This is a genomic window from Brevundimonas sp. AAP58 (genome assembly GCF_001295975.1).
GTDB lineage: Bacteria > Pseudomonadota > Alphaproteobacteria > Caulobacterales > Caulobacteraceae > Brevundimonas.
Window position 1 is genome coordinate 1 of sequence record NZ_LJHU01000057.1, and the last position, 52,734, is coordinate 52,734.

Here is a 52,734-nt window from a genome sequence, read left to right on the forward strand (position 1 = left end):
TCCCAAGGAGCGCGCCGAGATCATGGCCCGCAATCGCGGCATCCTGCGCGATCTGAAGGCCGCGACCTGCCACGACATGCTCACGGTGCTGAAGACGGTGGATCAGGACCTCTTGAAGGCCGCCGTCGCCGGCGAGCGGTTTAAGGACTACTTCTTCGCCAACGCGAAGGACGCGAAGATCCGCGCCTTCATGGAGAGCATGGTCTGACGGCGCGTGAGCGGCTTTCTGGGCCTGTCATCCGCTTGGATCGCGCTCTTCGCGGGACTGATGACGCTCGCGCCGCCCTTGCCAACAGACCCTGTACAGGCGGAGACAAGAATGCCTCAGGATGAGGCTGAACGCCCTGAAGACATCTGGGGATTTCTGCGGGATGCGGCGGCGTCGGCAGGCTCTGCGCCGGACCAGGTCCGAACATACATCGGCGTCGCTAGCCAAACCCACCGCATCGAGATTTTCCAGCCGGGTTCCGACGCCCCCGAAGGCAGCTCTGTTCATCCCGGGTTGGTCCTCTTCCATGGCGGGGCCTGGAGGGAAGGCGCGCCTGTGCAGTTCTATCGCCAGGCCCGGGCGATCGCAGATGCGGGCTTTGTCGTCGCCCTGCCGGAGTACTCGCTGCGTGACGAGGACGGAACCACGCCGCGGGACTCTGTCACGGACGCCTTCCTCGCATGGCAAGCGATCCACGCTGCGGCGGAGGACCTGGGGCTCGCGCGCGAGCGGCTGTTCGCCGGAGGTGCCTCAGCGGGCGGACAGATGGCGGCGGCCCTGGCGACGCTGGCGCCTCCGCAGAGCATCACGGGTCATGTCCGCCCGGCCGGATTAATCCTGTTCGAGCCTGTCGTGGATAACGGTCCCAGTGGCTATGGCCATGCCTTGGTCCGAGATTATTGGGCGGCGTTCTCCCCGATCCATAATATCGCAGACGGGCATCCGCACACGTTGATCCTGGTCGGCGATTCCGATCCGTTGATCCCCGTGGAGACGGCGGAGCTCTATTGCCGGCGGGTGCAGGCCGCTGGCGGGCGTTGTTCAGTGGAAGTGTTCAAGGATGCCGGCCATGCATGGTTCAACTATGATCCTGCCGGCTTTTCGGGCACGCTGGCAAAAGCCCTGAGTACGCTCCAGACGTGGATACGGGACCCGGAGGACTAGGGGCCCGCCTGCCGTCCAGTTCGGCATCGGCTCACGAGGCGCCACTTCTGGCCATCCGGGGGTCCATGGAGGATCGCCCTGATGCGCTCCGTCGACGGGGGCCAGGCGAGGGTCAAGAGTGCGAGGCGGCATTGCATCGTCCTGAATGCCGACATACCGTCTCAAAATATGAATGGCCGCACCGCGTGGCGGCAGTTTGAACGTGGTGGCCATGTTTCTCGCGGATGTGATGGATTATCGCGAGGCGGCGCGTCGGCGCCTGCCGCGGTTCCTGTTCGACTATATCGACGGGGGAGCCTTCGCCGAGACCACTCTGCGCGACAACATCGATCGGCTGCGGGCCGTCCGGTTGCGCCAGCGGGTCCTGACCGGGGCCGATGCGGTGTCCCTCGAAGGCGATCTGCTCGGCCGCAGGACGGCCATGCCCGTGGCGCTCGGTCCGGTCGGGATGGCGGGGCTGAACGCCCGGCGCGGGGAAGTCCAGGCCGCTGCAGCGGCTGAGGCCGCGGGCGTTCCGTTCTGCCTGTCGACCGTCGGTGCCTGCACGCTGGAAGAGGTCGCCGCCGGGGTGTCCACGCCGCCCTGGTTCCAGCTCTATGTGATCCGCGATCGCGGCTTCATGCGCGAGATGATCGCCCGGGCGCTGGCGGTCGGCTGTGACACCCTGTTCCTGACTGTTGACATGCCCGCGCCCGGTCCGCGGTACCGCGACAAGCGGTCAGGCCTGTCGGGCGGCTCAGCGCTCGCGCGGCGCATCAGCCGGTTCACACAGGCCGCGGCGCGACCCGCCTGGGCCTGGGACGTGGGGCTGCTGGGCGGGCCTCACACGATCGGTCATGTCGCTTCGGCTCTCGGGGCCGCTGCGGGCATCGATGACTATTGGGCCTGGATGGCGCGCAACTTCGACGCCTCGGTCACGTGGAACGACGCCGAGGAGATTCGGGCGCTCTGGCCGGGGCGGATGGTGATCAAGGGCGTGCTCGATGTGGAGGACGCCCGCGAGGCGGCGCGGCGCGGCTTCGATGGCCTGGTGGTCTCAAACCATGGCGGGCGCCAGCTGGACGGGACCCTGGCGTCGATCGACGCCCTCGGCCCGATCGCCGACGCCGTGGGCGACCAGATGACCGTGCTGATGGACGGCGGGATTCGTTCGGGACTGGATGTTCTGCGCGCCTTGGCCTGTGGGGCGGACGGTGTGCTGCTAGGGCGTGCTTGGGTCTATGGTCTGGGGGCGGGTGGGCGGCGCGGTGTCGCCGAGGTTCTGGCGCTGATCGAGGCGGAGATGCGGGTGGCCATGACCCTGCTCGGTGTAGAGCGTATCGATCAGGTTGGGTCCGACCTTCTGGTGCAGGGAGAAGCCGACCAGGAGACTTGACCCGCTTCAATCTTTCACATTATGAGATAAACAAACACAAAATGAGATTTGTTGCCTGACCGACGGGGAGACGGCGGCGACAGAGGCAAGGCGTCGCGCTGGGGTCTTGCCGTCCAAACGACAACCCGCTCCCGCGAGCCCGCGTCCCATGCCGAACCTCGTTCACGACCTGTCGCGATCAACGATCGACGAGACGTTGAGCCGCCTGATCGACAACCTGGTGAACATCAAGGACGACACGGGCGAGTTCCTGCTGCGCCTCGACGACGGGCGGGTGATCGACACCAAGGGCTGGAACGACTGGGAATGGACCCACGGGATCGGGCTGTACGGCCTGTACCGCTTGTACGAGCAGACGGGCGACGACGCCGTCATGCGGATCATGCTGGACTGGTTCGCCAACCGGTTCGAGGCGGGTACGCCGACCAAGAACATCAATACGGTTTCGCCGTTCCTGACGCTGGCGAACCTCTACGAGCACACCGGCGACGCGACCTTCCTGCCTTACCTCGATACCTGGGCCGAGTGGCTGATGGACGGCCTGCCGAGGACGGAAGAGGGGGGGTTCCAGCACATCGTCTTCAACGACGAGAACCCGCAGGAACTCTGGGATGACACCCTGATGATGAGTGTCTTGCCGCTGGCCCGCATCGGCCTGCTGCTGGATCGGCCGCACTATGTCGACGAGGCGCGCAAGCAGTTCCTCATCCACATCAAATATCTGTTCGACCGCAAGACGGGCCTGTGGTTCCACGGCTGGACCTTTCTGGGGCGGCACAACTTCGCCGACGCCCTCTGGGCGCGGGGGAACTGCTGGGTCACGATCGCCATCCCCGAGTTCATCGAGATGCTGGATCTCCAGCCCGATGACGCCTTGCGACGCTTCCTGATCGAAACCCTCGAAGCCCAGGTCAAGGCGCTGGCGCAGTATCAGCACGAGAGCGGCCTCTGGCGGACCCTTATCGATGATCCGACCAGCTACCTCGAAGCCTCGGCTACCGCCGGGTTCGCTTACGGGATCCTGAAAGCGGTCCGGAAACGGTATCTGTCTTCCGAATACGAGGACATGGCGATCCGGGCCCTCAAGGGCGTGCTGGCGCACATCAATGACGATGGCGAACTGACCCAGGTGTCGTTCGGCACCCCGGTGTTCGACACGCTTCAGGGCTATCGCGACATACCGCTGACCTCAATGCCCTATGGCCAGTCCATGGCCATCCTGGCGCTGGGCGAGTTCCGCCTTCGGTTCATCTAGGTCGGAGCGATCACCATGCCCGCCGTCGGAATGCGCAAGCCCAGCTGGATCAACTACTGGGGCTGGGGCTCCGGCGACATGCTCGGCGCCGGGGCCCAGGCGGTCATCACTGGCTGGCTGTTCTACTTCTTCACCACCTTCTGCGACCTGACCGCCGTCGAGGCCGGTCTGATCCTCGGCTTGCCGAGGCTGATCGAGGCCATCACCTGTCCCCTGATCGGATATGTGTCGGATAATCTGAGACACACATGGATCGGCAGGAAGATTGGACGGAGAAAGGTCTTCCTTCTGGCCACGATCCCGCTTTTACCGAGCTTCGTCCTGTTGTTCGTGACCGGACAGAGCTTTTACTACTACCTGGCCGTCTTCATATTCTTCGAGCTTCTCTACACGATGTTCCTGATCCCGTGGGAGACGCTCGCGGCGGAAATGACCAAGGACTACAAGGAGAAGGCGCGTTTCGCGGGCGCGCGGATGCTGGTGGCCCAGGGCTCGGCCATCCTCGCCTCTCTCCTTCCGACCTTGATTATCAACACCTTTGGGGGCCAGGACTCGCCGTCTACCTTTCTGATCATGGCGGCCATCTTCGGCGTTCTTTTCAGCATCGTGGTGACGGTGGTCGTCATCACCAGCTGGGAGCGGCCCTACACCGAGGCCGAGAAGGCCTTCCAGCCGCCGCCGATGAGCTTGAAGCGTGTGCTGCTGATCCCGGTGACCATGTTCCGGGATCTGTTCTCGACCCTGCGGATCCGCGCCTTCCGACAACACCTGTCGATCTATCTGGGCGGCTACATCTCGCAGGACATCTTCAATACCGCCTTTCCGATCTTCGTGGTGACGGTGCTGCTGGGCGGGACCCTGGTCATCTCCCAGTTGATGACCCTCATGTATCTGGCCCAGCTGATCTCGGTGATGATCGCCATCAACATCGTCATCCGCACAGGGCCGGTGGTGGCCTACAGGATCGCCATCACCCTGGTTGGCCTCGCCCTTCTGCTCTATCTCGCCTTCTACCTGATCGAGCCGGCGGGTTTCGGCGCCGGAGTCGCGGCGCTTGATGGAGATCTCCTGTCGGCGCTCAACCCGGCGAATCCGGCGTTCAGCCCGATGCTGGTCTTTTGGTTGTTCGTTCCTGTCCTGCTGGCAGGCCTTGGGCGCGGGACGCTGAACTTCGTGCCCTGGAGCGTCTACAACTACCTGCCTGATGTGGACGAGGCGGTGACAGGCCAGCGGCGCGAGGGAATCTTCGCCGGGGTCATGACCCTGGTTCGCAAGGTGGCTCAGTCGGGCGCGATCATCGTCACGGGCTGGATCATCGGGGCCGGGGGGTATGTGTCCGCCACCGATGGGGTCGCTGTTGAGCAGACGCCCCAGGCCATCTCGACCATCGCCTGGCTGCTTGTCGCCGGGCCGATCATCGTCATGCTGCTGGGTCTGATCATCTCATGGCGTTTCAACCTGAACGCCCGCACCCACGCCGTCCTGATGGCCGAGATCGACCGCTTCCATGCCGGAGAGCAGACACCGTCCAGCCCAGAGGCCAAGGCCGTGGTCGAGGATCTGACAGGGTGGCGGTATGAGCGGCTCTGGGGGCGCGGCCGCTGATCGCTGGTACCCGTCCGGTTATTGAGGCCGGTAGCTCGCTGAGGACACCGCCCGCAGACAGGTTCCGATGATTGCCAAGGCCAACGGATGGGATTGGCTCGCCTGGGCGTTGCTTGCGACGGCCGAGCAATGATCGACATGTTGGGTAGCCCCGAGAACCGGGGGCCTTGCTACCGGTAGATGAGCCAAGCTCACACCTGTCGTCCCATGGCATTGCCGTAGCCGATGATGATCGTGGCGCCGACCAGCAGCGCCACCCCCAGCCAAACGAGGGCGCGGACGTTTGGCCTGGCATCCTTCCATTCCTTGAAGGCAAATCCCCACAGGGTGCCGAAGATGATGATCGAGGCCATGTGCAGCGTCCAGCTGGAGAAGCCGAACCGGCCCATCTGGCTTTCGCCCATGGTGTAGAAGAAGAACTGGAAATACCAGGCGGTGCCTGCGAGGGCGCACAGGAGATAGTTGGCCAACAGCGGAGTTTGGGCCATTTCGGAGGAGCCATCGGCGGTGGCTGATCTCGCCTCTGCCAGGCTGGTCCGTCCCAACCACTGGCCCGCGCTCCGGTTCCGAGCGATCAGCCAGGCGCACCAGATGCCGTTGGTGATCAACCCGCCAAACATGACCAGGCAAAGCACTGGCAGGCCGGTCCAGAGAGGACCGGTACCGGCTGCTGCGGAGATCGCCTTGACGGGCTCGCCGGCCGCAAGACCGAAGGCGAAACACGCGGACATGACACCTGAGAAGATCGCGACGCCAATTCCCTTCTTGAAGTCGAACTCTGCGATGACGGCTTTCTTCTGCTCGTCCGGCAGGGCTGCGTCCTTGCGCGCCCCCGCCAAGGCAACGACGACGATGCCTGCGAGGGTCACGGCCAGGCCGAGCAGGATTATTCGTCCGGACGGGGTGGCCAGCAGCGTCTCGCTGAAGTCTCCCTGCACGAGCGGAGGGATCAGCGTGCCGAACACCGTGCACAGACCCAGAACCACGGCCATGCCCAGCGACAATCCCAGATATCGCATTGTCAGGCCGTAGGTCAGACCGCCAAAGCCCCACAGCACCCCAAACATGATGCAGAGGCCGACGACCTGACCGGGGGTCTCGCTGAGGACGCCGAGCAGGTCTCGTGTCTGGATCGTGGCGAAAAACCAGGGCGCGATCAGCCAGGAAAACAGACCGCCGGTCAGCCAGAAAATCTCCCAGGACCACCAACGGACGGCCCGGTAGGGCACATAGAAGCTCGCGGACGCGAGGCCGCCCAGCCAGTGAAACAGGACGCCGAGGACTGGATCAGGAGTCATGCCGGGATCCCGACAGGCGCAGCGTCAGCCGCGAGAAGGCGAGGAGTCATCGGTCACACCGTCAGGTCGAGGCGGTAATGGCGGATGGCGTTTCGTGCGAAGAGGTCCAGCCGTTCGTCCTCGCTGAAGCCGGCGACGATGGCGTGATAGGCGGCCAGGTGGATGTCGACGCTGCCGAACAGCTTGTCGGTCGGGACGTCGGTGGCGAACATGCATCGTTCTGTGCCGAACATAACGATCGACTCGAGAATGATGGGTGCGATCGAGTCCCGGGTCCAATCGCGTTTCGCTAAGCCGAACCCCGATAGTTTCACACAGACATTCGGCAGGGCGGAAAGGGCTCTCATTCCCTCGCGCCAGACCTCGCGCCCGTTGCTATCATCATCGATGGGCATGCCCGCGTGGTTCACGATCACCACCGTGTCGGGATGCCGCGCGATCAGTGCGGCCATGGCCGTCATCTGGCTTGGGTAGCATTGCAGGTCGAATGACAGACCAAAACGGGCCAGCAGCCCGAAGCCTGCTTGCCATGCTGGATCGATCGTCAGATCGCGCGGTGTGTAGGATCGCGCGGCGTCGCGATGCCAATTGACGATCTGTCGTATCCCCCGGACGCTGCGATGCGCCGCCTGAGCTTCCAGCATACGTTCCGCGTCGGGGCTCTCCAGCGAGGCAAAGGCGACGATGGCATCCGGAATGCCGTAAGCATCGGCCAGTCCCTGGAGCCAGCGGGTTTCCTCAAGTGCCGCCGACGGATCGGCGCCCGCCTCGACATGAACCGCGCCCGCCAGATGCCATGCTTCAAGATCGCCTCGATAATCGGCGGGCAGATAGTTTCGCGCGATCGGCTCCACGCTGCCATTCGGACCGTCGTCAGAGAACGGCGGCGACAGCCACGGATACCGGATGCGACCCAGATCCCACAGGTGGAAGTGGGCATCGACAAAGGGCAAGCCAACCATGGCGTTCCTCCTTCAATGAGACCCGGTCTTCCGGGGCGTTCGCGGACGCTCAGTAGGTCGTGCGGCCGCCCGAGATGTCGAAGGTCGCGGCGGTCGAGAAGCTGCACTCCTCGCTGGCGAGCCAGCAGATCAGGGAAGCGACCTCGTCCAGCTCGCCGAGGCGGCCCATCGGGATCTTGGATTGCATATAGTCGATCTGGCTCTGAGGCAGCTGATCCAGGATGGGGCTCTTGAAGGTGGCTGGGGTGATGGCGTTCACCCGCACGCCGGTCTGCGCCAGTTCCTTGCCCAGGGACTTGGTGAACCCCAGCAGACCCGCCTTGGATGCCGAATAGGCCGAGGCATTGGGATTGCCTTCCTTGCCCGCGACCGACGAGACGTTGACGATCCGGCCGTAGTCGTTCTTCAGCATGTGTGGAACGACCGCGCGGCAGCAGTAGAAGGCACCGTTCAGGTTGATGTCCATGACCCGGCGCCAGCTGTCGACCGGGAACTCCCACACTGGCCCGGTGGCACCCGTTACCCCCGCGCCCACCACCAGGATATCGACGCGACCCAGGGCCTCGGCGCTCGCATTGGCGGCGCGCACCACAGCGTCATTGTCCGACACATCGACAACCTGAAAGTTGCTGGCCCCTGTGGCTTTGGCGACCTCGGCCAGGACGCCGGCGTCCAGGTCCCACAGACAGACCTGGCCGCCCTCAGCGACGATGCGGGCCGCGGTCTCGCGCCCGACGCCGGACGCGCCGCCGGTCACGATGGCGCAGCGCCCCTGAAAGCGATTGGCATAGACGCTCACGCGACTTCTCCCGATGCGGCGTGCCAGGGCACGACCGTCTGGCTCTGTTCGCCCAATCCCTGAATGCCCAGACGGATGACGTCGCCGGGCTTGAGGTAGAAGGGCTGCGGTTTCTGGCCCAGGCCGACGCCGGGCGGTGTGCCAGTGGTGATCAGGTCGCCGGGTTCGAGCGTCATGAACTGGCTGACGTATGAGACGATCTCGGCCACGCCGAAGATCATCGTCCGCGTATTCCCGGTCTGCATCCGCTTGCCGTTCAGGTCCAGCCACATATCCAGGTTCTGGACGTCATCGACGTCGTCGGCCGTGACCAACCAGGGGCCGACCGGGCCAAAGGTGTCGCAACCCTTGCCCTTGTCCCAGGTCCCACCGCGCTCGGTCTGGAAGGCGCGCTCGGACACGTCGTTGACCAGCACATAGCCGGCGACGTGATCGAGAGCATCGGCCTCGTCGACATAGGAGGCGGGCTTGCCGATGACGATGCCCAACTCGACTTCCCAGTCGGTCTTCTCTGATCCGCGCGGGATCATCACGTCGTCGTTTGGCCCATTCAGGCAGCTGATGGCCTTCATGAAGACCACCGGCTCGGCCGGGATCGGCAGGTTCGATTCGGCCGCGTGGTCGGCGAAGTTCAGTCCGATGGCGATGAATTTCCGGCTGCCCTTCAGCGGAAGTCCATAGCGGGGCGAACCCTCGACCACGGGCAGGGCGGTCGGATCAATCGCCTTCAGTCGGGCGAGACCCTCGCCATGCAACAGGTCCGGCGTGATGTCAGCGACGTGACCCGACAGGTCACGGATAGTCCCGTCTGCGTCCAGCAGGCCCGGTTTCTCTGCGCCCTTGGGACCGTATCTCAGCAATTTCATGGACGGGTCCGGTCGTCAGTTGGGGTAGGGCCGATGGAGCGGAATGTCGGGGTTGAGCGCGACGCCGAAGCCCGGCGTGTCGGGCACCTTGAGCCGGCCGTTCACCGGCACGGGCTCTCCGGTCAGCAGGGGCTGGAACATCGGCACGACTTCGTCGGCCTTGGGCGCCATCATCAGGAACTCTGCGAACGGGCTGTTATGGCGCGTCACCACGAAGTGATAGCTGTAGACGCTTGAGCCGTGCGGGATGACCATCACGCCGCGCGCATCGGCCAAGGCCGAGATCTTGATCAGCTCGGTCATGCCGCCGCACCAGCCGACGTCTGGCTGGATGATGTCGCAGCAGTCCATCTCCAGCAGCATGCGAAAGCCCCAGCGCGTGGCCTCATGCTCGCCGGTGGTCACAAGCATGCCCTTGGGCGCATTGACCTTCAGGTCGCGATAGCCCCAGTAGTCGTCGGGGCTCAGCGCCTCCTCGATCCATTTCAGGCCGTGCGCGTGAGCCATGTGCGCCAGGCGGGTAGCGTAGTTCAGGTCCAGCGACATCCAGCAGTCGAACATCAGCCAGAAATCCTCGCCGACGCGCTCGCGCATCGTGGCCAGTTCCTCGATGTTCTTGCGAAGCCCGTCCTCGCCCTCGGCCGGCCCGTAGTGCAGGGGCATCTTGCCGCCGATGAAGCCCATCTGCTTGGCCAGGTCCGGCCGCGCGCCGGTGGCGTAGAAGGTCAGCTCGTCGCGGACCGCGCCGCCAAGCATGTGATGGACCGGCTCACCGCGCAGCTTGCCCAATAGATCCCAAAGGGCGAGATCGACGCCGCTGAGGGCGTTCACCACCAGGCCTTTGCGGCCATAGTACTGGGTCGAGAAATACATCTGGTCCCAGATCTTCTCGATCTCGGTCGGGGAACGTCCGACCAGGAAGCGCGACAGGTGCTTCTCGACGATGTAGGCCGCCGGTTCGCCGCCGGTGGTGACCGCGAAGCCGACCGTTCCGTCGGCCGCCTCGATCTCCACGACCAAGGTGCCCAACACATTGATGCCGAAGCTCTGGCGGCTCTGACGATACTCGGGATAGCGCGACATCGGCGTGGCGATGTGGTCGTCGATCCAGTGCCCCTCGCCCTGGTCATGGTAGTCGGCGCCTCCGCCCCGAACGACGAAGGCCCGCACCTGACGGATTACGGGGAAAGCCATTGCGATCTCGTCTCCAGATATCAATATATGAGATAGCGGCGAAGGGGCGCACAAGGGTGCGCGCGGCTGGGATGCAGGCAACCCCGACTCCCTCCCGAGCCTCTTGCCTGTCGTATCAATATTTGAAATAAGAAGCTACGAGATGAGACAATCAACGTCAACACGCAGTCAGGGGGTCGAGACGCGGGAGATCACGAAGTCGTCGAGCAGCCAGACCCTCCTTCGCGGCCTCGACGTGATCGAGGCCGCGGCCGATGGCACGATCAGTCTGACGGACCTCGCTACGGCTGTCGGCCTGAACCGAAGCACGACGCATCGACTGGCGTCCGCTCTGGTCGATCGGCAGTACCTTAACTTTCTCCCGCGCGACGGCTACACGCTGGGGCCGAAATTGCTCGAACTTGGCTTCAAGGCGCAGCAGCAGAAGGACCTGCCTCGGGTCGCCCGTCCTCACCTGGAGGCTCTCGCAGCAGCCACGGAAGATACGATCCATCTGGGCGTCATGGACAATGGTCGTGCGCTCTATCTGGACAAGATTCCGGGCCGTCGCCGGATCGAGATCAGTTCCCGTGTCGGTGAGCGACAGCCGCTGCGATCCACCGGCCTCGGCAAGGCACTGCTGCTGGATGAGACCGAAGCGCGCTGGCTTGAGATGTTCGACGCCGAAGAACAGCATGCGCCGAGTTCGTTGGGCCGTGAGGTATGGCTTGAGCGGATGCGGGGCTATGCGTCCGCTGGCCACGCTTTCGACCTCGAGGAGAACGAGGACCGCATACGTTGCGTGGCGGCTCCAATCCGCGATGCCGGGGGGCGAGTCGTCGGAGCCATCAGCCTCTCCAGCGCGGCGCAGTACATGGACGACAGTCGCATGTCGTCCCTACCGGAGCAGGTGCGGGCGACCGCCGAGGCAATCAGCCGGGAACTGGGCTGGCGCGAGGACGCGGCCCCGTCGGTTGCCCCACCGCCCAAACCGAAACGTTCGCCTCGAACTTAGACGACGGAGTCGCCATGCTGCTGGAAGGCAAGACTGTTCTGATCACGGGAGCTTCCGGCGGCATCGGCCGCGCTGCGGCTATCGGCTGCGCGCGACACGGCGCGGATGTGGCGATCAACTATCTCAATGACGAAGCTGGCGCGGCGAGCGCGGTTCGCGAGATCGAGGCGATGGGTCGTCGCGCCATCGCGGTTCGCGGCGATGTGGCTGATCCGGATGCGGCTCCACGGTTCATCAGCGCGGCGGTCGAGGCCTTTGGCCGTGTGGATGTGTTCGTCAGCAACGCCGGCATCTGCCCGTTTCACAGCTTCCTCGATATGCCGCGGGACGTGCTGGAGCGGACCCTTCGGGTAAACCTTCACGGCGCCTGGTACATGACCCAGGCGGCGGCGAACCAGATGGTGGCGCAGGGCGACGGCGGAGCCATTATCGCCGTCAGTTCGATCAGCGCGCTCGTCGGAGGCGGCATGCAGACCCACTACACGCCGACCAAGGCCGGCGTTCAGTCCCTGATGCAGTCGTGCGCCATCGCCCTGGGTCCCAAGGGGATCCGTTGCAACTCGGTCCTGCCTGGCACCATCGAGACCGACATCAACCGCGAGGACCTCGCCGAGCCGACGAAGAGGGCCTACATGGCTGGCCGCGTCCCCCTCGGCCGCCTCGGCGCGCCGGAAGACCTCGCCGGTCCTATCGTCTTTCTTGCCTCCGACCTGGCGGCCTACGTCACCGGAGCCGCACTGCTCGTCGACGGCGGCATGTTCGTGAACCTCCAATGAGCCTGGCAGCGGAGGAGACCGTCGCCTTTCGCATGACCCTCGATCCGGGGCAGGCGGAGGCCTATCGCCAAAGGCACGACGACATCTGGCCGGAACTGACGCAGGCACTGATCACGGCGGGAGTGATCGACTACCGGATATGGCTCGATCCGCAGAGCCACCATCTGTTCGCGGTCCTGCGCCGCAGGGTCGATCACACCCTGGATCAGCTGCCGGACACGGAGCTGATGCGGCGATGGTGGGCGATGATGGCCGACATCATGCAGACTCATCCCGATAATGTGCCGGTTCAGGTCGACCTGATGCCGATTTTTCATCTGGAGGCACCAGCGCGGCCCGGCTCAGGGGACGCCTAGAGATCCAAGCGACGCTAACGCACAGAAAAGACGCGAAAGTCGGAAATCCGCAAGCGATTGGCGGTCGTCCGGATGGCGAACCAGCCCCGCGTGTAGGGCGCGGGGTCGTTCAGTTCGAACACTCGAACGCCGTCTCGCCAGTATTCGATGCGTTGGTCGGCGGCGACCAGCTGGATGGTCTGCCGCGCGTTGGGCCGCAACATGTGCATCGGATCGGAAATGTCGTGCTCAGGCAGAATAGGCCGATTGGCGGCTTCGCCCACGTAGCGACGCATCCGGGTCGTCGTGTTCCGATTACCTCCCTGACCGACGTAGTAGGCCAGCAGATCGTCGTAATCAGCGAAAGCGCCGCTGCGTTCTCTCGGAGGAATACCGGCGGGGGCGCCAGGATCCGTCGCCATCCAGAAGCAGTTCAGGTCGCTGACGTGATCGTTCGGGCCGCCTTCGGAAACCGCGACGGCATCGTACTGGATCATGACGGGACCTCGAAGTTCCTCGCGGAACCAGACGCTACAGCCACCGGCCGTATCGATCTCCAGGATCCCGCCGTCGACAGTCACGGCACCCTCGCGCTCAAGCTCAATCCGCCATTGGCCTGGCCCCGCCCGAAATGAGTCGGAGTAAAGTTGGGGACCGACAAGCTCCCTGCGGTCGCTCGCCAAATTCTGCGCGCAGGCGCCCAACGAGAAGGCCGCCGCGGCTCCCAAGCCGATGGCCCGACGCCGCGTGGGCGCGATGCCGGTGGACGGGGCCGCAGTCCGGCCGTCGGGCCCGATCTGTGTGGGTTGATCAAGGTCGACTGCGCCGAGGTCGAACAGGCGGTAGGTCATCTCGCATCCCTCAGGTCTTGGTTTGTTGGTTGGCCGTGACGGTCTGGCAGGGCGGACGGCGGATTTGGCCCCATTTCGAGTTCCATCCCTCTTGCCAGTGTCGGCGTTGCTGACAACAGCGTTCCCCGGCTCTGGCCGTTTCCGCAGCGGCGGGAAATCGGCTCCCGCGCGCCATCTTCGCCGCCGACGATGCGCTCTTCCATCGGATTGCACTCAATAGATCGTGTCATAGAGTGCATTGACATATCATTATATGATACTACGGTCAGCTACGTCGATGATGATTTGAGCTGCGTGCCAAGTCGGAGGCGACAAGGGAGGGCATCACCCCAACCGTCCTGGAAGAGGCGGATCGGCGGTGTCCGTGGAAACGTGGACTGCAAAGGGGGCAGCCTTGTCACACTCGAACTCTATCCGTCGCCGGGCGATGAGCGCCGCTTCAGTGATGGTGATCAGCGCGCTCGGAGTGGGCGTCGCTGGAGCCGCCTCGGCTCAATCGGGCCAATCTTCGCAAGACAGTCAGGCCTCGACGGTCGACGAGGTCGTTGTGATCGGCATTCGCGGGGCGTTGGATGACGCCATCCGGACGAAGCGGAACCGCGACACGATCGGGGAAGGGATTTCGTCGGACGATATCGGTTCGCTGCCGGCCCTGGACATCGCCGAGGCGCTGCAGGTCGTTCCCGGCGTCCAGGTCAACCGCGAAAACAATGACGGTGCCTTCCGCTACGGGGAGATCAGCCTGCGCGGCCTGCCGGGCGCGTTCACGAACACCACCGCCAATGGTCAGAGCTTCGCATCGCCATCGGGCAGCGTCACCCCGGCCGAAGGGGTCCCGAACGCCTTTGGCGCGTTTCCGTCGAGCGTTTTCGATGGCGTCTGGGTGAACAAGTCCGCTCGCGCTGATCTTGTCGAAGGCGGCATCGCCGGGACCGTTGACCAGCGACTTGCAGAGGCGCTTTCGAAGCCGGATGGGCAGCTGACCGTTCGCGTCGGCGCCCAGTACGAAGAACTTCCCGACGCCTATGTGGGCAACTTCTTCGCCGCCGGCACCAAGCACTTGATCGAGGACCGCTTGGCGGTGACCTTCAGGCTCGCGCACGAGGGCGAACATTTCCGTCGAGACGGCATCAACTTCACGAACTACACGCCCCTCAACACTGACGGCACCAGAAACCGGGGCGGGTTCTACGACCCAAGCGGCCAGACGTTGGCCCAGTGGCGGACGGCGAACGGCATCGCGGCAGACGAGACGGTGCTGTATCCCAGCAACTTCCGCCAGTATTCCGAGACTCGCGAAGGCTCCCGGACGGCGTTCGTCGGGGGGGTGGAATATCAGGCGACCCCGGAGCTCAAGCTCGCCGCCAACTATCTCTATTCGTACCGAGAGCTGGACCTGTCAGCGGAATGGCTGCTTCCAAGTCCGGCAGGAATAACGACCAGCATAACGCCGACGTCGACGCCTTTTGCTGGCTTTACCGACAACAACGGCCGGACAGTCTGGATTGTCCCTGGGTATGATTATCTGGACATCACCTATGCGCAGAGTTCGCGTGGGGGATTCAATACGCAAGAATCGGAAGGCCTTTTCCTCAGCGCTGAATACGAGTCGGATCTTTGGAAGATTGATGGCTCAATTGCAGCCTCTGAAGCAGAGTTTATCCGGCTGAGCACCAACTATCAGGCGCAGTATTTGGCGAGGGCCTCTAACGGGCACCTGAATAACAATGGGACATCCGGCTCGATCAACTCGGGTGCTGGGGATATCAGTCGCTATCTGTTTACGCTAAACCTGAACCCGGCTGTTACGACGACCGGCGCGAACATGGATCTGGTCTTCCCACGGACAGACAATCCGACGCTGAATCAGATCACTGTGACCGACGCTAACGGTAATCAAAGCCGTTTCACGTCGGCCGGGAACGAGGTGTTCCGCGATCGCTCTGACTATGCCGTGAACCTGAACTTTGAGCGCGAGCTGGACTTTGGGTTCTTGAGGAGCGTCAAGTTCGGTGCCCGCCAGAACTGGCAGAATGTCGAGTCCTGGATCCTGAACCACTCGATCGCCGGCATGGATACGACGGGCATTTCCAACGCACTGTTCCGCCCCGGGACTACCGACTTCTTCGGTCGGCGCACGCCCGCCGGTGCCTTCCTCAGTGGCGAATGGCAGTTCCTCGATATTGCAGAGACCGAAGCGGTCCTCCGGCGAGGGGGGATCAGCAACCCCAACAACTATCCAGTTTCGCCGTTCAACGGTGCCATTTACCAGCAGACCGCCACCGGCAGTCTGGTGGGGGCCGATAGGGTCGCTTCGACAGACACCACCATCACGGCCTTGTATGCCATGACCAACTTCGAAGGGAACCTGTTCGGTTTCGACATTTCCGGCAACTCGGGCGTTCGGTATGTCAGGACGGAGTTGGAGGGTGAGGGCTTCAGCCTGATCAACGGCGTCGCCACGCCGACCAGCGCAAGCAAATCCTACGAAAACATTCTGCCTGCAGTAAACGTGTCGATCGAGTTGACCCCCGATCTCTATCTGCGGTTCGCCTATTCGGAGGGTATGAACAGGCCGAACCCGGCCGGATTCACACCGTCGGCGTCTATCGTCGAAAGTCCGGGGGTGGGAGGAGCGCCCGGTCAGGTCAACGTCGGGCTCCCGAGCCTGAATGTGGAGGCCTACACCTCCGAGAACTTTGATGTTTCGCTCGAGTGGTACAATCGGCGCGGAAGTCTTTTCTCGATCGCCGCCTTCACCAAGGCGGTCGAGGGCTTCATCGCCCAGCGCGTGGTCTGCCCACAGGACGGCGGGGGCCTGGGCTTCGGCACCCTGACGTTAACGGATGTGGGCGGGGGCGTCTCGGAATGCACCATTGATGCCGATGGCCGGGACATCCTCATCAGAGAGACATACAACTTCGACTCAACCATCGACATCGAAGGTCTTGAGATCGCTGTTCAGCAAAACCTGAGCTTCCTGGACAATCCTTTCCTCGCTGGCTTCGGGGTCCAAGCCAGCGCGTCGTTCCTTGGTTTCAGTGGTGAGGACTCGGCTGGCAACCCTGCACGGGTCCAGCAGATTTCTGACCAGTCCTACAACGTCGCGGCCTATTGGGAGAACGATAAGTTCAGCGCACGCCTCGCCTATAACTGGCGCTCGGATTACTTCCTTCAGGGCGGGCTGACCATCACAGGGGCCGAGGCGCGGCAGGTCGCGCCTCGCGGACAGTTGGACTTCATCGCGCGATACAACGTCACCGATGACATCATCATTACTGGCCGGGCGTTCAATATCCTCGATGTGATCTACGAGGAGTATCAGTCCGGAAATGAGCAAATGGTCCGTCAAACTGCCTACGATGGACGTACGTTCGCGGTAGACCTCACCTACAAGTTCTGATTACCTCCTGAACCTGAGGGCGAAACTGAAAAATGCTTCGCCCTCATTTTTCTTTGGCTGAATCTGGCTTCATCTGAGCCAACGATTATTGCTGTATTTGCTGCGAGTGGTGAACCGATCAACTGCTCAGCCAGCTGGATGTAGAGCGAGGCCCTATGTTTCGTGCAATTGTCGCTTGCATTTTTCTGGTTGCAATCCCGTGGATCATCGCGCCCACCACCGCGCACGCCCAGGACGCGCGTCTGCTGGACTTCTGGGTCGAGGAAGTTCGCTTGTTTGGTACCGCAAGGGCTGGCCAGGGGATCGATCACGACCTTGACGCGCGCCGGGCTGCAGGTTTCCGCACCAATGTCGTCGGGCTTGACCACGCGGACCATCGGGTTGGCGACTTGTCGCTCGTTTACGCCCCAGGCGAGGCCGGCATGCCGGAACGGTTCGGCTTTGTGTCCGGCCTTTGGGGTGAGCGCTGGGACTTGTCGGCGGATATAACGCTCCACTTCTGGGCGAAGGTTGAAGACCGTCGCGCGCAGGATCGCTGGGGCGTTCGTCTCGTCGACCGCAACGGTGTCGTTGCCAGGAGTGAAATCCGTGGCGTGATGGGCCAGTGGGTGGAGTTCTCGATCGAGAAATCATCGTGGAGACCGGAGCCGGGGTTCGCCTGGGGGAGTGTTGTTGCGCTGGAGTTCGATGCCGAGTTCGGGAACCGGGCTCGCGTCCATCTCGATGGCGTCCGGTTCGAAGGCGGTGGACAGGTCATCGGCGTCACCGACAAGCCGCTGGCACAACGCATGGCGGAAGCCGCCGCCAGTCGTGATGCGCGCATCGCTGACGCCTTCCGCCGTGAAGCCCGGGTTGCTGAGGAAGACTTTCCCGGCACTCAGCGCGGCCAGTCTCACCCGCAGAAGCTGGCGACGGCGTTTGCGAAGATGATGATGAACGAGGATCTCGAGACGGCCAATCGCCTGCTGCGCGAAGAGCTGGAGGCGAGCTCGGTTCTGACCGTCTGGAGCCTGTATGAGACGCCACTTTATGTGCGGATGTACAATCTGTTCTCGAGCCAGAGCCGTGTCTATCCAGGGCGTCTGACCCCTGACACCGAGGCTTTACTACTTCGGACGCTTTGGGAGCGGAATGAAGTCGAGAACGATATCGCTCTGACCCGCCAGAGCACCTGGTGGATGCAGGGCAGTGAGAACCACGATCTCCAGGCCAAGGCGAGCAGCATCAGCGCGTCGACGATCTTCATGAACGTGCCGGAGTATCGGGATCGGATCTATCCGAACCACGGCTATGGGGCTGGCTATCACTATGGCCACGCCGGCTATTATGGCCCCGGCGTAGGGTTCGACAGTCGGCACGGCGGCGGTCGGGCCAATCTGAGCGATGGCCAGGATTACCGGCCCGCCGACCACCACAGGGCCTGGGTCGACTTTTTCCAGGAGTATATTGTCGAGCGTGGGCGTCGCGGCTTCTTCCTTGAGCATGCATCGCGCGGCTATGCCAAGCACTCGCTGAGCTTCCTCCATCTCGCGACCAACGATGCCGGAAGCGCTGAACTGGAGGCCCTTTGGGACGAGTTCTACACCGTCTACTGGGCGGACTGGGCGCAAACCTCAATCTCGGGCGTTCGCGGCGGCCCCAAAACGCGCCATCAGAACGACGTTGGCGGTCCCACCGACAGGGAGACAGCTGACTTGATCAGCTTCCACATGGGGGGGCCAGGCAATGCGGGCATCTTCCATTACTGGAACCTGCTGGACGATTACCAGCTACCGGAGATCGTCTGGCGCATGGCGCTGGATCGTTCTGCGATGGGTGCGTTCACCGCCCGGTCTCGCGGGGTTGGCGAGGAAGAGAATGTCTGGCCGCGGCCGCTCGGCAATGAGCGGAGCCTGCTCGTGGACACGGAGGCTCGCTTCCTGCGCAGTACTTACGTCACGCCGGAATACACCCTTGGTACCCAGATGGATCACCCGGCGGCGGTGCACTCGCACCTGTCGATCGCGGCGCGTTGGCACGGCATGACCTTCGCCCAGTCACCTCTGGCGCGGATCGTTCCGGTCGGCTTGAGGGATCAACCGGATGAGAATGGGCGTCTCCCGCCGGAATGGGACATGGAGCTGGTGCTCCAGTCCGTCCACGACGAGAGCACCCTGATCGTTCAGCAGGCCCGGCGCTGGTTCGCGGTTCACCCCGAATGGTTTCCGGGCGGCCCCCAGAAATACGACCGCCTCATGGGCGTGTGGTTCGGCAATGCCTGGGATGAGCGCGTCGAACGCGACGGCTGGGTCTTCGTCCGCAGTGGCAACGCTTATGCGGCCGTCCGTCCGGTGACCTGGGACGCGGCTTACGAACGGTCTTTACCATCGACTGGGGTCGGCAATCAGGTCTTCTTCAATAAGCCGTACGACCCGCCGACGGTTCGGCTGTTGACGGACAGCTACACCTGGAACGAGGCGGGCACCATCATGCAGCTTCGGGACAGCTTTGCCCCGGTCCTGATTGAAGCCTCAACGACAGAGGATCATCCGACGCTCGAGGCGTTCATCTTGGATATTCTCGATAACCGCCTTGAACTGCACAAGACTGTGGTCCCCGGCTATCACATCCTGGTTTACGTCGGACTCGGCGGCGATGAGAGGGAGATCGTCTTCAATGCAGGGGCCTCGGAGATTCCGACGGTTGGTGGTGAGTACGTGAACTATAGTCATCCCATGACCTGGGACAGCCCGTTCATGTCGTCGGAATACCTGAGTGGCGTCGTTAACTTGCGCTTCGGCGATGACCGGTTGGTCATCGACTTTACCGACTAGATCGTGGTCCCCCATCGACCTGAACCATCCTTGTTGGCCTGCGTGGAGATGTGAAGATGCCTCAGGGGTATCGAACGATGAGCCGGGCGCAAGTCCCAACCGCTCGCGCAAGCGCGAGTGGGAGATGCGCTCACGCCTGGTGGTTGGCTGCCGTGCTTTCGGTCTCCGTCGTCGGGCAGGCCGGTGCCCAGGAACCGACCTTCGTGGATCGCCTGGTTCTCGACCCGCAGGAAACCTGTTCGGGCGGCGCGCCGGAGCCGGGCGACATCGTCGCCCTGGCTCTGCGGGGGGCCAGGGGGCGCAACTATGCGGTCGCCGCCGGCAATGAGACCGCCCGATTGGCCATGCGTGGTCCGGCGACCACCGCCTACAGCGTGTTCGAGATCACCGACACGGCCGTTGAGAATACCGTCGCGATCCACAGTCTGGGGCATATGAAGTTCCTCAGCCTCGATAGCGACGCCCGGGTCCAGGCGAGGGCGGAACCGCAGCAGGCGGTGCCGTTCATCTTTGAAGAGACCGACAGCGGCTACTTTCGCATCCGGCTGCACGCCCATCCGCTCTGGCTACGCATGAACCTCAATGGGTACCTGGATTTCCGGGCTCGCGACGCCGGATCCGCCACGCAGTTCTGCGCCCAACCCGTGGCTTCGGATTGATTTCGCGATGAAGGCGCTGTGGATCTCTGGATGGGTCGCGTGCTGTGCGCTGCTGTCGTTCGCGGGAACGGCCTTGGGCCAGTCGGTGCCCATGGATCCCCAGGTCGTGAAGGTCTCTGAGCCGATCCCCGCGTCCGAGTTCAGCTATACATCCTCCCTGAACCGGGAGTTTCCGATCCATGTCTTCCCGGCGAACAGCACGGCCGGCTCGCCGCCGGTGCCCGCGATCGTCATGTTCCATGGGGGAAGCTGGCGGACAGGAACGCCCCGGCAGTTCTACCGCCAGGCCTCGGTCTGGAACCGGCTGGGTGTTACCGTCCTCCTGCCCGTCTACGCCGTGACGGAAACGCACGGCTCCACGCCGCACCAGTCCATCGAGGACGCCTTCCGCGCTTGGCAGGCGATCCATCAGAATGCTGTCGCGCTGGGGATAGATCCCATGGCCATCGCCGCGGGTGGCGGGTCAGCGGGCGGTCATCTCGCCGCCGCCCTCGCGACCCTGACGCCACCCGACTTCATCGCGGATCATCATCGTCCTTCGGCGCTGGTGCTCTTCAACCCGGTGATCGACAACAGTCCCGAGGGCTATGGTGCCGACAGGCTCGGGGACCAGTGGCGGTCGTATTCGCCGCTCCACAATATCGGCCCGGCGCACCCCCCGACGCTCATCATGCTGGGCAGCCGTGACGCCCTGATCCCGGTCGAAACGGGCGAGCGATACTGCGCGGAGGTGAGGGCCTCGTCGCGCTGCGAGCTCATCATCTATCCCGACGCGACGCACGGCTGGTTCAACGATCCCGGGTTCATCGAGACTCTGCGCGACTCGACGCGGTTCATCGCCGAGACGCTTTCTCTGGAGCCGATCGAGTTCGCGGAACCGGCTGGCGGGGACGTGTCGCAGCCCAGGCTGCGCTCCGAGGATCTGGCTCCGGCGGCAGAGTAGACCGAGATGGACCGGAATCCCTTGTCGACCGTGTTCAGAGGGTTCGTGTTCCTGCTTCTGGCTGCCTTGGCCGCGTGCGCCCATCGCACTGATGAGATCCTGGCGGCTCCTCGGCCGAATATCGTCCTGATCATCGCGGACGACATCTCTCAGGACTTCGGCGCCTACGGGGTTCCGATCGAGACCCCCCATTTTGATGCGCTGGCCGAGGGCGGGGTCTTGTTCCGGAACGCCTATGTCGCCGCCAGTTCGTGCAGCGTCAGCCGCGCCAGCCTGATCACCGGTCGCTATCCGCATAACCACGGGGCGCCGGAACTCCATATGCCCTTGCCGGCGGACCAGTTCGCCTTCCCCTTGGCGTTGGGCGAGGCCGGCTACTACACCCTGGCGGCCGGCAAGTGGCACCTCGGCCCCCACGCCGTTTCGGCCTTCGACAAGGTCAACGACATTACCTATGCCGACGACCCGACCGGAGCCGCGACCTGGGTGTCGGAGTTGCGCGCCCGTCCGCGGGACCGGCCTTTCTTCTTCTGGCTGGCTGGCTTCGACGCCCACCGCCCTTGGGAACCGATCACCACGGCCCCGCCAACCGATCCGTCTACTGTCGTGCTGCCCGTCGGCTTGCCGGACACGCCCGCCGTTCGTCAGGACTACGCCGACTACATCGACGAAGTCCGCCGGTTCGATCAGCTGATCGGAAATGTCGTCGCCGAGCTGAAGGCCCAGGGGGTCTTTGAAAATACCCTGATCGTGGTGACCAGCGACAACGGTCGTCCGTTCGCGCGGGCCAAGACCACGCTCTACGAAGCCGGCATGCGCGCGCCGCTGGTGTTCCACTGGCCGGCCGGGAACCTGCCGGCCGGCGTCGTCAGCGACTCCCTTATCAGCCTGATCGACATCGCTCCCACCTTCCTGGACGTCGCCGGGCTGGAGATTCCGGCGAGCGTGCAGGGGCTCACCATGGCGCCGGCGCTGCGGGATCCCGGGGCCGCGCCGCGCCAGACCGTCTTCGGTGAGCAGAACTGGCACACCCAGCGCTTCGCCGGCCGCATGGTGAGGCGAGGCGATTACGTCTACATCCGCGACTACGCGCCGAGCGCCTACAGTTTCATCATTGTCGAACGGCGGGATGCGACCAATGCGGAGCTGGTCCGCCTGCGCGAGGCCGACGCCCTGACGCCGCTTCAGGCCGAGCCGTTCTCGGTCGATCGTCCCGAAGAGCTGCTTTTCGACATCGTGGCCGATCCTGACCAGACCAACAACCTCGTGGGGTCTGCGGCGCATGCGCCGGTGTTGGCGGAGATGCGCGGTCTGCTCGAGAGCTGGCGCGAGCGCACCGGGGACTCTCTCGCACCGCTTGAGCAGCAGACCCCGGACCGCAATGACCGGACGACGTTTGAACAACGACACCCCGGTGCCCGTCCGCCCGACGGCGCCATTCCCGGTCGGGCGTCGGGCGCGACCGAAATCAACGATCCCGGGCCCCGCTAGACCGGCGTCATGCCCGGAGAGACCGACATGATGACCAGACTACTGCTTCTCTCCTTTATGGCGCTTTTGATGTCATGTGCGACGCCGTCTGCGGGCCGGAGTGCCGAGGGCGCGGACGATCGCATCGCTCGGGTCCTGGCTCATGTGATCGCGAACCCTGTGGAGCCGCAACCCGTTGGCCTGCATCCGGTGCAGCAGGGGCAGACGTTCTCCCGCCATTTCAATATTTCGAGGTCCGCGCGCGCCTATCTGCAACTGATGACCGACCCGTCGAAGGACGCTGAGTCGGCTCGGTTTCTCGACGAGGTGGCCCAGTATTACATCGATAACCCGGAAGAAATTCCGGATCCGGACTCGACCTATTGGGCGGGCGAGTACCACGCCGCCGCGCTCGCCAAGTTCGGAACCAACGGCTCGGTCAGACCATCCGCGATTCCGAGAGACGTCGAGGTCAAGCTGCTGACCTACATGGCCAGCTATGTGAAATATTGGTCCCGGCTCGACCGATACGAGTTCAGCCTCAGTCACCAGACCTATTACTATTGGAATAGTGAAAATCACTGGTGGCAGGAGATCGTCACCTCGTGGGGTTATCTCCTGGCGCTCAAGAACGATCCAGAGTTCTCAACCATGGTCCTGCCCAGCGGCCTCGGTCTGCAGGCGCATTACGACGCCACGGTCGACTACATGAAGGCCCACATGCGCCAGCGGGCGCGGAAGGGCTTCTTCCTGGAGATTTCCAGCGGCGGTTACGCTGGCCGCATGCACAACATGTACTTCATGATCGACGAGATCTCGCCGGATCCCGAACTGCGTCGGCTGGCCCGACTGTCGCTGGACCTGTGGTGGACCTTCTGGGCCGAAGAGCAGATCGTCGGCGAGCGCGGAGGCGGCAAGGTACGGCATCGCGGTCTCAGAGGACTGCTGCCGAACACCGAAGCCCACATGACCGACGTCTGGTACTATCACGGGGCCGGGACGCGAGACATGGACTATGTGAGGGACGTCACCGGGCCGAGCATGGCTTTGGCGATGGACTATATTCGTCTGCTCTCGGCTTACAGGCCGCCCGACTTCGTCACGGAGATCCTGCGGGATCGCGAAACGGCGCAGCCTTATGCGGTCGTTCAACGCCGCTTAGGCCGTTCCGCCGGGCAAGATGAGAACGGGCCGCCGGAAATTCTGAACGAGGTGCGCACCGTCTTCGACCGGGAGAGCATTCCCCGATATAGTTTCTACGATCTCGAAGAGTCAGACGTTCTCAAGTACTCATGGGTTAGCCCGAGCTTCGTGCTGGGCACCAACATGCGTCCGCCGCATGACGTGAGAGCATGGGCGGCGGGCAGCGCGCAGAGCTGGTGGCACGGCCTGTTGCTGCAGCACCCCGGGACGCCCTATCCGCAGCGTGTCGTTCCCACCGTGATCTACGATCGCGACTCCATGGGCGAGCAGTATGCGATTCAGTCGCGCGGCAGTTTCATGACCCGGAAACTGAACGACGCCTGGAGTCCGAACCGCGACAACAGCCGCCTGCCCATGGGAGTCTTCATCTCCGATGGATTGAGACGCCATACGTCGCTCGAAGGCGACTTCATCTTCATCGACAGCCCCACGACCTGGGTCGCGGTGAGGGCTGCGGGCGGTGTTTTCGCGCCGGCCAACGATGTCCTGGAGCCGCGTCATTCGCGGGCGGGGACGTTCTACGGGCTTTCGGACGACACCATGCCTGTGATCATCGAGGCGGCCGAACGCTCCGACTATCCCAGCTTTGAGGCCTTCAAGAACGCCGCGCGGGCCGCCGCGCTGCGCCAGTCCGATGGGGCCTATCACTACGAGAGCCTGTCCGGCGACACGCTGAGCATGTTCGATGATCGCGCTCGGCCCACGATCAATGGCACGGCCATCGATTACACGCCGGACGTGGCCTACCAGAGCCGGTATGTCCTGTCTCAGTGGGACAGTGGGGTCGTCACGGTTGCGGTGAACGGCAACCGCCATGTGCTCGATTTCATGGGGCCTGAATGAGCCCCGCGATCGCACAAAGCCCTCGTTCGGGCTGCTTGCCCTGCACACCGCCGGCCGCTGTCACGGGCAGGTTCCTGATCACGACGCGCCGGCGTCCGTTCGCCCGACGGCACGATGCCCGATCGGGACTCGGGACCGACCGATATCAACGATCCCAGATCGCAGCGGGCCTCGACACCCTCCTTAATGTCATACATAGTGATTTTCCTTCTCAACATGTGTGACCAATTCGACCGGTCAGAGGATGAGATCGTAGAATGAGATATCTCCATCTGGTCGTGTTCTGCTGCCTGGCCTTGTTGGTCTCCCATGCGACGCCCTCTGCGGCCCAAGGTCGGGAACACGCCGACGAACGGATCGCCGCCGTTCTCGCGCACGCGATCGCGAACCCCGTCGATCCACAGGCTGTCGGCACCCACCCGGAGCTCCCGGGACAGGCCTTTTCGCGGACCTACAACATATCGCGGTCGGCGCGTGCCTATCTGCAGTTGATGACCGATCCGTCGAAGGACGCCGACTCGGCCCGACTGCTTGAGGACGTCGCGCAGTACTATCTTGACCACCCGGAAGAGATGCCGGACCCGGATTCGACCTACTGGGCGGGTGAGTACCATGCCGCCATTCTCGCCAAGTTCGGGTCGAACGGCACGGTCAGACCGGCTGCCGTTCCGCGGCATGTCGAGCTCAAGCTGCTCACCTACATGGCCAGCTACGTGAACTATTGGTCTCGGCTGGATCACTATGCGTTCAGCGTCACTCACGACACCTTCTATTACTGGAACAGCGAGAACCATTGGTGGCAGGAGACCGTCACGGCCTGGGGCTATCTGCTGGCTCTGAAAAATGATCCCGAGTTCTCCGACCTGGTGCTGACCGATGGCCGCACTGTCAGCGAACACTACGACGCCACGGTCGACTACATGAAGGAGCACATGCGCCAGCGCGCGCGTAAGGGCTTCTTCGTCGAGATCTCCAGCGGCGGCTACGCCGGGCGCATGCACAACATGTACTATATGATCGACGAGATATCGCCGGACGCGGAGCTGCGTCGGCTCGCCAGGCTTTCGCTCGATCTCTGGTGGACCTTCTGGGCTGAAGAACAGGTCTCGGGCGAGCGAGGCGGCGGCAAGGTGCGTCACCGCCGGCTCAGAGGCCTTCTGCCAAACTCGGAAGGCCACATGCCGAGTGTCTGGTACTACCACGGCCTCGGTACGCGAAACCTGGAGTATGTCAGGTCGTTGCCGCAGCGATCGATGGTCTTGCCAGGGGAGTATATTCGCCTGCTGTCGGACTATCGCCCGCCGGCCTTTGTCACCGAGATCCTGAATGATCGTCTGTCCGCTCCTGCCTTTGCGGTGACGCAGCGGCGCGTCGGCCGTTCTGCGGGGCAGGACGAGAATGGACCGCCGGAGCTCATCAACGCCGCCCGGGGTGCCTTCAGTCGCGACACCATTCCCGAGTACAAGTTCTACGACATCGAGAACTCGGACGTTCTCAAATACTCGTGGGTTAGTCCGAGCTTTGTTCTCGGCACCAACATGCGTCCGCCGCACGACGTCAGGGAATGGGTGGCCGGCAGCGCGCAGGGCTGGTGGCACGGCCTGTTGCTGGAGCACCCCGGGACGCCCTATCCGCAACGGGTCGTCCCCACCCTGATCTATCCCGGGGACTCCATGGGCGAGCAGTATGCGGTGCAGTCGCGCGGGAGTCTCATGGCCCGCAAGCTGAACGACGCGTGGAGCCCGAACCAGGACAACGCGAACTACCCCATGGGCGTCTACATCTCGGATGGACTGAGGCGGCATACGTCGCTCGAGGGCGACTTCATCTTCATCAACAGCCCGACGACCTGGGTCGCTGTCAGGGCGGCGGGAAGCGAGTTCATCGCCGCCAACAACCTTCTAGAACCGCAGCAAGCCCGCGCCGGCACCTTCTACCGGCTCGAGAACGACACCGTGCCCGTGATCATCGAGGCGGCCGAGCACTCGGACTATGCGAGCTTCGAAGCGTTCAAGGCCGCCGTGCGGGCCGCCGCCCTGTCGCATGCCGACGGGGTCTATGATTACCAGAGTCTCTCCGGCGACCGGCTGTCCATGTTTGATGACCGGTCCCGTCCGCGGATCAACGGCGAGGTGATCAACTACACGCCGAGCGTCGCCTATAGCAGTCGATATCTCTATTCCGACTGGGATAGCGGGAGGATCACGGTGACGGTCGCCGGCCATCAGCACGTCCTCGATTTCATGGGGCCTGCATGACGTGGGCAGACAGGTCTTGTCCCGCCTTGGCGCGCGACGAGCGTTCTTGCTGACAAGTCTGGGAGCCGCAGTTCGGTGACCGAAGGCGTTGAGGGCATGCAGTGGGTGGAGGGTGGCTCATTCCTGATGGGCTCCGACCGCTTCTATCCGGAGGAGCGCCCCGTGCGCAGGGTTCGGGTCGACGGCTTCCATATCGACAGGCGCCCCGTCACGAACGCCCAATTCGCCGCCTTCGTCGCCGCGACGGGCTATCGGACGCTGGCCGAGATCGCGCCCGATCCCAGGGACTACCCGGGCATGCCGCCCGAGATGGCGCGGGCGGGATCGATCGTGTTCTCTCCGCCTGGCGGTCCAGTGCCTCTCGATCAGCCGCACCGATGGTGGGAGTTCCGGTTCGGTGCCCGCTGGGATCGACCGCACGGCGCTTCATCTTCGCTGGAAGGTCTCGAATCCCACCCCGTCGTGCACATCGCCTATTGCGACGCCGAGGCCTACTGCGCCTGGGCGGGCAAGGCCCTTCCGACGGAGGCCGAGTGGGAATTCGCCGCGCGGGGCGGCGCAGACGGACTGGACTACGCCTGGGGCGACGAACTGGCGCCGGGCGGACGCATGCTCGCCAACTACTGGCAGGGCCGGTTCCCGGCCGAGAACCTGCGTTTGGACGGTTGGGAGCGAACGTCTCCGGTCGAGGCGTTTCCCGCGAACGGCTACGGGCTCTACGACATGATCGGCAACGTCTGGGAATGGACGGCCGACTGGTACGGCACCTCGAACCCGCACCAGTCGTGCTGCGTCATCGAGAACCCGCGGGGCGCAAGCGAACGCGACAGCCTCGACCCGACAGAGCCTGCCATTCCGATCGGCCGCAAGGTGCTGAAGGGCGGGTCTCATCTGTGCGCCGAGAACTACTGCCAGCGGTATCGGCCGGCCGCGCGTCATCCCCAGGCCGTCGACAGTTCGACATCCCACATCGGGTTCCGCTGCGTCTTGCGGGGTCACTAGTGGGAACCGGCGACAACAATCGGTCGAGGTCGCAAGCGCTGCCCGACACCGGCGCGATCAGGAAGGCAAGTCCAATGCGTATCCGAATGAAATCGACCTTCCTCGTGCCGGTCCTGAGCATCGTCACGGCCTGCGTCGCCAGCGCCGAGCCCTACGTTCGACCGCAGCTCCCCGAACGCCAGGCGCGACCGAACATCCTGATCATCATGACCGATGACCAGGGTTACAGTGATGTCGGATACAACGGTAACCCGGTCCTTCAGACGCCCAGGATCGATGCCCTGGCGCAGAGCGGGGTGGTCTTCGACCAGTTCTACGCCCAGCCCGTATGCTCTCCTTCTCGCGCTGCTCTTCTGACAGGGCGTCACGCCATGCGTCTCGGCATACTGGATACCGAGGGCGGCAACGCGATCCTGGCTCCGGAAGAGGTGACCATCGCCGAGGCCCTCCAGACCGGCGGATACCGAACGGGGATGTTCGGCAAATGGCATCTGGGCGACAACGCGCCGGCGCGTCCGCAGGACCAGGGGTTTGAAAGGGTCCTGACCCACGTCGGCGGCATGATCGGCATGCCCTACAACCCGCCCCAGGGACGCTCCTACTTCGATCCCATCCTGATCGAGGACGGCGTGGATCGCCGATTTGAGGGTTACGCCCCCGATATCTTCACCGATGCCGCCATCGACTTCATGGTCGAGACCGCGCGTGACGGCACGGCTCCGTTCTTCGCCTTCCTGTCGCTCAACACGCCCCACCATCCGCTGACCGTACCTGACGCCTTTGCGGACCCTTACCGAGCTCGGGGGCTGAGCGAGGAAACCGCGCGCTACTATGGGATGATCACCAACATCGACCACAACGTCGGCCGCGTGATGGATGCGCTGGACGCCGTCGATTCTCTCGACGAAACGATCATCGTGTTCGTCGGTGACAACGGGACGTCGAGCCTGCATCGCCAGAGCGATCTCTGGGAAGCCGGCCTTCGAGGGCGAAAGACGGACGTCTACGAGAACGGCATCCGCGTCCCGATGATCCTGCGCCTGCCCGAGCCGACCGCCGCCGTTGGCGTGCGCAGCCAGGTCGGCGCGGTCGAAGACCTTATGCCGACCCTTCTGGAGCTGGCCGACGTCCCGACGGATGTCGAGTTTGACGGCGTCAGCCTGGCGACCGTGACGTCGACGCCCGACGCCGAACTGCCCGCACGCGATCTGTTCTTCCAGTTTCACCGGGGAAACGAACCGGTCCCCTACCGCAACATCGCCGTCCGGCGTGGGGACTACAAGCTGGTCCAGCCGGTGGGCCGCGGGCGGGAGGCCTTCGCGCCGGAAGCCGCCCGCTTCGAACTCTACAACCTGGCCGAGGACCCTCGCGAGACGACGAACCTCGCGGCCGAACAGCCCGATCGCGTGCGCGCCCTGATCGCTGCCTACGATGACTGGCTCGCAGAAGCGCGAGCGGACGCGCCGGGTCAGCAGGTCACCTGGATCGGCGACGATCGACAGCCCCTCGTCACCCTGTCTCGCCAGGACTGGATCGGTGCCGGCCTGGCGGATGGAGAGAACGGCTACTACGCACTCGAGGTGCGCGCGACGGGTCGTTATCGGCTCACCTTCCGCTGGAGCGAGCTTTTGAACGCCACTCACCCGGTGACGATACAGATCGGCGATCGGACCGTCCGCCGCGAAATTCTGAGCTCGGAGATGGAGGCGCGGATCGAGGACATCCATTTGGCCGCCGGCCCTTTGCGCTTGCAGGCATGGGTGACGATCGACGGCAGAGACAGCGGATTTGAGTTCATCGAGATCGAGAAGCTGGACGACTGACCGACCCGGACCGCCGTCGTCGGCTGTCACGGCTGGCGGTCTGAGACGGATGTTCCCTTCAAGACCCACAAGGAGATGACATGATTGCCCGATCTCACTGGCTCAGGTGGGTCTCCACAGCGGGCGCGTTTGTCGCGGGTCTCGCGATGGCTTCAGGCTGCGCCGCGGCGGCGCATCAGGACCTGACGTCGGCTCCTCGATCTTCGGCCGAAGCCCCCGTCCGTCCGGAAGACGCCATCGCGCCAGAGCTACGCGCCGGCCTGGCGACACGCACGCCAGCCCAGCTGGATGGGCAGTGGCTCGAGCAGAACCGACGTCGCCGGGCGCAGGCCATGGCCGCGCTCACGGCATCGATCCCCGAGGGGGTGGAGGTTCGGTCCATCCCCGGCCCCGCTGGAGCCCCCGACGTGACAGTGCTCATACTGGACCCTCATCCGGATCGCGATGATGAGCCCGCCTTCCTGTTCATGCATGGCGGAGGCTTTGTCGGAGGATCCGTTGCGCAGACGGCTCCGCGTCTGCCGGGTCTGGCGCGGGCGTGCGACTGCGTCGTCATTTCCGTGGGGTACCGCCTTGCGCCGGAGACACCGTTTCCAGGGCCGATGGAAGACAACTTCGCTGCGCTGAGTTGGCTTCATCAGAACGCTGCGGCTCTCGGGGTCGATCCAGACCGCATCGCGGTCGGAGGAGGCAGCGCGGGCGGAGGACACGCCGCTCAGCTTGCCATCGCAGCGCGTGATCGCGGCGTTCCCGTGCGTTTCCAGCTGCTCATCTATCCCATGCTGGACGACCGCACCGGCAGCACACGGCGCGTTCCCGGTCATATCGGGCACTTCGGGTGGAACGAAGCTTCAAACCGGTTTGGCTGGAGCGCCTATCTCGGTCGCCCCGCCGGTTCGGATGATCCGCCTCATGGAGCCGTGCCCGCGCGCGTGGAGGATCTGTCCGGCCTTCCGCCTGCCTGGATCGGCGTGGGCTCCGCGGACCTCTTCTTCGCCGAGAACCTGGAGTATGCGCGCCGCCTCGGCGAAGCGGGAGCGATGGTCGAGGTCGTGGTCGTCCCCGGCGCCTATCACGCCTTCGAAGGCGACTCGCCGGACAGTCGTGCCACGATCGAGTTCACCAACAGCTGGCAGAACGCCCTGCGCCGCGCTCTGCATCCCGAGACGCCGTGACGCGGGTTCAAGGCGCGTCCAGAAACCCGACCTGCCGTAGCCAGGCTTCGCAGAGCCTGGGCCAGACCGCGACGGGCGAGCCGTGAGTATCCAGCGCAAAGCCGTGCGGCGCATCGGCGAAGATGTGCAACTCGGCCGAGCCGCCCGCGTCGCGCAGCGCCCCCGCCAGACGGTGCGCGTTCTCGACCGGCACGACGGGGTCATTGGCCGCGTAGACGATGAAGGTCGGCGGCGGGTTTGCTATCAACTGGGCGTCAGGCTGGAGTCGGTCGTAAAGCGCCTGCTTCTCCGGTGGGGGCAGGGGGGCCTTGTCTTGGACAACCGTCCGGCCCTTCGCATTCGTCGAGATCGGTGCATAGCCGACCACGAGAACGTCCGGTCGTGTCGATTGCTGCGCCCGTCCCGTCACGGGCGAAGGCCATTCCGTCGGATACTCAGCGGCGAGGCAGGCGGCCAGGTGACCCCCTGATGAGAGGCCCACGACCCCCAGGCCTCGATCCGCTTTTCCGCTGGCCCGGATCATCCGCATGGCTTCCATGGCGTCGTCGAGGGGCGCGGCGGTCCCGTGTTCGGCGTTGGGAAAGCGATGGACGAGGACGTAGGCGTGATACCCGAGCGCGGTCAGCCAGCCCGCGACCGCCACGCCTTCCCGGCCGACCATCAGGGCGGTGTAGCCGCCGCCGCCCAGAACGAGCATCGCCCGCCCGTTGGGCTGAACCGGCCTGAACTCGAACAACCAGGGCCGAGTGACAGCGGTGACGATCGCGGCGTCCGGCGAGGCAGCGACGTTTTCCAGCGAGAAGGAGTCGTGAAGTTCTGATCCCCTCCACAGCGGCCACGCGGTATCGGATCCGAACAACGGCATGCTCCTTGGCGGGGGCGTTCCTCGATCCAGACTGTGAAACGCCAGACGGTCTTTCGCAAATCGGCGCTGGTCGCCGTTCCGCGAAGCGACGGAAATGTCCGGGCCCAAGCGTGGAACCAACACATCGCACGAATGAGGTGGGACCATGCCCGCTCGAACCGACGCCCGGATGAACGCCGCCATCGCGCTGACGCGCTTCGGTCTCGGGGCCCGCGCCGGCGAAATCGACCGCGTGTCGGGCGATCCCGTCGGGTGGCTGGAAGCGCAAGTTCGCGCCGACGGCGCGCCCAATCCGGTCGGTGAGTTCGAGGATACGCCCGCGCGGGTCCAGGCCCTGCTCGACTATCAGAGCAACAACCGTTCGATGCGCCGCGATCGACCGGACGCGCCCGCCCGGATGTCGAGCGAGGCCATGGCCATGGCCGAGGCGGCCATGCCGATGTCGGAAGAGGCGGCGCCGGACCCGCAGGCGCAGGCGGCCTTTGACGCGCGGCGGGAGAACCGGCGCTCCCTGGTCCAGGACACCGGGCGGGAGTTCCTGGCCCGGGCCCAACTGGGCGCGACCACCCAGGCCGGGTTCGCCGAGCGATGGGCCCTGTTCTGGGCCAACGCCTTCACCGTCTCGGCGACCAAGTTCCAGTCGGCGATCTTCATCGGCCAGTATGAGCGCGAGGCCATTCGGCCCAACGTCTTCGGCCGGTTCGAGGATCTGGCGGTGGCGGCGGAGACCCATCCCGCCATGCTGCTCTATTTGGACCAGGTGCAATCGGTCGGGCCAAACAGTCGTGCGGGCGCCCGGCGTCAGGCCGGACTGAACGAGAACCTCGCCCGCGAAATCCTCGAACTGCATACCGTCGGGACGGAGGGGGGATACAGCCAGGCCGATGTAACCGAGTTCGCGCGCGCCCTGACCGGCTGGTCTATCCCCGGTAACCGCGACCAGGACCCGCGGCCTCGGCGGGGCTTAGCGGCCGAGGTGTCCGGGAACGGCGGGTTCATGTTCCGCGCCTTCGTGCACGAGCCGGGCCCTCGGACGGTGCTCGGCCGGACCTATCCGGCGGGCGGCGCCGAACAGGGCGAGGCGATCCTGCGCGACCTGGCCAGTCGGCCCGCGACGGCGCGGCGGCTGGCTCGGAACATCGCACGCCACTTTGTGGCGGACGACCCGCCGCCAGCTCTCGTGGATCGGCTCGAGGCGGCGTGGACCGGCTCGCGCGGCGACCTCGCGCAGGTCGCGCGGGCGTTGGTGACGTCGCCCGAGGCGTGGGACTCGCGACCCGCCAAGATCAAGGCACCGTATGAGTTCGTGGTCTCGACCCACCGCGCTCTCGGGACGCAGCCGCAACGCATGCAGCCGCTGCAGCAGGCCCTTATTCAGATGGGGCAGCCGGCGTTCAGCCCGCCATCGCCCGAGGGCTGGCCGGATACGGCCGCCGACTGGGCCGGGCCGGACGCGCTCGTCAAGCGATTGAACTGGGCCAAGACCGTCGGCGACATGGCGCGCAACCCCGACCCGAGCGCGGTCGCCGCCGAGGCGCTCGGGCCGCGCCTGACCGAACCCAGCAGGCTGGCCGTGGCGCGCGCCGAGAGCCGCTCCGAAGCCCTGACCCTCTTTCTCATGTCCCCGGAGTTCCAGCGCCGATGACCCGCTTCATCCAGATGAACCGTCGCCTGCTGTTGGGCGGGCTGACCGCCGGGATTGGCCTCGCCTTCGCCGGACAGGCCGGGGCTCAGACGACCGGCGGACGGCGCAAGCTCGTCGTCATCATCGCGCGCGGCGCGATGGACGGGCTATCGGTGACCGTGCCCTATGCCGACCCCGACTACAGGGCGCTACGTGGATCGCTGGCCATCGCGGGGCCCGGACAGCCGAACGGGGCCCTGCCGCTCAGCGAAGTGTTCGGTTTGCACCCCGCGCTCACGACCCTGCATGACATGTATCGCGTGGGTCAGATGCGGTTCGCGCCGGCGGTGGCCATTCCGGTCCGGGTCCGCTCGCACTTCGATGCGCAGGACGTGCTGGAAAATGGCGGCGAGGGGCTTCGATCCCAGTCGGATGGTTGGCTGAACAGGGCTCTCCTGGCGAGCGGTGGGGCAGGGGCGCTGAAAGGACTGTCGATCGGCGCGCAAACCCCGCTGATCCTGCGCGGTTCGGCGGAGACGTCCAGCTGGGCTCCCGGAGGTCGGGTGAGGGGCGAGGACCGGATCGCGTCCCTGCTTCAGGACCTCTACGTCTCCGACCCCATGCTGGGCGCGAATCTGGCGCGGGGCCTGGAGACCGAGGCCTTGGCCATGACGATGCAGGATGGGACGGCTCCGGTGCGCCGCAACGACGTCGCCGGCATGGGACAGGCCGTGGCGCGGCTGATGACCGGCGAAGCCGGGGCGGACGTGGTCGCCTTGTCGGTCGACGGCTGGGACACCCACGCACGCCAGTTGGCCCAGATGCAGACCCGGCTGGAGGGTCTGGACGCCCTCATCAGTGGACTGAGGACGGGGCTCGGCGAGGAATGGACCCGTACGATCCTGATCGTCGCCACCGAATTCGGCCGCACTGCGCGGACGAATGGGACGCAAGGGACCGACCATGGCACGGCCTCCTCGCTCCTCTTGGCGGGCGGCGCGATGAAGGCCGGAGGCTCGATCGGCGACTGGCCGACCCTGGCGGCCAACCGACTCTTCGAGGACCGTGATCTGGCCCCAACGCTCGACGTCCGTTCGGTGTTCAAAGGTGTCTTGCTCGACCACCTGGGCGTGGATCGCGCGGCGCTGGACTCGACCGTCTTTCCGGGAAGCGCGGACGAGGCACCGACATTGACCGGGCTCGTATGAGCCCTCCGATTGCGAAGCGCGTCGTGTGACAGCGCCTTGGCGGAGGAGTGAGGCCCGCAAGCGGGGCTAGATGGGCCAGTTCCAAGGCTCGCTACATGCCTCGCCCGCCGCGCCGGCACATCTCGCGCGCCCTGCCTTGCATGGTTCGACGCATCTCGGCTTCGATCTGGGCCCTGATGGCACCCGGATCCATGCCGGCGCCGCTGACTTCCACAAGCAGTTCGGCGCGGGTCAGCGATCCATCCCGGTCGGTATCCAGCCGCCTTACGACCTCATCGAAGGTGGCCGTGAACTCGCTGCGCGAGACCCGACCATCCTGATCGTGATCGAACTGCATCCGGCCAGGCATGCTGTACTCGGAACCCAGATATGTCCGCGACCACGCCACGAACTCGATGGCTCTGAGATAGCCGTCCGTATTCCCGTCGCTGGCGTCGAAGCTCTCTGCGGCACCGTGGCTGACTTCGGCGCGACTGACGCGCGTGTCTCGGTCGATGTCCAGACTGGTGAGGAACAGTCCTACGGGCATGGCGATCCGGGATCCGTTCAGATCCTGTAGCGTCCTCGTCGGACCATTGGATGCCAACCGGGGTGCGGACGGCTCAGGCTGACTGGCGCACGCCGACAGCGTGACCGCCGCCAGAAGCGGAAATATCTTGCGGGTCATGGTCTCTCCTGAGCCGATTAAACAAGCGGGCTGTTGTGAGTGGGGTAGGGAGGCACCCGCGCGGCCAGGGCCGTCCGCGCGGGTGCCACGGGCCTCAGGCGACGGAGGTGGTCGGGGCGACCTCGCCTGAGCCTCCCTCGTCAACCGGCGCCTCGGGGGGAGGAGCGTCGGTCGAACGTTTCATTGTCTGGGATGCGGCACCCGGGCGGCCAAACAGAGCCCTGAACACGCCGCCAATGGAATCAGCATTGCGGATGTCGTCGATCAGATTGCCCCATTCATGAAGGGCAATGACGAAAGGGTTGTTGGACTTCAGCGGCTGCGTAAGACCGTAAACGATGGGTAGGTCGGCGCGTTCACCCTGGAAGGTGCCGAACAGCCTGTCGAAGATGATCAAGACGCCACCGAAGTTCTTGTCCAGGTAGTCCGGATTCGAGCCGTGGTGCACTCGGTGATGGGCCGGAGTGTTGAGGATCCATTCGAGCGGACCCAGCCGCCCGACGGCCTCGGTGTGTATGAAGTACTGATATTGCAGGTTCAGCGTCAGCAGGGTGGCCACCAGAAGCGGGTGGAAGCCGAGCAGCGTCATGGGCAGGAAGAACACCCAGAGGCCGGAGATGCCGCTTGTCCAGCTCAGCCGGGCTGCGGCCGGGAGCGTTAACTCGTTGGCGGAATGATGCACGGCGTGTGAGGCCCAGAACCACCGGATCGTGTGGCTGAAGCGGTGCTGCCAATAGTAGAAGAACTCCAGCACGAAGAAGCCGACGAGCCATGTCCGCCAGTCGTCAAGCGGCCATTGCACCGGGGCCAGGGCGAACACGCCCAACATGGCGACGCCGATGACGCCGTTCATGAGGCTCTTGAACAGGAACTGGCCGATCGCCGTCCCGACCGTGCCGCCCAGCGCGCCGAGGTCGTAGCCCCGGCCGGTCCGAACGCGCCAAACATACTCGATCGCGGACAGGACGACGACGGCGACAATGAACAAAACAGAAGGCTGAAGACTGGACATGACAAGCTTTACGAGGATCAACGACGGACAGGGCGTTCCGCTTTGAAAGAACAGGGAAGCGCGGGCGTCACTGCGCGACGGGCGAGGTGGCAGACGGGAGAGACGCGTCAGCCTCATCGTCCCACTCATAGAGCGCGGTGATCACGCAGCGCCCTCCACTGCGGGGAGGTCCAGTGAAGACCTGATCGCCGCGAGAGAGACATGACGTTCCGGGTCCACGCCGTGTGGCGATCGCCGCAAAGGCAGACTCCGGGTCACATGTCCCGGAAAGCTCCGCCATGTACCACTCGCCTCGCGCCTCGAGCAGGACGGAATTGTTTCCCAGCGGCCTCCAGCCATCGCTGCGGCCGGGGCAAATCTGGTTCATGGCTTGGCCCTGACGGGCGTTGATCTCGGCGAGCCGCAAGGCCTCCGCTTCTGACCGCGCGGCCTGCTGTTCATTGGAGGTGGCGCATGCAGCCAGAAGGCAAGCGCAGAGCGAAGCGCTCAGGCCGACTTTTGCTGTTGAGGACATGGCGACGGTTCCCAGACGAGGATCATGGGAGGACCCCTAGGCGAGCGCCTTTGCCGTGATTTGCGGGCAATGACCCCGCTTGTCGCCAAATGTTGCAGGCCCGCCATCGGTGGCAATGAACCGTCACAAAATCATCGTGGCGGGCCCGCGCGCCTCCCGTTAGCCTACCCGCCATGGGGGCCGCCTACCGTATCCTGGTCGTCGACGATGACGCCGAAATCCTGGCGCTGCTCGAGGGCGTGCTGGGTCGCAACGGCATGTCTGCGAGGGCGGCCCGAAATGCAGAGGAGGCCGACCGGGTCCTCGAAAGCTTTCCGGCCGACCTGATTGTGCTCGATCTGATGATGGAGGGCGAGGACGGCCTGTCGTTCTGTCGTCGGCTGCGCATGCGCTCGAACGTGCCGATCATCATGCTGACCGCGCTCGCCGAGGATGTGGACCGCATCATTGGGCTGGAGATCGGGGCCGACGACTACCTGCCCAAGCCATTCAACCCGCGTGAGCTGGTCGCCCGCATCAAGTCTGTCCTGCGCAGGACCCGGGACACCAAGCCCGGGGAGGACACAGGCGACGACGCAGTCTTCGCCTTCGGTCCTTTCCGCCTGTCCCAGGCGCACATGTTGCTGGTTCGGGAGAACGGTGATCCCGTGCACCTCACATCCGGCGAGTTCGCGCTGCTCCTTGCCCTGGTGGAGCGCGCCCCCCGGGTCCTGTCACGAGATCAGCTGCTCGACCTGTCCCGGGGCGCTGTTGCCAATCCCTTCGACCGCAGCATCGACAGCCAGATCAGTCGCCTGCGGAACAAGATCGAGGCCGACCCGCGTCGCCCCGACTACATCAAGACGGTTCGCAATCTCGGCTATGCCTTCGCGGCCAAGGTGTCCAGGGTGCCAGCTTGATGGTCTGGCTCCAGCGGGCCGTATCCTCCCTCGTTGTCAGGATCACGGCGCTGACCGTCGCCGCGCTCATGGCCATGTTCGCCGTCCTCTTGCTCCTTGTTCAGACATCGGTCGCGCCCGAAGCGCTTTACCCGCGGGCCTTGACGGACAATGCCGAGAGCATCGCTGAACTGGTCTGGCTCGTGGAGAACTCCCCGGAAGAGATCCAACCCTTCATCCTGTCGGCCTACGGGGGAGGCTATCGCACCGCCGCGATCAGCGAGGACTTTGCGGACGGGCTTCAACCGCGCGCGGGAATGCGAGCAAGGCTCGCGAGCAGCCAAAGCGAAGTGGCCTCGCGCCTGACGGATCGGGAAATCCGTTTTCAGGCGCTGGGGGTTTTAGGCCTCCAATCCCGGCTCAGGCAGGAAGGGGCCGCGCCCCTGGTCGGAACCGCTGCGCTGCAGATCGCCATCAAGCTCAAGGATGGTCGGATCGTGAATATCTGGCTCGTCCCCGCCCTGACGCTTAGTCGGCCTTCGGCGGCCCTGGTCGCGTCAGGGTTTCTCTTGGTGCTCCTGTCAGTCGCTCTCGGCCTGGCGATCGCCGCGGTCACCCTGCGTCCTATCCGCCGTCTTGAGCTGGACGCGGAGCGTGTCGAACTGGGCGATGCGGGCTCTGGCGTTTCCGAGACAGGGCCTGCTGAGTTGCGTCGGGTGTCCGCGGCGCTCAATCGGATGCGGGACCGCCTCACCGGGCTCATCCGCGAGCGGGAGCAAATGGTCGCGGCCATCGCCCATGATGTCAGGACGGGCATCACCCGGATCCGTCTGCGCATGGACGAGCGCGGGGCTGTGTCCGCGAAGGAGATCGAAGGCGATATCGCCCAGATGGAAGCCCTGATCACCGACATGCTCGCCTATGCACGCGCGCAGAGCCCTTCCGGACCCCAGGAGCTGATCCGCCTGGACAGCTTCGTCGCCGACATGTCGAACGCCGCGCCCTATCCGATCAAGCTTGTAGCCCCGTTGGACGAGGATTTCGTCATCGTCGGTGATCCGGTCGCGCTTCACCGGCTGTTCGAAAATCTGATGGAGAACGCCCGGCGCTATGGCGGCGGGAAGATCACCGTTCGGGTCATCGCGACCGAAGGCGGTCGTGAAGTTCGCATCGAGGACGACGGCCCAGGTCTGCCTGAGGATCAGCTCGAGACCCTTTTCCAGCCGTTTCAGCGCGGGGAAAACTCGCGCAATCGCGCCACAGGTGGAACCGGTCTTGGCCTTGGCATCGCTCGCGCCATCGCCAAGGCGCATGGCGCGAGCCTGCATCTGGAGAACCGGCCCGAAGGCGGTCTCGTGGCCATCGTTCGCTTTCCACAGGACCTGCTGACCTAGCTACACGGTTGGTCGGCAATATCTCGCGACAAACGGTTTCAGCCGCGCCAAACCGCTGCACGACGCCGCGCCTAGCCTGTCTCCATCACCACCGGATTTGAAGGAGACCGAACATGATCAAGAAGATTGAATGGCAGCCGAGCCTGTGCGCGCTGCTCGCAGGCGTCATGGCTCTGGCCTTTGCGGACACTGCCTCGGCCCAGTCGCTGGAGCAATTGCGAGAGGCAGACGCCAATGGCGACGGAAGCGTCACGTGGCAGGAAATGATGGACATGCGCGTCAGCGTCTTCGAGCGACTCGACCGCAACGGAAATGGAGTGGTGGAAAGCAGCGACAGCCCGGCCTTCGGTCCGGGACGGAGCCGCTTCGAGCAAGCCTTCAACAGCCTGAGGGCGGCCGACGCCAACCGCGATGGACGGATCACGCGGAGCGAAATGCTCAACGCCCCGGCCCCGCTGTTCGAGAACGGCGACACCGATCGCAACCGGGTCCTCAGCGCGAGCGAACTGGCTGCTCTGCGCCGCTAGGCGCGCCGGCCCATCAAGAGGCATCATCCCATGACCTCCCGCAAACACACCGCCCTCACCACGATCGCAATGATCGCGTCGTGCGGTGCGCTCGGCGCCTGCGCCGTGCCCGTCACCATGCACTCTGGCGTCGCCGGATCCGTCGCTGCCGCTTCCGATGAAACCACAGGCGCAGGCCTCTACTATCCCCCGGCCTCAAGCGTGGAGACGCCAGACATCCTGCTCCAGCAGCTGCCTGGCGTCGGTCCACAACAGCGACAGTCTTTCGTCGATCAGGTGAACCTCGCCGTCGGCACACCCGGGCGATCCGTTCCCATCGTCGCGCAAGCCGTCGGCACCAATCGGGAGACACTGGTCCTCCTCTATGTCGGTGGCGAGGGTGCGATGACGCCCTATCTCGCGCGCGGCGTTCTCGCGCGTCTGACCGCTGTCACGCGTTCCGCTCCGGCCATTCAGGCGATGGGGCTCAGCAGCGAGTTCGATGCCTACAACATGGCCGCGGTGCTTGGCTTTGGGCGGATCGTCGTCACCGACGGGCGCGCCTTCGCTCATCAGGCCAATCTTCGTCAGAACTGAGCACCAAGGCGACATTCTGCAACAAAGCGTCGCCTGACCGGCAACTCCCAGCAATGGGCGCCGCCTAGACGCTAGGCCTGGTTGCGCCGGGCCAGGCGCACCCTGCACCTCCCCGTTTGACCTTCGACAAAATCAGGAGCCGACCGATGAAAACACAATCTCATGTCTCAGTGCTGCTCGCGAGCATCAGCGCTCTCACCCTGCTGGTGGGGGCCGCCACCCCCGACGCCCAGGCGCAGGACAGACGCGAGGAGCGCCGTGAGGCGCGGCGCGGCGCCGAACCCGTGACCCGATCGGATCAGGTCACAACGGGTCGTGGCGAATTTTCACGCAGGATCGAGGGGGACATCAACGCCGAGGGCGACCGGGCCTACCGCTCGCGGACCGTGACGGGTCCCGAGGGGCAGACGGCGGGGGTCCTCGGTGAGTTCAGACGCACCGAGACCGGTGCAGTCACGTCCCAAACCTTCACCGACCGTGACGGAGACACCGCCGGCCGCTCGCTGACGCGCTCGATTGACGAAGGATCGGCCAGTCGTCAACGCGAGGCCTACAGCCGGTCTGGCGAAACCGCCTCCGGAAGCGATACGGTCACCCGCACCGACACGGGGGCCATGCGGACCAGGCAGTTCGAGACAAGCGCCGGGCGCGGCGGTGCCGTGGACTCTGAAGTCGCCCGCACCGACGACGGCGGCAGCTTCAACCGCACTGTGACGGATGCAGACGGCAACGCGGTCGCGGCTCGCGAAACCACGGTGACCAACGACGGTGACGGCCTGAACAAGACCACGACCGTTACAGCTCCCGACAGGGACGACTGACGTCACTCGGCCCGAGGATCGCGGGCAATCTCGGCCGGTCACGATCTGTCTGGACCGGCCCCCCGACCTGGACGGCAACATTTCGCCACAATCCGCGACGCCGACGGCAAATCCAGCTTTGCCTTATGCGCTAGTTCACCCGTTGTGCACCAGCGAGATGCGCGTGCGTCGACTGCGATCTTGAACCTCAGAGGAGGCTCGAACATGCCCGCCTTTCGAAAGCGTGTGCTTTTGGCTGTGCTTGGTTTCACCGTTGCCAGCGCGGCAATTGCTCAAGATCAGACCTACGAAGAGGCTCTGGCGGAGCTGAGGACCCAGTTTCGCCGCGCCGACGTCAACGGCGACGGCAAGCTCAGCCAGCAGGAGGCCAGTAACGCAGGCATGAGCCGTCTGGCCTCGAACTTTCGTCGGGTCGACACCGACCGTGACGGGTTCGTGACCCTGCCGCAACTCGAGGCACGACTGGCTGATCAGTACGGCCGATGAGCCTGATCCGCGTCGACAATAGTCCTAGAGGCTTGCCTCGACGCGGACCTCGCGCATCCGAACAGCGGATGTTTCGCAACGGTGCGGTGCCGACGCTTTGCATTCTGCTGTTGTCGGCGTGCGGGACGACGATGCCCATGGCGGCCTTGCCTCAGGCGGTTGATCCGGCTTGGCTGACGGAGGCCGGGCCGGACGTAGTCCCGCAGCAGTCCGACTGGTGGCGCGCCTTTGGGGACCCGACGCTCGACGCCCTTGTGGTTCGCGCGGTGCAGGACAGCCCGAACCTACAAAGCGCCGCCGCCAAGATCGCCCAGGCCCAGGGACAGATGATGTCCACCGGGGCGTCTCTCGGGCCGCAGTTCGCCGCTGCCGCCGGGTCGAATGTGGTTCGCATTCCCCCCGCCCTGGCCGAACGGATCGACCGGATCGACCCGACGATCTACTCCGCCAACCTCGGGGTTCAGAGCAGTTGGGAGCTCGATTTCTGGGGCGGTGCGCGCAACGCCGCCCTCGGCGACGCCTATGCCTATCTCAGCGCCCAGCAGGCTTACGATGCCGCGCTGGTGTCGCTGATCGGTCAACTCGCCAGCGCCTACATCGACTATCGCACCAGTCAGGCCCGGCTGGCGTTGGCCCGGAACGACGCCGCGCTTCGAACACAAAGCCTGGCCTTGGCCGAGGCGCGTCATCGCCACGGATTGACCGACCCCAGCGATCCCGCTCAGGCGAGGCTGGCGCTGCAGCAGCAGGAGGCGACCGTTGCGGCGCTGGTGCTGGATGTTGAGCTGGGTCGACACGCGATTGCTCTGCTGACCGGCACGACCGACGCAGAGATCGCCGACATTCTCATTGATCCAATTCCCATTCCGGCCGCGCCCTCACCTCCGAATCCGGGCGTGCCTCACGATCTGCTGCGCGCTCGCCCCGATGTGCTGCAGGCCGAACTCGTGGCCCGCTCGCAATACGCCAGGTCGAACAGCGCGAAGGCCAACCTGTATCCCTCCTTCTCGCTGTCGGGATCGATCGGGCTGAGCTCGAACACCATCGGCGAGTCCTCTCTGCTCGACATCTTCAGCTGGGACGAACGCAGCGTGAGAGGTGGCCTGTCGATCGTTCTTCCGCTCTTCCAGCGGGATCGGATCATGGGGCAGGTGCTGGTGCAGGACGCCGGCCTGGAACAGGCGATCCAGGCCTATTCCCAGGCCGTCCTCGCCGCGCAGCGCGATGTGGCCGACGCCCTCGCGCAGTACACGGCCGCCCGCGATACCGCCGAAGCTCTGGGGGCATCGACAGCGGAGAGCGAACGATTGGTCCAGCTTGCCTCTGATCGCTACGCCCAGGGCGGAGCCGCCCGCCAGGACATCCTTACGGCCCAGTTGAACGACAGCGCGGTTCAGGACGCCTTGCTGCAGGCCCGGGGCAACGTCGCCATGGCCTACGTCGCGCTCAATCGGTCGCTGGGTCTGGGCGCCCGCGCACCCGGGATGCCGACGCGAATGTCCGCCGAGACCAGCCAGCGGATGCAGGCCCGCACGCGGTGGGGCGACCGTCTCGACGAGCTCGACGGCTCGGTCAGCCAGAACGAGGGCGAACGATGATGGGGCGATACCTGACCGTGGCGGCCGTTGTGGCGGCGACGCTTGTCCTGTCGTCTTGCGGCCGCTCTGACGGCGGAGCGGCCGACGGGCAGCCGCCGCAGGTGACCGTGGCTCGGCCGATCAAAACGGAAGGCGCGAGCGTCCTTGAGCTGACAGGGACCGTCTCCGCGTCGACGTCTGTGGACCTGACCCCACAGGCCTCGGGTCCCATCGTGGCCAAAGCCTTCACGGACGGCTCTTTCGTTCGTCGCGGTCAGCCCTTGTTCCGGATTTCGCCAGAGCCCTACGAGGCGCAACTGGCCCTCGCCACCGCCGCGGAAGCGCAGGCGCGCGCTCAGTACGATCTGCAGCAGCGCCTCTGGGCGGACGACGCCACCTCACGCAACAACCTGGACAATGCGGGCCACGCCCTGGCTCAGGCCGAGGCCAATTCTCGGCTGGCGCGGATCAACCTGTCCTACACGGTCGTCCGGGCTCCGTTCAGCGGCTGGATTGGGTCGACGACCGTCGATGTCGGCGACTTCGTCTCGGCCGGGACGGCGAGGCTGGCCACGATCCAGCGGTTGGATCCCGTCCATGTGGAGTTCAGTCTGGGCGAGCGGCAGGTGCTGCGCATTCTGGAAGCGTTACGGGCGCGGGGCGAGACGGTGACGCGCTCGGGGCGCGGATACCCCGTCGCGGTCGGTCTGCTGGATCAGACGGATTTTCCCTACGTCGGCGCTCTCGACTTCGCCGACCGGCGGATTGATGCATCGACCGGCGCTCTGCAGGCGCGCGCGATCGTGCCGAACACCGGCCGGACCGATCTTCTTCCAGGCATGTTCGCACGTGTGCGGATTGAGCTCGGAGCGACCGAGCCGCGAATGGAGGTGCCCGCGTCCGCGATCCAGAGTGATCCCCTGGGCGATTACGTCCTGGTGCTTGACGCCGAAAACACGGTCCGCCGTCGCGACATCGAGGTCGGAGCCGATTCAGGTCGCAACCGCATCGTTCTCAGAGGGCTGAGCCCCCAGGATCGCCTCATCGTCAACGGACTGACTAATGTTCGGCTTGGCCAGCCTGCCCGTGTCGTCAGCGCGTCGGCTCCTGCTGCGACGGCCGCGCCGTGATCGCCCGCTATTTCATCGACCGGCCGGTCCTGGCCAATGTCATCGCCATCCTGATGATGGTGATCGGCGGAATCGCGATCTTCGCGCTGCCCGTCGCGCAGTATCCGCCGCTGGCCCCGCCGACGATCTCGGTGACGGCGAGCGCGCCCGGCGCGAACGCCCAGACCATTCTGGAGACCGTGGCCCGGCCGATCGAACGACAGGTCAACGGTGTCGAAGGCATGCTCTACATGCAGTCGACATCGTCCAACGACGGTCGCTACTCGCTCCTCGTCACCTTCGAACCGGGAACCGATCTCGACGCCGCCCAGGTGCTGGTCCAGAACCGCGTGGCGATCGCCCTGCCGCAGCTGCCACAGTCGGCCCAGCAGCAGGGCGTCGTCACCCGGCAGCGATCGACCGCGATCCTGCAGATGGTGACGCTCGTCTCGAAGAATGGCGACTACAATGGTCTCGAGCTGGCCAACTTCGCCGGCGCGCGGATCCGCGATGAGCTGGTGCGTCTGCCGGGGGTGGGCGACGTCACCGTCTTCGGCGTCGGCGCCTACAGCATGCGGGTCTGGCTGGATCCCGAACTGATGAGCGCACGAGGGCTCCAGCCCAACGACGTTCTCTCGGCGATCGCCCGCCAGAGCCAGCGGGTCAGCGCCGGCAGCATCGGGTCGACGCCGGCGCGGCCGGGAGAGCTTTTGCAACTGTCCGTCGATGTCGACAGCAGTTTCGAAACGCCGGAGGACTTCGCCAGCATCATCGTCAAGTCGGGCAACGAACCGTCCGCGCCCCTGACACGGCTGGGCGACGTCGCGCGGGTCGAGCTGGGCAGCAACAACTACGGTCAGAACTTCCGCTACGACGGCCAGCCGGCCGCTGGGCTCGCCATCTATCAGTTGCCCGATGCGAACGCCCTCGAGACGGCGGAACGGGTCGAGGAGACCCTGGAGCGCCTGTCCGCGCAGTTCCCGCCGGGTCTGGAATACACGGTCCCGCTCGACACCACAGAGTTTGTCGAAAAGTCGATCCACGAGGTCTACAAGACTCTGATCGAAGCCGGAATTCTCGTGCTGCTGGTCATCCTGCTGTTCCTGCAGGATTGGCGCGCCACCCTGATCCCGGCCACAACCGTCCCGGTCACGATCATCGGCGCCTTCGCGGCCATGGCGGCCCTGGGCTTTTCGATCAATCTCCTGACGCTGTTCGCCATCGTCCTTTCGATCGGCATCGTGGTCGATGACGCGATCATCGTCGTCGAGGGCGTAACCCAGCGGCTCGAACAGGGAATGGCGCCCCGTGAAGCGGCGGCCGCGGCGATGGGTCAGCTGCTGGGGCCGATCCTCGGCATCACCCTTGTGCTGATGGCCGTGTTTCTGCCGGCGGCCTTCATGCCCGGCGTGACGGGTGAGATGTATCGCCAGTTCGCCCTGGTGATCGCCGCCACGGCCTTCCTGAGCGCGGTCAACGCCATAACGCTCAAACCCACCCAGAGCGCTCAGTGGCTCCGCGCCAAAAAGCAGGACGCTGAGGGTGCCGCCCCATCGAAACACCCCCTGGCCCGGTTCCGGCGCGGGTTCGAAAGGGGATACGGCTGGCTCGAGCGACGGTATCTCGCGCTCGTCGAGCGGATCGTCCGCCGGAGCGTGATCGCACTCATCATCGGGCTCGCCCTGTGCGGTCTGGCGGTCATCGGTCTGGTCCGGACGCCGACGGGGTTCATCCCGACCGAGGACCAGGGATACATGCTGGCCATCGCGCGGCTGCCGAGCGGGGCCACGCTCGAGCGCACCGAGCGGGCGACGGCCGAGATGACTAGCATCGTGCAGGCCCACCCCGCTGTCGAGCACGTCATCGCGATCGACGGCGTGTCCGCGCTCGACAACAATGCGTCGCTGGCCAGCGCGGGGCTGCTCTACATCGTGCTCAAGCCCTGGGATGAGCGCGACAAGATCGATGGGGGCGATCTGCCCGCGGTCTTCGCGGCGTTGAATGAAAATTTTCGATCGGTCCAGGACGCCAGCATCCTTCTGACCGTTCCGCCGTCCATTCCCGGCCTTGGCCTGTCAGGCGGCTTCCAGATGCAGGCCCAGTTGGTTGATGGATCCGTTGACTACGGGCGTCTGTCCGAGGCGACGAACGCGATTGCCAGCCGGGCCGCTGACGATCCCGCGATCCAGCAGGCGTTTTCACCTTTCCGCGCCGATGCGCCTCAACTCTCGGTCCGCATTGATCGGGAGCGTGCTCAGGCGCTCGGCGTGGCCCCCGATGTCGCCTTCGACGCCCTGACGACCTATCTCGGGTCCTCGTTCGCCAATCAGTTCACCCGGTTCGGGCAGACCTACACCGTCTTCGTCCAGGCCGACGCCGAACATCGGATGGACGTAGAGGACATCACACGGCTCTCTGTTCGCAGCCGGTCGGGCGCCATGGTCCCGCTGTCGGCCTTCGCCAACGTGGAGCGGACGACGGGTCCGGCGCTGATCAGCCTCTACAACCTCTACCCGACCGCCGCCATCAACGGATCGGCCGCGCCGGGTTACAGTTCAGGACAGGCGCTGACAGTCCTCGAACGGCTCGCGGAAGAAACCCTCCCCAGCGGAATGTCGTACGCCTGGACCGGCCTGTCATATCAGGAAAAGCTGGCGGGGAGCGCGGCCGTGGTCATCTTCGCCCTGTCCATTCTGCTCGTCTATCTGGTGTTGGCAGGGCAGTACGAAAGCTGGCTCCTGCCGCTCAGCGTGATCGGGGCCGTGCCGCTCGCGCTCCTGGGAACAGTGGCCGTTCTGCTGGCGCTGGGTTTGCCCAACACGATCTACACGCAGATCGGGCTTGTCCTGCTGATCGCGCTGTCGGCGAAGAACGGAATCCTGATCGTGGAGGTCGCCCGCGAACGCAGGATCGAGGGCGAAACGATCGAAGCCGCGGTGGTCCACGCCTGCCGCGAGCGGTTTCGACCGATCCTGATGACGTCGCTGTCGTTCATTCTCGGTGTCGTGCCTTTGATCCTTTCAGACGGCGCAGGAGCGGCGGCGCGCAAGTCGATCGGCGTCGCCGTCTTCTCCGGGATGATCGCGTCCACCGTATTGGCCTTGGTGTTCGTGCCCGCCTTCTTCGTTGTCCTGTCCCGTCTCAGTGAGACGATGGAGCGACGCGCGCGTCGGCAGCCGAAACTGGAACCCCACGTCTAGCCAAGGACGCTGGCGTGGCGGTGCTGTCAGTCTAACCCTAACCGGTCTCTACTGATATGCTGAAAAGGTCATGCAGGGCAGGGACTTATGACGAAACTCAGCTTAAAACGGCATCGGTTCAAAAGCGACGTCATCAAGCGTGCGGTCTGGCTTTACTACCGCTTCAATCTGAGTCTCAGGGACGTCGAGGAGATCCTCGCCGAGCGCGGGATCGACGTCTCCTACGAGGCGATCCGCGACTGGTGCCGGAAGTTCGGATTGCAGATCGCGAGGAATCTGCGGCGACGCCGACCGGCGCCTTCGCCGCGCTGGCATCTCGACGAGATGGTGAGCGCGATCGGCGGGCGGCACATGTACGTCTGGCGCGCGGTCGACGACGAAGGGGAGGTGCTCGGCTCCGCGGTCGAGCGCCGGCGGGACGCGGCGACCGCAGAGAGCTTCCTGAGAAAGCTGCTTCGGGATCAGCCGGTTGTGCCGGAAAGGATCGTCACCGACGGTCTCGGCTCCTACAAGACCGCGCTGGATCGGCTGGGACTGGGCGATCGACATCGCCCCGGCCGCCTCCGCGAGAACAATCGCGCGGAGAACTCGCACCTGCCGATCCGGAAGCGCGAGCGGCAGATGATCGGCTACAAGAGCGCCGCGTCAGCGCAGCGGTTTCTTACCGTCCACGCGGCCGTCTGCAACACCTTCTACACCCAGCGGCATCTCGTCAGCCGACGCACGCTTCGGAAGCTCCGGGCGCAGGCGCACGCGGCCTGGACTGCGGCTGTGGCGTCGTGAGTGAGGTTGGACATCTTGGCGGAGAGCGGGAGTTAAGTTGACAGCACTCGGCGGAGGTGCCCACCTAATCCAGAATGGTGTTCCGCAGAACGCCGGGGAATGGAGGGAGCTTGGCATCGCTAGTGCGACTGGAGCGCTCAGTGGCGCTGCGGTGGCTAATGGCAGATCGCCAACGACGGTTGGGGCGGTCACTGGCGCGGCGCAAAGCCTTGCCACTGACGTAAGCAGGGGCGACGTGAATGCGGGCTCTGTCGGGCGTGCAGCCGCATCAGGGACGGCAGGTGCTACGGGGGGGCGACTTGGCAGCGCTCTTGGAAGCCGGGCTGGATCGGCGGTTGTGAGCAGGACGGTTCGTGGAATGAACAGCATCCCTGCTGGAGCCGGGGCGGGTGTCGCGGCGAGTGATGTTGCGAGTGGTGCGACCGGTAACGTGGTTTCAATCGCTGCATCTGGAGCGGTTGTTTCAAGTGGTCGCGCCACACAGGCTGGATCTGATGCCGCTAGTCGGGCAGCAGTAAACAATCCCGTAACTAGAGAGACAACCGCATGGGAGCATTGCATGCGGTCTGGCCGGATCCCATGCTAATCAATAGGGCGATCCTCTACATCATGATTTTGGCTAGGGTAGTATTTTACTCGGGAGGGATGTTGCTATTTTTATCAGCGCTGAACGTGGTCCCTGTCATGCTTGAGAATATTGTTATGAAGCGTTCTGTTTTCGCCGAAACTCTCGATCCAATTGTTTCGTCTCTGAAGCTGTGGGGCTTGTTTGTGGGAGTCATGGTTATCGTCTGCTCCGTCATATTCTGGAGTCCGATCGGAAGGAGCAATGATACTCCTTAAGGCTGCTGCCCTGGAGGATCCTGGTCAGCAGTGATGAGGTGAGCCGGTCCCCGACAAGGCCGCCTGACTAAGGGGGACCGTTAGACCGAAGGCTGCGACGCTGCGGTGCTGTCAGTCTAACGCTAACTTGTCTCTACTGATAAGGTGAAAAGTCCATGCAAGGCAGGGACTTATGGCAAAGCTCAGCTTCAAGCGGCACCGGTTCACAAGCGACGTCATCAAGCGCGCGGTCTGGCTATACTATCGCTTCAACCTGAGCCTCCGGGACGTTGAGGAGATCTTGGCCGAGCGTGGGATCGACGTCTCCTACGAGGCCATCCGGGACTGGTGCAGGAAGTTTGGTCTGCAGATCGCCAGCAACTTGCGGCGACGCCGACCAAAGCCTTCGCCCCGGTGGCATCTCGACGAGATGGTCAGCGCGATCGGCGGCCGGCGCATGTATGTCTGGCGCGCGGTGGACGATGAAGGCGAGGTGCTCGGCTCCGCTGTCGAACGTCGGCGAGATGCAGCGACTGCCGAGAGCTTTCTCAGAAAGCTGCTGCGGGATCAGCCGGTTGTGCCGGAGGCGATCGTCACCGACGGGTTGGGATCCTATAAGACCGCTCTCGATCGACTGGGTCTGAGCAACCGCCATCGCCCCGGTCGCCTCCGCGCGAACAATCGTGCTGAGCACTCACACCTGCCGATCCGGAAGCGCGAGCGGCAGATGGTCGGGTTCAAGAGCGCCGCCTCAGCCCAGCGTTTCCTCACGGTCCACGCTGCCGTCTACAACACCTTCTACACCCAGCGACACCTGGTTAGCCGGAGTACGCTGCGCACCTTCAGAGCCCAAGCTCATGCCGCATGGAACGCGGCGGTCGCCGCATGACCGACACTGCTAATCTGAAGAGGGCAGGGGAGTTAAGTTGACAGAACCGATCAGAAGACTGCCTTCATCGCCTGATCCGGGGTCTGGTTTCCCTGTTCAGAGCCTGAAAATTCCCTGCTAGCGCGGAGGCGCAGCTTCAACCACCGCCCGGCAAACCCAGTCCTGGCGGGGGTTTGCGCCTTTTACCGCCTGCGCCGGGCATCACAATCGGCGTCCAACTCCCTGTTAATTTCCCTGTTAGCAGGGAAACTCATGCGGATCTTTGCGCCCTTGAGAATGGGGCGCGCAAAAGCCCGCCAAACCGGCCCTCAGGCCTGGCGCGCACACGCGATCGCATGAGTTGGAAAACACGCGCTCCCGACACGTCGGGACCCCGTCGAGAGCATCTAAGTGGTTGATTCCACTGAAGGAAATGGCTGGCGGAGAGGGGGGGATTCGAACCCCCGGTACCCGTAAAGGCACGCCGCATTTCGAGTGCGGTACATTCAACCACTCTGCCACCTCTCCGCGGGGACCAAGCGCTTGGTTGAAAGCGAGGCGCTTCTCTAATCGGGCCGAGCGGGTGCCGCAAGCCGGAAGTTTCGCCGGTCTGCGGCCGGATCAGCGCAGGGCGGGAAGGGCTAGCCCCGGTGCCTGGCCGTCAGCGTTGGCGGCACCCGTATAGCGGAACAGCTCGGCGGGGCGCCCCCCCGTCCCCGTCGACAGGCAACCGGTTGGCGCAACGAGACCCGTGCGTTCCACGCCGCGCCGGAAGTTCTGCTTGTGCAGGCTCAGAGCCACCACGGCCTCGGCGGCTGCCTGCAGCTCAGAGAGGGTGAAGGTCTCCGGTGCCAATTCGAAGAGCACGGGACGGTAACGGAGTTTGCTTCGCAGCCGTCCCAGCCCGGTGGCCAGGATGCGTCGGTGGTCCGATGCCATCGGGCGATCCCCGAGGTCTATCAGCCGGGCGTCGTCGCGGTCGCGCACTGCTTCTGCGACCAGCCCTGTCTCATACAGCAGCTCGAAGCGCTCCAGAACCCGCGCCTCGTCCCAGCGCTGGGATGCTTCGCTGGGGAAGAGGGCGTCGATCCTGGCCTTGCGGCGGGCGTCCCCCGCAGCCCATCGCGACAGGCAGAGCATGATCGTGTCGAGCGCCGCCCGACCGCCCCCGCGACGGTCTTCCCACGGGAACAGCTCAAGCACACCGGTCCAGCGCGCGCCCGGCGGCGTCATGTCCACGGCGTCCGAGGTCAAGGCGAGGTAGCCCACGGAGATTTCGCGCAGCTGATCCGGTCCAGGCGTGGCGCGCGGCGCGTCCCGGCCCGCGTCTCCGAAGGTGTAGAGCTGCTCGACGAAGCCCAGCTTGAAACCGGTTTGAGCGGTCACGAAGGCCCGCAAGGCCAACTCGAATGTCCGGTCGTTGGCGGGGTCAAAGGGACCGGACGGCAGTGCCAGCTCGCCCTCGGCTGTCTCGGTGGTCAGGGCGCAGAGGCGGCCGGAATGCAGCGCCATGACCACCGCTGACAGGCTGATCCGCACCCCATGTTCCCCGCCCCAGCTCATGGCCTATTCCGTGTGCCAGGCGTCCGGACCGGGCAGGACGCCCATCGCCTCGGACAGGATGCGGTAGCGTTCGACATAGCGCGCCTGGGCCTGAGCCGGCGGAAGGGGGTCTATAGTCAGGTCGTAGCCGACCGGCGGCGCTCCGAAGAAGCCGAGCGCCTCGGTCTCCGTGAACCCGGCCAGCTGCGTAGCCTCAAGGAAGGCGCAGGCCTTGTCGGCCGACTTGATCAGCTTCTTGATCTCGAGCGGCGTCTTGGCGGGCAGACCGAAGCGGACGTGGATGGCGTCCTCCAGCCGGGCTTCGAACGCCTTGTAGCTGACGCCCAGAGCTGCCTTGAACGGCGAGATCATGTCGCCGATGACGTATTCCGATGCGTCATGCAGCAGGGCCGCCAGCCGCCATTTGGGCTCGAGCCCCGGCCGGATATGGGCAGCGATCTCCTCGACGACGCAGGAATGCTGCGCCACCGAAAAGGCGTGCTCGCCGATGGTCTGCCCGTTCCAGCGAGCCACGCGGGCGAGGCCGTGGGCGATGTCCTCGATCTCGATGTCGAATGGCGATGGGTCAAGCAGGTCCAGCCGCCGTCCCGACAGCATCCTCTGCCAGGCGCGCGGCGCGGGCTTGGCGGCGGGTCGGCGGGTGGGCTTGCGGGCGGCGTTGGCGTCCAAGGCGGCTTCCTGTCGGTCGGCGGGTCAGGTGACCTATCCCGCGCTCGGGATCAAGCGCTGCCGATCATTCGCCGACGTTCAGCGTCACCAGATCGCGCGCCGAATCGAGCACCCCGTCGCTGTTCCGGTCTTTGGCTCTGACCACGGCGATGACGACAGGACCGCCGCTTGGGCCGCGCGCCTCGAAGCCGACCAGCCGCCAGCCCTCGTCGGCGGGCCGATCGTCCGTCAGGATGTAGGTGGTGCGGATCGCTTCGCCCGGGATGCGGGTGCGGATTTCGGCCGCGTCGTCCCGGGCCTGGACGCTGACGGTCTCGTCCCTGGATGAAATGTCGACGCTGCCCGAGACGTCGTCGGCCTCGATAGAGAAACCGCCGATGCGCACGTTGGCCTGGTCGCCGTTCGCATCGACCGTCAAGCCTGGCAGGCGCACGTTGGCCCGGTCACCCTCGGCGTCGACGGCGAGGCCGGGCATGCGGACGCGGGCGGTTTCGGCGGAGGCCGATGCCTCGGCTG

The 52,734-nt window shown here is 64.7% G+C and carries 42 protein-coding genes, 1 tRNA gene and 2 pseudogenes; 30 read left to right on the plus strand and 15 right to left on the minus strand.

The annotated features are described in order from the left end of the window. From IP78_RS08035 to IP78_RS08055, 5 genes and pseudogenes are all read left to right on the plus strand, one after another. Positions 1-208: pseudogene (locus tag IP78_RS08035) on the plus strand (hypothetical protein); the annotation flags it as partial. A gap of 6 nt (positions 209-214) precedes the next feature. Beyond that, positions 215-1,153, plus strand: a complete 939-nt coding sequence (locus IP78_RS08040) for an alpha/beta hydrolase (protein WP_054111172.1) — start codon at positions 215-217, stop codon at positions 1,151-1,153. Between the two features lie 211 nt (positions 1,154-1,364). Then, positions 1,365-2,528: an L-lactate dehydrogenase gene (locus IP78_RS08045; RefSeq protein ID WP_054111173.1), complete on the plus strand. Its 1,164-nt coding sequence runs from the start codon at positions 1,365-1,367 to the stop codon at positions 2,526-2,528. Between the two features lie 148 nt (positions 2,529-2,676). Further along, positions 2,677-3,783, plus strand: coding sequence for a glycoside hydrolase family 105 protein (locus IP78_RS08050; protein WP_054111174.1), 1,107 nt, complete (start codon positions 2,677-2,679; stop codon positions 3,781-3,783). Between the two features lie 15 nt (positions 3,784-3,798). Next, complete coding sequence (locus IP78_RS08055; protein ID WP_054111175.1) at positions 3,799-5,388, plus strand: MFS transporter; 1,590 nt, start codon at positions 3,799-3,801, stop codon at positions 5,386-5,388. Positions 5,389-5,579: 191 nt separating this feature from the next. Here the strand turns inward: IP78_RS08055 and rhaT are convergent, their stop codons facing one another. The 5 genes from rhaT to rhmD are packed head-to-tail and all read right to left on the minus strand — an operon-like array spanning position 5,580 to position 10,507. Continuing rightward, complete coding sequence (rhaT, locus tag IP78_RS08060; RefSeq protein ID WP_054111176.1) at positions 5,580-6,686, minus strand: L-rhamnose/proton symporter RhaT; 1,107 nt, start codon at positions 6,684-6,686, stop codon at positions 5,580-5,582. A 53-nt stretch (positions 6,687-6,739) separates the two neighbouring features. Beyond that, positions 6,740-7,648 carry an amidohydrolase gene (locus IP78_RS08065; RefSeq protein WP_054111177.1) on the minus strand — a complete coding sequence of 303 codons (909 nt, stop codon included), beginning with the start codon at positions 7,646-7,648 and terminating at the stop codon, positions 6,740-6,742. A 49-nt stretch (positions 7,649-7,697) separates the two neighbouring features. Beyond that, positions 7,698-8,447 (minus strand): SDR family NAD(P)-dependent oxidoreductase, encoded by a 750-nt coding sequence (locus tag IP78_RS08070; RefSeq protein WP_054111178.1) that lies wholly within the window; start codon positions 8,445-8,447, stop codon positions 7,698-7,700. After that, positions 8,444-9,313 carry a fumarylacetoacetate hydrolase family protein gene (locus IP78_RS08075; RefSeq protein WP_054111179.1) on the minus strand — a complete coding sequence of 290 codons (870 nt, stop codon included), beginning with the start codon at positions 9,311-9,313 and terminating at the stop codon, positions 8,444-8,446. Before IP78_RS08075 ends, IP78_RS08070 begins: the two co-directional genes overlap by 4 nt. 15 nt (positions 9,314-9,328) lie before the next feature. Beyond that, positions 9,329-10,507, minus strand: a complete 1,179-nt coding sequence (gene rhmD / locus IP78_RS08080) for an L-rhamnonate dehydratase (RefSeq protein WP_054111180.1) — start codon at positions 10,505-10,507, stop codon at positions 9,329-9,331. A 142-nt stretch (positions 10,508-10,649) separates the two neighbouring features. Here rhmD and IP78_RS08085 point away from each other — a divergent pair, with 142 nt between their 5' ends. Genes IP78_RS08085 through IP78_RS08095 form a run of 3 tightly spaced genes read left to right on the plus strand, consistent with a single transcriptional unit; the run spans position 10,650 to position 12,633 of the window. Further along, positions 10,650-11,501, plus strand: coding sequence for an IclR family transcriptional regulator (locus IP78_RS08085; RefSeq protein WP_054111181.1), 852 nt, complete (start codon positions 10,650-10,652; stop codon positions 11,499-11,501). Positions 11,502-11,515: 14 nt separating this feature from the next. Beyond that, positions 11,516-12,277 carry an SDR family NAD(P)-dependent oxidoreductase gene (locus IP78_RS08090; RefSeq protein ID WP_054111182.1) on the plus strand — a complete coding sequence of 254 codons (762 nt, stop codon included), beginning with the start codon at positions 11,516-11,518 and terminating at the stop codon, positions 12,275-12,277. Next, positions 12,274-12,633: an L-rhamnose mutarotase gene (locus tag IP78_RS08095; protein ID WP_054111183.1), complete on the plus strand. Its 360-nt coding sequence runs from the start codon at positions 12,274-12,276 to the stop codon at positions 12,631-12,633. The genes IP78_RS08090 and IP78_RS08095 overlap by 4 nt, the downstream gene beginning before the upstream one ends. A gap of 14 nt (positions 12,634-12,647) precedes the next feature. Here the strand turns inward: IP78_RS08095 and IP78_RS08100 are convergent, their stop codons facing one another. Beyond that, a complete protein-coding gene (locus IP78_RS08100) occupies positions 12,648-13,193 on the minus strand; it encodes a DUF6250 domain-containing protein (protein ID WP_231680956.1) in 546 nt (181 codons plus the stop codon). Positions 13,194-13,908: 715 nt separating this feature from the next. Here IP78_RS08100 and IP78_RS08105 point away from each other — a divergent pair. Further along, the gene (locus IP78_RS08105; RefSeq protein ID WP_054111184.1) at positions 13,909-16,866 is read left to right on the plus strand and encodes a TonB-dependent receptor; all 2,958 of its coding nucleotides are present in this window, start codon (positions 13,909-13,911) and stop codon (positions 16,864-16,866) included. 118 nt (positions 16,867-16,984) lie between these two features. Here the strand turns inward: IP78_RS08105 and IP78_RS15810 are convergent, their stop codons facing one another. After that, positions 16,985-17,170, minus strand: a complete 186-nt coding sequence (locus tag IP78_RS15810) for a 50S ribosomal protein L32 (protein ID WP_156320335.1) — start codon at positions 17,168-17,170, stop codon at positions 16,985-16,987. A gap of 2,661 nt (positions 17,171-19,831) precedes the next feature. Between IP78_RS15810 and IP78_RS08115 the strand changes: the two genes are divergently transcribed. The 8 genes from IP78_RS08115 (at position 19,832) to IP78_RS08150 (ending at position 31,055) form a co-directional block, all read left to right on the plus strand. Further along, positions 19,832-20,338: a hypothetical protein gene (locus tag IP78_RS08115; protein WP_054111186.1), complete on the plus strand. Its 507-nt coding sequence runs from the start codon at positions 19,832-19,834 to the stop codon at positions 20,336-20,338. Between the two features lie 91 nt (positions 20,339-20,429). Further along, positions 20,430-21,281, plus strand: coding sequence for an alpha/beta hydrolase (locus tag IP78_RS08120; RefSeq protein WP_197272412.1), 852 nt, complete (start codon positions 20,430-20,432; stop codon positions 21,279-21,281). A 45-nt stretch (positions 21,282-21,326) separates the two neighbouring features. Further along, complete coding sequence (locus tag IP78_RS08125; RefSeq protein WP_197272413.1) at positions 21,327-22,772, plus strand: sulfatase; 1,446 nt, start codon at positions 21,327-21,329, stop codon at positions 22,770-22,772. 9 nt (positions 22,773-22,781) lie between these two features. Beyond that, entirely contained in the window at positions 22,782-24,797 is a 2,016-nt protein-coding gene (locus IP78_RS08130; RefSeq protein WP_156320333.1) for a hypothetical protein, read from the plus strand. 257 nt (positions 24,798-25,054) lie between these two features. After that, positions 25,055-27,055 (plus strand): hypothetical protein, encoded by a 2,001-nt coding sequence (locus IP78_RS08135; RefSeq protein ID WP_054111190.1) that lies wholly within the window; start codon positions 25,055-25,057, stop codon positions 27,053-27,055. A 75-nt stretch (positions 27,056-27,130) separates the two neighbouring features. Further along, entirely contained in the window at positions 27,131-28,057 is a 927-nt protein-coding gene (locus IP78_RS08140; RefSeq protein ID WP_231680957.1) for a formylglycine-generating enzyme family protein, read from the plus strand. 74 nt (positions 28,058-28,131) lie between these two features. After that, entirely contained in the window at positions 28,132-29,880 is a 1,749-nt protein-coding gene (locus IP78_RS08145) for an arylsulfatase (RefSeq protein ID WP_082384908.1), read from the plus strand. Between the two features lie 80 nt (positions 29,881-29,960). After that, complete coding sequence (locus IP78_RS08150; RefSeq protein ID WP_082384909.1) at positions 29,961-31,055, plus strand: alpha/beta hydrolase; 1,095 nt, start codon at positions 29,961-29,963, stop codon at positions 31,053-31,055. 7 nt (positions 31,056-31,062) lie between these two features. Here the strand turns inward: IP78_RS08150 and IP78_RS08155 are convergent, their stop codons facing one another. Beyond that, entirely contained in the window at positions 31,063-31,914 is an 852-nt protein-coding gene (locus IP78_RS08155) for an alpha/beta hydrolase (protein WP_231680958.1), read from the minus strand. A 151-nt stretch (positions 31,915-32,065) separates the two neighbouring features. On the opposite strand from IP78_RS08155, the gene IP78_RS08160 reads away from it, so the two are divergent. Both IP78_RS08160 and IP78_RS08165 read left to right on the plus strand, forming a co-directional pair. Continuing rightward, a complete protein-coding gene (locus tag IP78_RS08160; protein WP_054111195.1) occupies positions 32,066-33,565 on the plus strand; it encodes a DUF1800 family protein in 1,500 nt (499 codons plus the stop codon). After that, on the plus strand, positions 33,562-34,752 hold the full coding sequence (locus IP78_RS08165; protein WP_054111196.1) for a DUF1501 domain-containing protein: 1,191 nt from the start codon (positions 33,562-33,564) through the stop codon (positions 34,750-34,752). The genes IP78_RS08160 and IP78_RS08165 overlap by 4 nt, the downstream gene beginning before the upstream one ends. Before the next feature lie 91 nt (positions 34,753-34,843). On the opposite strand, the gene IP78_RS08170 is transcribed toward IP78_RS08165, so the two are convergent. From IP78_RS08170 to IP78_RS15815, 3 genes are all read right to left on the minus strand, one after another. Next, a complete protein-coding gene (locus IP78_RS08170) occupies positions 34,844-35,419 on the minus strand; it encodes an EF-hand domain-containing protein (RefSeq protein ID WP_054111197.1) in 576 nt (191 codons plus the stop codon). Positions 35,420-35,513: 94 nt separating this feature from the next. Continuing rightward, positions 35,514-36,548 carry a sterol desaturase family protein gene (locus tag IP78_RS08175; protein ID WP_197272414.1) on the minus strand — a complete coding sequence of 345 codons (1,035 nt, stop codon included), beginning with the start codon at positions 36,546-36,548 and terminating at the stop codon, positions 35,514-35,516. Continuing rightward, complete coding sequence (locus IP78_RS15815; RefSeq protein ID WP_369814684.1) at positions 36,499-36,945, minus strand: DUF6491 family protein; 447 nt, start codon at positions 36,943-36,945, stop codon at positions 36,499-36,501. The genes IP78_RS08175 and IP78_RS15815 overlap by 50 nt, the downstream gene beginning before the upstream one ends. Before the next feature lie 173 nt (positions 36,946-37,118). Here IP78_RS15815 and IP78_RS08180 point away from each other — a divergent pair, with 173 nt between their 5' ends. The 11 genes from IP78_RS08180 to IP78_RS08235 all read left to right on the plus strand — a co-directional run bounded on the left by IP78_RS08180 (position 37,119) and on the right by IP78_RS08235 (position 50,007). After that, on the plus strand, positions 37,119-37,844 hold the full coding sequence (locus tag IP78_RS08180; RefSeq protein ID WP_054111198.1) for a response regulator: 726 nt from the start codon (positions 37,119-37,121) through the stop codon (positions 37,842-37,844). Beyond that, positions 37,844-39,217: an ATP-binding protein gene (locus IP78_RS08185; protein ID WP_054111199.1), complete on the plus strand. Its 1,374-nt coding sequence runs from the start codon at positions 37,844-37,846 to the stop codon at positions 39,215-39,217. Before IP78_RS08180 ends, IP78_RS08185 begins: the two co-directional genes overlap by 1 nt. A 113-nt stretch (positions 39,218-39,330) precedes the next feature. After that, on the plus strand, positions 39,331-39,744 hold the full coding sequence (locus IP78_RS08190; protein ID WP_054111200.1) for a hypothetical protein: 414 nt from the start codon (positions 39,331-39,333) through the stop codon (positions 39,742-39,744). A gap of 30 nt (positions 39,745-39,774) precedes the next feature. Then, positions 39,775-40,320, plus strand: a complete 546-nt coding sequence (locus IP78_RS08195) for a hypothetical protein (protein ID WP_054111201.1) — start codon at positions 39,775-39,777, stop codon at positions 40,318-40,320. Positions 40,321-40,466: 146 nt separating this feature from the next. Further along, a complete protein-coding gene (locus IP78_RS08200) occupies positions 40,467-41,141 on the plus strand; it encodes a hypothetical protein (protein WP_156320334.1) in 675 nt (224 codons plus the stop codon). 204 nt (positions 41,142-41,345) lie between these two features. Then, positions 41,346-41,627: a hypothetical protein gene (locus tag IP78_RS08205; protein WP_082384911.1), complete on the plus strand. Its 282-nt coding sequence runs from the start codon at positions 41,346-41,348 to the stop codon at positions 41,625-41,627. A 68-nt stretch (positions 41,628-41,695) separates the two neighbouring features. After that, the gene (locus tag IP78_RS08210; protein WP_054111204.1) at positions 41,696-43,225 is read left to right on the plus strand and encodes an efflux transporter outer membrane subunit; all 1,530 of its coding nucleotides are present in this window, start codon (positions 41,696-41,698) and stop codon (positions 43,223-43,225) included. Next, complete coding sequence (locus IP78_RS08215) at positions 43,222-44,334, plus strand: efflux RND transporter periplasmic adaptor subunit (RefSeq protein WP_054111205.1); 1,113 nt, start codon at positions 43,222-43,224, stop codon at positions 44,332-44,334. The genes IP78_RS08210 and IP78_RS08215 overlap by 4 nt, the downstream gene beginning before the upstream one ends. Beyond that, positions 44,331-47,513 (plus strand): efflux RND transporter permease subunit, encoded by a 3,183-nt coding sequence (locus IP78_RS08220; protein ID WP_054111206.1) that lies wholly within the window; start codon positions 44,331-44,333, stop codon positions 47,511-47,513. Before IP78_RS08215 ends, IP78_RS08220 begins: the two co-directional genes overlap by 4 nt. A gap of 87 nt (positions 47,514-47,600) precedes the next feature. Beyond that, the gene (locus IP78_RS08225; protein WP_054111207.1) at positions 47,601-48,296 is read left to right on the plus strand and encodes an IS6 family transposase; all 696 of its coding nucleotides are present in this window, start codon (positions 47,601-47,603) and stop codon (positions 48,294-48,296) included. Between the two features lie 1,015 nt (positions 48,297-49,311). Next, positions 49,312-50,007 carry an IS6 family transposase gene (locus IP78_RS08235; protein WP_054111209.1) on the plus strand — a complete coding sequence of 232 codons (696 nt, stop codon included), beginning with the start codon at positions 49,312-49,314 and terminating at the stop codon, positions 50,005-50,007. Between the two features lie 417 nt (positions 50,008-50,424). Here the strand turns inward: IP78_RS08235 and IP78_RS08240 are convergent. From IP78_RS08240 to IP78_RS15510, 4 genes and pseudogenes are all read right to left on the minus strand, one after another. Continuing rightward, a tRNA-Ser gene (locus tag IP78_RS08240) sits at positions 50,425-50,514 on the minus strand. Positions 50,515-50,607: 93 nt separating this feature from the next. Next, on the minus strand, positions 50,608-51,549 hold the full coding sequence (locus IP78_RS08245) for an NAD regulator (protein WP_054111210.1): 942 nt from the start codon (positions 51,547-51,549) through the stop codon (positions 50,608-50,610). 3 nt (positions 51,550-51,552) lie between these two features. Continuing rightward, positions 51,553-52,146 (minus strand): YfbR-like 5'-deoxynucleotidase, encoded by a 594-nt coding sequence (locus IP78_RS08250; RefSeq protein WP_054111212.1) that lies wholly within the window; start codon positions 52,144-52,146, stop codon positions 51,553-51,555. 136 nt (positions 52,147-52,282) lie between these two features. Further along, positions 52,283-52,734, minus strand: a pseudogene (locus tag IP78_RS15510) (methyltransferase type 11); the annotation flags it as partial.

Bases quoted from the DNA above. Each gene is read 5' to 3' on its own strand.
- IP78_RS08215 (WP_054111205.1), top strand. From the start codon at position 43,222: ATGATGGGGCGATACCTGACCGTGGCGGCCGTTGTGGCGGCGACGCTT.
- IP78_RS08150 (WP_082384909.1), top strand. From the start codon at position 29,961: ATGATTGCCCGATCTCACTGGCTCAGGTGGGTCTCCACAGCGGGCGCG.
- IP78_RS15815 (WP_369814684.1), bottom strand. From the start codon at position 36,945: ATGTCCTCAACAGCAAAAGTCGGCCTGAGCGCTTCGCTCTGCGCTTGC.
- IP78_RS08195 (WP_054111201.1), top strand. From the start codon at position 39,775: ATGACCTCCCGCAAACACACCGCCCTCACCACGATCGCAATGATCGCG.
- IP78_RS08065 (WP_054111177.1), bottom strand. From the start codon at position 7,648: ATGGTTGGCTTGCCCTTTGTCGATGCCCACTTCCACCTGTGGGATCTG.
- IP78_RS08245 (WP_054111210.1), bottom strand. From the start codon at position 51,549: ATGAGCTGGGGCGGGGAACATGGGGTGCGGATCAGCCTGTCAGCGGTG.
- IP78_RS08135 (WP_054111190.1), top strand. From the start codon at position 25,055: ATGAGATATCTCCATCTGGTCGTGTTCTGCTGCCTGGCCTTGTTGGTC.
- IP78_RS08090 (WP_054111182.1), top strand. From the start codon at position 11,516: ATGCTGCTGGAAGGCAAGACTGTTCTGATCACGGGAGCTTCCGGCGGC.
- IP78_RS08165 (WP_054111196.1), top strand. From the start codon at position 33,562: ATGACCCGCTTCATCCAGATGAACCGTCGCCTGCTGTTGGGCGGGCTG.
- IP78_RS08120 (WP_197272412.1), top strand. From the start codon at position 20,430: ATGGATCCCCAGGTCGTGAAGGTCTCTGAGCCGATCCCCGCGTCCGAG.
- IP78_RS08170 (WP_054111197.1), bottom strand. From the start codon at position 35,419: ATGACCCGCAAGATATTTCCGCTTCTGGCGGCGGTCACGCTGTCGGCG.
- IP78_RS08050 (WP_054111174.1), top strand. From the start codon at position 2,677: ATGCCGAACCTCGTTCACGACCTGTCGCGATCAACGATCGACGAGACG.
- IP78_RS08145 (WP_082384908.1), top strand. From the start codon at position 28,132: ATGCGTATCCGAATGAAATCGACCTTCCTCGTGCCGGTCCTGAGCATC.
- IP78_RS08225 (WP_054111207.1), top strand. From the start codon at position 47,601: ATGACGAAACTCAGCTTAAAACGGCATCGGTTCAAAAGCGACGTCATC.
- IP78_RS08210 (WP_054111204.1), top strand. From the start codon at position 41,696: ATGTTTCGCAACGGTGCGGTGCCGACGCTTTGCATTCTGCTGTTGTCG.
- IP78_RS08045 (WP_054111173.1), top strand. From the start codon at position 1,365: ATGTTTCTCGCGGATGTGATGGATTATCGCGAGGCGGCGCGTCGGCGC.
- IP78_RS08160 (WP_054111195.1), top strand. From the start codon at position 32,066: ATGCCCGCTCGAACCGACGCCCGGATGAACGCCGCCATCGCGCTGACG.
- IP78_RS08180 (WP_054111198.1), top strand. From the start codon at position 37,119: ATGGGGGCCGCCTACCGTATCCTGGTCGTCGACGATGACGCCGAAATC.
- rhmD (WP_054111180.1), bottom strand. From the start codon at position 10,507: ATGGCTTTCCCCGTAATCCGTCAGGTGCGGGCCTTCGTCGTTCGGGGC.
- IP78_RS08250 (WP_054111212.1), bottom strand. From the start codon at position 52,146: ATGCTGTCGGGACGGCGGCTGGACCTGCTTGACCCATCGCCATTCGAC.
- IP78_RS08130 (WP_156320333.1), top strand. From the start codon at position 22,782: ATGCCCGGAGAGACCGACATGATGACCAGACTACTGCTTCTCTCCTTT.
- IP78_RS08055 (WP_054111175.1), top strand. From the start codon at position 3,799: ATGCCCGCCGTCGGAATGCGCAAGCCCAGCTGGATCAACTACTGGGGC.
- IP78_RS08185 (WP_054111199.1), top strand. From the start codon at position 37,844: ATGGTCTGGCTCCAGCGGGCCGTATCCTCCCTCGTTGTCAGGATCACG.
- IP78_RS08075 (WP_054111179.1), bottom strand. From the start codon at position 9,313: ATGAAATTGCTGAGATACGGTCCCAAGGGCGCAGAGAAACCGGGCCTG.
- IP78_RS08190 (WP_054111200.1), top strand. From the start codon at position 39,331: ATGATCAAGAAGATTGAATGGCAGCCGAGCCTGTGCGCGCTGCTCGCA.
- IP78_RS08085 (WP_054111181.1), top strand. From the start codon at position 10,650: ATGAGACAATCAACGTCAACACGCAGTCAGGGGGTCGAGACGCGGGAG.
- IP78_RS08235 (WP_054111209.1), top strand. From the start codon at position 49,312: ATGGCAAAGCTCAGCTTCAAGCGGCACCGGTTCACAAGCGACGTCATC.
- IP78_RS08200 (WP_156320334.1), top strand. From the start codon at position 40,467: ATGAAAACACAATCTCATGTCTCAGTGCTGCTCGCGAGCATCAGCGCT.
- rhaT (WP_054111176.1), bottom strand. From the start codon at position 6,686: ATGACTCCTGATCCAGTCCTCGGCGTCCTGTTTCACTGGCTGGGCGGC.
- IP78_RS08095 (WP_054111183.1), top strand. From the start codon at position 12,274: ATGAGCCTGGCAGCGGAGGAGACCGTCGCCTTTCGCATGACCCTCGAT.
- IP78_RS08205 (WP_082384911.1), top strand. From the start codon at position 41,346: ATGCCCGCCTTTCGAAAGCGTGTGCTTTTGGCTGTGCTTGGTTTCACC.
- IP78_RS08175 (WP_197272414.1), bottom strand. From the start codon at position 36,548: ATGAGGCTGACGCGTCTCTCCCGTCTGCCACCTCGCCCGTCGCGCAGT.
- IP78_RS08105 (WP_054111184.1), top strand. From the start codon at position 13,909: ATGGTGATCAGCGCGCTCGGAGTGGGCGTCGCTGGAGCCGCCTCGGCT.